This window comes from Blastococcus sp. SYSU DS1024, from assembly GCF_054050795.1.
This window is the reverse complement of record NZ_JBJHAA010000001.1, coordinates 225,160-282,830: the sequence shown is the minus strand read 5'-3', so window position 1 is coordinate 282,830 and position 57,671 is coordinate 225,160. Positions and strand designations below refer to the sequence as shown.

Annotated in this window: 48 protein-coding genes and 1 pseudogene (2 of these 49 only partly in view); 22 read left to right on the top strand and 27 right to left on the bottom strand. The window is 73.5% G+C overall.

Annotated features, from left to right (window positions below):
- The 3 genes from ACI79S_RS01340 to gyrB all read right to left on the bottom strand — a co-directional run.
- Positions 1 to 158 carry the beginning of a DUF3566 domain-containing protein gene (locus ACI79S_RS01340; RefSeq protein WP_456591638.1) on the bottom strand. Its footprint begins 661 nt before the window's first position, so 158 of the gene's 819 nt are visible here — the first part of the coding sequence; it begins with the start codon at positions 156 to 158; its stop codon lies off the left edge, out of view.
- Between the two features lie 107 nt (positions 159 to 265).
- Positions 266 to 2,734: a DNA gyrase subunit A gene (gene gyrA / locus ACI79S_RS01335; RefSeq protein WP_456591637.1), complete on the bottom strand. Its 2,469-nt coding sequence runs from the start codon at positions 2,732 to 2,734 to the stop codon at positions 266 to 268.
- A gap of 163 nt (positions 2,735 to 2,897) precedes the next feature.
- The gene (gene gyrB / locus ACI79S_RS01330) at positions 2,898 to 4,928 is read right to left on the bottom strand and encodes a DNA topoisomerase (ATP-hydrolyzing) subunit B (RefSeq protein ID WP_456591636.1); all 2,031 of its coding nucleotides are present in this window, start codon (positions 4,926 to 4,928) and stop codon (positions 2,898 to 2,900) included.
- Positions 4,929 to 5,211: 283 nt separating this feature from the next.
- Here gyrB and ACI79S_RS01325 point away from each other — a divergent pair, with 283 nt between their 5' ends.
- Positions 5,212 to 6,744, top strand: a complete 1,533-nt coding sequence (locus ACI79S_RS01325) for an SDR family oxidoreductase (RefSeq protein WP_456591635.1) — start codon at positions 5,212 to 5,214, stop codon at positions 6,742 to 6,744.
- A 117-nt stretch (positions 6,745 to 6,861) separates the two neighbouring features.
- On the opposite strand, the gene ACI79S_RS01320 is transcribed toward ACI79S_RS01325, so the two are convergent.
- From ACI79S_RS01320 to dnaA, 8 genes and pseudogenes are all read right to left on the bottom strand, one after another.
- Positions 6,862 to 7,740: an ABC transporter ATP-binding protein gene (locus tag ACI79S_RS01320; RefSeq protein WP_456591634.1), complete on the bottom strand. Its 879-nt coding sequence runs from the start codon at positions 7,738 to 7,740 to the stop codon at positions 6,862 to 6,864.
- Positions 7,741 to 7,813: 73 nt separating this feature from the next.
- Positions 7,814 to 8,476, bottom strand: a pseudogene (locus ACI79S_RS01315) (ABC transporter transmembrane domain-containing protein); the annotation flags it as partial.
- Positions 8,477 to 8,634: 158 nt separating this feature from the next.
- Positions 8,635 to 9,615 carry a hypothetical protein gene (locus ACI79S_RS01310; protein WP_456591633.1) on the bottom strand — a complete coding sequence of 327 codons (981 nt, stop codon included), beginning with the start codon at positions 9,613 to 9,615 and terminating at the stop codon, positions 8,635 to 8,637.
- A 43-nt stretch (positions 9,616 to 9,658) separates the two neighbouring features.
- The gene (locus tag ACI79S_RS01305) at positions 9,659 to 10,159 is read right to left on the bottom strand and encodes a DUF721 domain-containing protein (protein WP_456591632.1); all 501 of its coding nucleotides are present in this window, start codon (positions 10,157 to 10,159) and stop codon (positions 9,659 to 9,661) included.
- A complete protein-coding gene (gene recF / locus ACI79S_RS01300) occupies positions 10,156 to 11,334 on the bottom strand; it encodes a DNA replication/repair protein RecF (RefSeq protein ID WP_456591631.1) in 1,179 nt (392 codons plus the stop codon). Before recF ends, ACI79S_RS01305 begins: the two co-directional genes overlap by 4 nt.
- Before the next feature lie 139 nt (positions 11,335 to 11,473).
- Positions 11,474 to 12,406 carry a phosphogluconate dehydrogenase (NAD(+)-dependent, decarboxylating) gene (gnd, locus tag ACI79S_RS01295; RefSeq protein ID WP_456591630.1) on the bottom strand — a complete coding sequence of 311 codons (933 nt, stop codon included), beginning with the start codon at positions 12,404 to 12,406 and terminating at the stop codon, positions 11,474 to 11,476.
- 94 nt (positions 12,407 to 12,500) lie between these two features.
- A complete protein-coding gene (gene dnaN, locus ACI79S_RS01290; protein WP_456591629.1) occupies positions 12,501 to 13,658 on the bottom strand; it encodes a DNA polymerase III subunit beta in 1,158 nt (385 codons plus the stop codon).
- A gap of 1,049 nt (positions 13,659 to 14,707) precedes the next feature.
- Complete coding sequence (gene dnaA, locus ACI79S_RS01285; RefSeq protein WP_456591628.1) at positions 14,708 to 16,471, bottom strand: chromosomal replication initiator protein DnaA; 1,764 nt, start codon at positions 16,469 to 16,471, stop codon at positions 14,708 to 14,710.
- A 690-nt stretch (positions 16,472 to 17,161) separates the two neighbouring features.
- On the opposite strand from dnaA, the gene rpmH reads away from it, so the two are divergent.
- From rpmH to ACI79S_RS01245, 8 genes are all read left to right on the top strand, one after another.
- Positions 17,162 to 17,299: a 50S ribosomal protein L34 gene (gene rpmH / locus ACI79S_RS01280; RefSeq protein WP_040338882.1), complete on the top strand. Its 138-nt coding sequence runs from the start codon at positions 17,162 to 17,164 to the stop codon at positions 17,297 to 17,299.
- Between the two features lies 1 nt (position 17,300).
- The gene (gene rnpA / locus ACI79S_RS01275; RefSeq protein WP_456591627.1) at positions 17,301 to 17,681 is read left to right on the top strand and encodes a ribonuclease P protein component; all 381 of its coding nucleotides are present in this window, start codon (positions 17,301 to 17,303) and stop codon (positions 17,679 to 17,681) included.
- On the top strand, positions 17,678 to 18,064 hold the full coding sequence (yidD, locus tag ACI79S_RS01270; protein ID WP_456589593.1) for a membrane protein insertion efficiency factor YidD: 387 nt from the start codon (positions 17,678 to 17,680) through the stop codon (positions 18,062 to 18,064). Before rnpA ends, yidD begins: the two co-directional genes overlap by 4 nt.
- On the top strand, positions 18,057 to 19,187 hold the full coding sequence (gene yidC / locus ACI79S_RS01265; RefSeq protein ID WP_456591626.1) for a membrane protein insertase YidC: 1,131 nt from the start codon (positions 18,057 to 18,059) through the stop codon (positions 19,185 to 19,187). The genes yidD and yidC overlap by 8 nt, the downstream gene beginning before the upstream one ends.
- Positions 19,188 to 19,275: 88 nt before the next feature.
- The gene (locus tag ACI79S_RS01260) at positions 19,276 to 19,869 is read left to right on the top strand and encodes a Jag family protein (protein ID WP_456591625.1); all 594 of its coding nucleotides are present in this window, start codon (positions 19,276 to 19,278) and stop codon (positions 19,867 to 19,869) included.
- Positions 19,866 to 20,546: a 16S rRNA (guanine(527)-N(7))-methyltransferase RsmG gene (gene rsmG, locus ACI79S_RS01255; protein WP_456591624.1), complete on the top strand. Its 681-nt coding sequence runs from the start codon at positions 19,866 to 19,868 to the stop codon at positions 20,544 to 20,546. Before ACI79S_RS01260 ends, rsmG begins: the two co-directional genes overlap by 4 nt.
- Positions 20,547 to 20,642: 96 nt before the next feature.
- Positions 20,643 to 21,701, top strand: coding sequence for a ParA family protein (locus tag ACI79S_RS01250; RefSeq protein WP_456591623.1), 1,059 nt, complete (start codon positions 20,643 to 20,645; stop codon positions 21,699 to 21,701).
- A gap of 25 nt (positions 21,702 to 21,726) precedes the next feature.
- Positions 21,727 to 22,797, top strand: coding sequence for a ParB/RepB/Spo0J family partition protein (locus tag ACI79S_RS01245; protein WP_456591622.1), 1,071 nt, complete (start codon positions 21,727 to 21,729; stop codon positions 22,795 to 22,797).
- A gap of 74 nt (positions 22,798 to 22,871) precedes the next feature.
- Here ACI79S_RS01245 and ACI79S_RS01240 read toward each other — a convergent pair whose 3' ends face one another.
- The 9 genes from ACI79S_RS01240 to ACI79S_RS01200 form a co-directional block, all read right to left on the bottom strand.
- On the bottom strand, positions 22,872 to 23,867 hold the full coding sequence (locus ACI79S_RS01240) for a D-alanine--D-alanine ligase family protein (protein ID WP_456591621.1): 996 nt from the start codon (positions 23,865 to 23,867) through the stop codon (positions 22,872 to 22,874).
- Positions 23,864 to 25,147 (bottom strand): aminotransferase-like domain-containing protein, encoded by a 1,284-nt coding sequence (locus tag ACI79S_RS01235; RefSeq protein ID WP_456591620.1) that lies wholly within the window; start codon positions 25,145 to 25,147, stop codon positions 23,864 to 23,866. Before ACI79S_RS01235 ends, ACI79S_RS01240 begins: the two co-directional genes overlap by 4 nt.
- 235 nt (positions 25,148 to 25,382) lie before the next feature.
- Positions 25,383 to 26,516 carry an N-acetylmuramoyl-L-alanine amidase gene (locus tag ACI79S_RS01230; RefSeq protein ID WP_456591619.1) on the bottom strand — a complete coding sequence of 378 codons (1,134 nt, stop codon included), beginning with the start codon at positions 26,514 to 26,516 and terminating at the stop codon, positions 25,383 to 25,385.
- A 164-nt stretch (positions 26,517 to 26,680) separates the two neighbouring features.
- A complete protein-coding gene (trxA, locus tag ACI79S_RS01225; RefSeq protein WP_236828597.1) occupies positions 26,681 to 27,007 on the bottom strand; it encodes a thioredoxin in 327 nt (108 codons plus the stop codon).
- Between the two features lie 120 nt (positions 27,008 to 27,127).
- Positions 27,128 to 28,159 (bottom strand): thioredoxin-disulfide reductase, encoded by a 1,032-nt coding sequence (gene trxB / locus ACI79S_RS01220; protein WP_456591618.1) that lies wholly within the window; start codon positions 28,157 to 28,159, stop codon positions 27,128 to 27,130.
- 77 nt (positions 28,160 to 28,236) lie between these two features.
- Positions 28,237 to 29,907 carry a hypothetical protein gene (locus ACI79S_RS01215; RefSeq protein ID WP_456591617.1) on the bottom strand — a complete coding sequence of 557 codons (1,671 nt, stop codon included), beginning with the start codon at positions 29,905 to 29,907 and terminating at the stop codon, positions 28,237 to 28,239.
- An 80-nt stretch (positions 29,908 to 29,987) separates the two neighbouring features.
- On the bottom strand, positions 29,988 to 32,063 hold the full coding sequence (murJ, locus tag ACI79S_RS01210) for a murein biosynthesis integral membrane protein MurJ (RefSeq protein WP_456591616.1): 2,076 nt from the start codon (positions 32,061 to 32,063) through the stop codon (positions 29,988 to 29,990).
- Positions 32,060 to 34,435 (bottom strand): DUF6049 family protein, encoded by a 2,376-nt coding sequence (locus ACI79S_RS01205; protein WP_456591615.1) that lies wholly within the window; start codon positions 34,433 to 34,435, stop codon positions 32,060 to 32,062. Before ACI79S_RS01205 ends, murJ begins: the two co-directional genes overlap by 4 nt.
- Positions 34,432 to 34,908: an NUDIX hydrolase gene (locus ACI79S_RS01200; RefSeq protein WP_091930860.1), complete on the bottom strand. Its 477-nt coding sequence runs from the start codon at positions 34,906 to 34,908 to the stop codon at positions 34,432 to 34,434. Before ACI79S_RS01200 ends, ACI79S_RS01205 begins: the two co-directional genes overlap by 4 nt.
- Before the next feature lie 261 nt (positions 34,909 to 35,169).
- On the opposite strand from ACI79S_RS01200, the gene ACI79S_RS01195 reads away from it, so the two are divergent.
- Together ACI79S_RS01195 and ACI79S_RS01190 are read left to right on the top strand one after the other, a co-directional pair.
- Positions 35,170 to 36,684 carry a CCA tRNA nucleotidyltransferase gene (locus ACI79S_RS01195; protein WP_456591614.1) on the top strand — a complete coding sequence of 505 codons (1,515 nt, stop codon included), beginning with the start codon at positions 35,170 to 35,172 and terminating at the stop codon, positions 36,682 to 36,684.
- Positions 36,685 to 36,733: 49 nt separating this feature from the next.
- On the top strand, positions 36,734 to 37,690 hold the full coding sequence (locus tag ACI79S_RS01190) for a matrixin family metalloprotease (protein WP_456591613.1): 957 nt from the start codon (positions 36,734 to 36,736) through the stop codon (positions 37,688 to 37,690).
- Between the two features lie 13 nt (positions 37,691 to 37,703).
- On the opposite strand, the gene ACI79S_RS01185 is transcribed toward ACI79S_RS01190, so the two are convergent.
- On the bottom strand, positions 37,704 to 38,975 hold the full coding sequence (locus tag ACI79S_RS01185; RefSeq protein WP_456591612.1) for an MFS transporter: 1,272 nt from the start codon (positions 38,973 to 38,975) through the stop codon (positions 37,704 to 37,706).
- 93 nt (positions 38,976 to 39,068) lie between these two features.
- On the opposite strand from ACI79S_RS01185, the gene ACI79S_RS01180 reads away from it, so the two are divergent.
- Entirely contained in the window at positions 39,069 to 39,722 is a 654-nt protein-coding gene (locus tag ACI79S_RS01180; RefSeq protein ID WP_456591611.1) for a YqgE/AlgH family protein, read from the top strand.
- 134 nt (positions 39,723 to 39,856) lie between these two features.
- On the opposite strand, the gene ACI79S_RS01175 is transcribed toward ACI79S_RS01180, so the two are convergent.
- From ACI79S_RS01175 to ACI79S_RS01165, 3 genes are all read right to left on the bottom strand, one after another.
- A complete protein-coding gene (locus ACI79S_RS01175; RefSeq protein ID WP_456591610.1) occupies positions 39,857 to 40,618 on the bottom strand; it encodes a hypothetical protein in 762 nt (253 codons plus the stop codon).
- Positions 40,619 to 40,768: 150 nt separating this feature from the next.
- The gene (locus ACI79S_RS01170) at positions 40,769 to 41,845 is read right to left on the bottom strand and encodes an inositol-3-phosphate synthase (RefSeq protein WP_456591609.1); all 1,077 of its coding nucleotides are present in this window, start codon (positions 41,843 to 41,845) and stop codon (positions 40,769 to 40,771) included.
- Between the two features lie 114 nt (positions 41,846 to 41,959).
- Positions 41,960 to 42,580 (bottom strand): PadR family transcriptional regulator, encoded by a 621-nt coding sequence (locus tag ACI79S_RS01165; protein WP_456591608.1) that lies wholly within the window; start codon positions 42,578 to 42,580, stop codon positions 41,960 to 41,962.
- Positions 42,581 to 42,738: 158 nt separating this feature from the next.
- Here ACI79S_RS01165 and ACI79S_RS01160 point away from each other — a divergent pair, with 158 nt between their 5' ends.
- From ACI79S_RS01160 to ACI79S_RS01150, 3 genes are all read left to right on the top strand, one after another.
- Positions 42,739 to 43,155 (top strand): DUF5318 family protein, encoded by a 417-nt coding sequence (locus ACI79S_RS01160; RefSeq protein WP_456589613.1) that lies wholly within the window; start codon positions 42,739 to 42,741, stop codon positions 43,153 to 43,155.
- Positions 43,156 to 43,301: 146 nt separating this feature from the next.
- On the top strand, positions 43,302 to 45,803 hold the full coding sequence (locus ACI79S_RS01155) for a transglycosylase domain-containing protein (protein ID WP_456591607.1): 2,502 nt from the start codon (positions 43,302 to 43,304) through the stop codon (positions 45,801 to 45,803).
- A gap of 21 nt (positions 45,804 to 45,824) precedes the next feature.
- Entirely contained in the window at positions 45,825 to 47,327 is a 1,503-nt protein-coding gene (locus ACI79S_RS01150; protein ID WP_456591606.1) for a glycosyltransferase family 87 protein, read from the top strand.
- Here the strand turns inward: ACI79S_RS01150 and ACI79S_RS01145 are convergent.
- Positions 47,307 to 48,113 (bottom strand): deoxyribonuclease IV, encoded by an 807-nt coding sequence (locus ACI79S_RS01145; RefSeq protein ID WP_456591605.1) that lies wholly within the window; start codon positions 48,111 to 48,113, stop codon positions 47,307 to 47,309. The two genes, ACI79S_RS01150 and ACI79S_RS01145, sit on opposite strands and share 21 nt — an antisense overlap.
- A 124-nt stretch (positions 48,114 to 48,237) precedes the next feature.
- Here ACI79S_RS01145 and ACI79S_RS01140 point away from each other — a divergent pair, with 124 nt between their 5' ends.
- From ACI79S_RS01140 to ACI79S_RS01110, 7 genes are all read left to right on the top strand, one after another.
- Positions 48,238 to 49,260: a hypothetical protein gene (locus tag ACI79S_RS01140; RefSeq protein ID WP_456591604.1), complete on the top strand. Its 1,023-nt coding sequence runs from the start codon at positions 48,238 to 48,240 to the stop codon at positions 49,258 to 49,260.
- A 210-nt stretch (positions 49,261 to 49,470) separates the two neighbouring features.
- Positions 49,471 to 49,758 carry a 30S ribosomal protein S6 gene (gene rpsF, locus ACI79S_RS01135; RefSeq protein WP_236826531.1) on the top strand — a complete coding sequence of 96 codons (288 nt, stop codon included), beginning with the start codon at positions 49,471 to 49,473 and terminating at the stop codon, positions 49,756 to 49,758.
- Positions 49,759 to 49,760: 2 nt separating this feature from the next.
- Positions 49,761 to 50,237: a single-stranded DNA-binding protein gene (locus ACI79S_RS01130; RefSeq protein ID WP_456591603.1), complete on the top strand. Its 477-nt coding sequence runs from the start codon at positions 49,761 to 49,763 to the stop codon at positions 50,235 to 50,237.
- A gap of 98 nt (positions 50,238 to 50,335) precedes the next feature.
- Positions 50,336 to 50,572, top strand: a complete 237-nt coding sequence (gene rpsR, locus ACI79S_RS01125; RefSeq protein ID WP_073422051.1) for a 30S ribosomal protein S18 — start codon at positions 50,336 to 50,338, stop codon at positions 50,570 to 50,572.
- An 11-nt stretch (positions 50,573 to 50,583) separates the two neighbouring features.
- A complete protein-coding gene (rplI, locus tag ACI79S_RS01120) occupies positions 50,584 to 51,030 on the top strand; it encodes a 50S ribosomal protein L9 (RefSeq protein WP_456591602.1) in 447 nt (148 codons plus the stop codon).
- A 796-nt stretch (positions 51,031 to 51,826) separates the two neighbouring features.
- Positions 51,827 to 53,197 (top strand): replicative DNA helicase, encoded by a 1,371-nt coding sequence (dnaB, locus tag ACI79S_RS01115; protein WP_456589619.1) that lies wholly within the window; start codon positions 51,827 to 51,829, stop codon positions 53,195 to 53,197.
- 244 nt (positions 53,198 to 53,441) lie between these two features.
- The gene (locus tag ACI79S_RS01110; protein WP_456591601.1) at positions 53,442 to 55,370 is read left to right on the top strand and encodes an Ig-like domain-containing protein; all 1,929 of its coding nucleotides are present in this window, start codon (positions 53,442 to 53,444) and stop codon (positions 55,368 to 55,370) included.
- 124 nt (positions 55,371 to 55,494) lie between these two features.
- Here ACI79S_RS01110 and ACI79S_RS01105 read toward each other — a convergent pair whose 3' ends face one another.
- The gene (locus tag ACI79S_RS01105) at positions 55,495 to 56,694 is read right to left on the bottom strand and encodes a fatty acid desaturase family protein (protein ID WP_456591600.1); all 1,200 of its coding nucleotides are present in this window, start codon (positions 56,692 to 56,694) and stop codon (positions 55,495 to 55,497) included.
- 26 nt (positions 56,695 to 56,720) lie between these two features.
- On the bottom strand, positions 56,721 to 57,671 hold the 3' portion of the coding sequence (locus ACI79S_RS01100) for a ferredoxin reductase (protein ID WP_456591599.1). Its footprint extends 159 nt past the window's final position; 951 of the gene's 1,110 nt are visible here — the last part of the coding sequence; the start codon falls outside the window, past its right edge — the gene reads right to left on this strand; its stop codon occupies positions 56,721 to 56,723.

The window sequence follows — 57,671 nt, the reverse complement described above, 5'->3', positions numbered from 1 at the left end:
GGGGCCGCCCCGGTGCCAGGGGACTGGGCCCGCTGACTGCCGGTCGCGGGGATGGACTGCGTGGGGGCGGGGCTGCCGAGGGTGGGCGTGCCCTCCGCCGCGCTCCCGTCCCCGGCCCGGGAGTCGGTGCGCACCGAACCGTCCGTCCGGTCGCTCATGCCTGTCTCCCGTTCCGCAGCGGCGGTGCCGCTCCTTCGGTCCCGGGCCCCGCGACGGCTCGTGACCGCCGCGGAGCCGCAGTCTCCTGCGTGCCTAGCTACTCACCCTAGGCCGAGGGCTCGTCGTTGTCCGTCGTACGCGCGATCGCCACGATGGAGACGTCCTCCGGCAAGTTCATCAGCTTGACACCCATGGTGGCCCGGTCCTTGTTGTGGCGCACGCCGTTGACCGGCGTCCGGATCACGCCACCTCCGGAGGTGATCGCGTACAGCTCGTCGCCGAGGGTCACGGCCAGCGCCCCCACCAGGGCTCCCTTGCGGGCCTTCGGGTCGGCCGTGAGGACGCCCTTGCCGCCCCGGCCCTGGTTCGGGTAGTTCTCGATGCCGGTGCGCTTGGCGAAGCCACGCTCCGTGGCGACGAGGACGTCGACCCCCTCCTGCGCGACGATCATCGACAGCAGCCGGTCGTCGTCGGCCAGCGAGATGCCGCGCACGCCCTCGGTCGCCCGGCCCATCGGCCGGAGGGCACCGTCGTCGGCCTTGAAGCGGATCGACATCGCCTTGCGGGTGACCAGCAGCAGGTCCTGCTCCGGGCCGATCAGGGCGGCGCCGACCAGTTCGTCGCCGTCACGCAGGTTGATGGCGATCACGCCGCCCTGGCGCGGGGAGTCGAAGTCGGTCAGCCGGGTCTTCTTGACCTGACCCTTGGCGGTGGCGAGCACCAGGTACGGAGCGACCGTGTAGTCCTTGATCTGCATGACCTGGGCGATCTTCTCGTCCGGCTGGAACGCGAGGATGTTCGCCACGTGCGCACCGCGGGCGGTGCGGTTGGCCTCCGGCAGCTCGTAGGCCTTCGCCCGGTAGACCCGGCCCTTGTTCGTGAAGAACAGGATCCAGTCGTGGGTGGAGCCGACGAAGAAGTGGTCGACGATGTCGTCCTGCTTCAGCTGGGCGCCCATGACGCCCTTGCCACCCCGCCGCTGCGACCGGTAGAGGTCGCTCTTCGTCCGCTTGGCGTACCCGGTGCGGGTGATGGTGACGACGACCTCCTCCTCGGCGATGAGGTCCTCCATGGAGACGTCGCCCTCGTTGGCGACGAACTGGGTGCGCCGGTCGTCGCCGTACTTCTCGACGATCTCGGCCAGCTCGTCGCGGACGATCTGCCGCTGCCGCTCGGGCGAGGCGAGGATCGCCTGCAGGTCGGCGATCCGGGCCTCGATCTCGGCCAGCTCGTCGAGGATCCGCTGCCGCTCCAGCGCGGCCAGCCGGCGCAGCTGCAGGTCCAGGATCGAGACGGCCTGGATCTCGTCGACGTCCAGCAGCTCCATCAGGCCGGTGCGCGCGGCGTCGGCCGACTCGCTGCTCCGGATGAGGGCGATGACGGCGTCCAGCTGGTCGAGCGCCTTCGCGTAGCCGCGCAGGATGTGCGCGCGCTCCTCCGCCTTGCGCAGCCGGTAGCGGGTGCGCCGCTGGATGACCTCGATCTGGTGGTTGACCCAGTTGCGCACCAGCTCGTCGAGGCGCAGCGTCCGCGGGACGCCATCGACGATGGAGAGCATGTTGCAGCCGAAGGAGGTCTGCAGCTGGGTGTGCTTGTAGAGGTTGTTCAGCACGACCTTGGCGACGGCGTCGCGGCGCAGCGTGATGACCAGCCGGCGGCCGACCCGGTCGCTGGACTCGTCGGCGATCTCGCTGATGCCCTGCAGGCGGCCCTCGCGGACGCCCTCGGCGATCGCCTCGGCCAGGTTGTCGGGGTTCACCTGGTAGGGCAGCTCCGTGACGACGAGCTGCACCCGCCCGCGGCTGTCCTCCTCGACGGTGACGACGGCGCGCATCCGCACCGAGCCGCGACCGGTGCGGTACGCGTCCTCGATGCCCTCGCGGCCGACGATCAGCCCGTGGGTCGGGAAGTCGGGCCCCTTGATCCGCTCCATGCACGCGGTGAGGGCCTCCTCGGCCTCCGCCTCGGGGTGGTCGAGCATCCAGAACACGGCGGCGGCCACCTCGCGCAGGTTGTGCGGCGGCATGTTGGTGGCCATGCCGACCGCGATCCCGGCCGAGCCGTTGATCAGCAGGTTCGGGATGCGCGAGGGCAGGACGACGGGCTCCTCGGTGCGGCCGTCGTAGTTGCCCTGGAAGTCGACGGTCTCCTCGTCGATGCCGGCCAGCATCTCCATGGCCAGCGGCGTGAGCCGGCATTCGGTGTACCGCATCGCGGCCGCCGGGTCGTTGCCCGGGGAGCCGAAGTTGCCCTGCCCGTCGATGAGCGGGTAGCGCATCGACCAGGGCTGGGCCAGCCGCACGAGGGCGTCGTAGATCGCCGAGTCGCCGTGCGGGTGGTAGTTACCCATCACCTCGGCGACAGGGCGGGCGCACTTGACGTACCCGCGGTCGGGGCGGAAGCCCTGGTCGTACATGGCGAACAGCACGCGCCGGTGCACGGGCTTGAGGCCGTCACGCACCTCGGGCAGCGCGCGGCCCACGATGACGCTCATCGCGTAGTCGATGTAGCTGCGCTGCATCTCCTGCTGGAGGTCGACCGCTTCGACGCGGTCGCGGGGTGGGGTCTCCGTCACGGTTCAGATCTCCACAGGTCGGTGCACAGGGGTGGACAAAAGGCCAAGTCGACCGCTAAAGCCCCGTGCAGGGTCCCGCCGCGGCCCCGTCCAGGGCCTCACCGCGCGCGTGCGTGCGGTGAGGAGGACGGGGTCCTGCCACGGTGGGGGGCACGGGGTCCTCTCAGACGTCCAGGAAGCGGACGTCCTTGGCGTTGCGGGTGATGAAGCTGCGTCGCGCCTCGACGTCCTCGCCCATGAGCACGCTGAAGATCTCGTCGGCCGCGGCGGCGTCCTCGAGGGTGACCTGGCGGAGGATCCGGGTCTCGGGGTTCATCGTGGTCTCCCAGAGCTCGCTGGCGTTCATCTCACCGAGCCCCTTGAACCGCTGGATCATCTCGTCCTTGATCTTCCGGCCGCTCTCGACGCCGGCCTTCACGACCGCGTCGCGCTCCTTGTCGCTGTAGGCGTACTCGTCGCCGATCTTGCCGCCCCACTTGATCTTGTAGAGCGGGGGCTTGGCCAGGTAGACGTACTGGCCCTCGACCAGCGGCCGCATGAAGCGGAACAGCAGCGTCAGCAGCAGGGTGCTGATGTGCTGGCCGTCGACGTCGGCGTCGGCCATCAGCACGATCTTGTGGTAGCGCAGCTTCGAGATGTCGAACTCGTCGTGGATGCCGGTGCCGAAGGCGGTGATCATCGACTGGACCTCGGTGTTCTTCAGCACCCGGTCGATGCGCGCCTTCTCGACGTTGATGATCTTGCCGCGGATGGGCAGGATCGCCTGGTACATCGAGTCGCGGCCGGACTTCGCCGAGCCGCCGGCCGAGTCGCCCTCGACGATGTAGACCTCGGAGTTGCGCGGGTCGGTGGAGCGGCAGTCGGCCAGCTTGCCGGGCAGCCCGCTCACCGACAGCAGGCTCTTGCGGGCCAGCTTGCGGGCGTCCTGCGCCGCACGACGGGCGCGGGCGGCCGAGGCCGCCTTGGTGATGATCGTCTTCGCCTCGGTCGGGTTGGCCTCGAACCAGTGGCCGATCTGCTCGTTGCACACGCGCTGCACGAAGCCCTTGACCTCGGTGTTGCCGAGCTTGGTCTTCGTCTGCCCCTCGAACTGCGGGTCGCCGAGCTTCACCGAGACGATCGCCGCCAGGCCTTCGCGGATGTCGTCGCCGGTGAGCTTGTCGTCCTTCTCCTTGAGGAGCTTCTTCTCCACCGCGTACCGGTTGACGATGGAGGTCAGCGCCGCGCGGAAACCCTCCTCGTGGGTGCCGCCCTCGTGGGTGTTGATGATGTTCGCGAAGGTGTGCACCGACTCGGAGTAGGCGTCGGACCACTGCATCGCGACCTCGAGCGACATCGCCGTGTCGTTCTTGCCCACGCCGTCGGCGGCGAAGCCGATGACCGAGCGGTGGATCGCGGTCTTGCGCTTGTTCAGGTGGGCGACGTAGTCGACCAGGCCGTTCTCGTAGCGGTAGGTGATCTCGGTGGGCTCGAACGCCTCGCCCTCGCCCTCGACCGGCGCCGCCGCCTCGGCCAGCGACTCCTCGCCGATCCCGGTCTCGGCCTTGCCGTGACCGGGGCGCTCGTCGCGCACGACGATGGTCAGGCCCTTGTTCAGGAAGGCCATCTCCTGGAGCCGGCGGTTGATCGTGTCGAACGAGTACGTCGTCGTCTCGAAGATGCCCGGGTCGGCCCAGAAGGTGATCTGGCTGCCGCGCTTGTCGGTCGGGCCGACCTCCTCCAGCGGGCCGGGCTTGGCCTCCGTGTACTCCTGGTGCCACTCCTTGCCGTGGGTCCAGACGCGGACGTCGAGCCTGGTGGAGAGGGCGTTGACGACGGTGACGCCGACGCCGTGCAGACCGCCGGAGACGCCGTAGCTCTTGCCGTCGAACTTCCCGCCCGCGTGCAGCACGGTCATGATGACCTCGACCGTGGGCCGCTTCTCGACGGGGTGCATGTCCACCGGGATGCCGCGGCCGTTGTCCTCGACCCGGACGCCGCCGTCGGCCAGCAGGGTGACCTTCACGGTGTCGCAGTAGCCGGCCAGCGCCTCGTCGACGGCGTTGTCCACGACCTCCCACACCATGTGGTGCAGGCCCCGCTCACCGGTGGAGCCGATGTACATGCCGGGGCGCTTGCGCACCGCCTCGAGGCCCTCGAGGACGGTGATGGAGCTGCCGGAGTAGGCGTTGTCGACCTGGGGTGCTGCGACCACGTGGGGCCTTCCTCTCGAGCAACCGGCGCGCCTCAGCCCCCGGTGGGAGCGGGGGGCCGGAACGGCGCAGGAGGGCGCTCAGCCGGTTGCTGACGGTTTTCGTCTCCCACGATACCGCGAGGTACGACAGGAACAGCGCCGTGCACGCCCTCACGCCGTGTCTGCGCCTCTCCCGGGAGCGCCGCCACCATCCTGCTTGGCCCCCACCCCGACACGCCGTCAGGGCGTCGCTGGCCGGTCCCGCGCCGCGCGCGGGTGTCGGTCGGGCCGCAGACTCGGCCGTATGGCACCACCGAACACCGCCCCCGCGACCGACGCCCCCGGCCCGCCGCTCACCTGCCTCGTCACCGGCGCCACGGGCTACGTGGGGGGCCGTCTGGTGCCCGCGCTCCTCGCCGCCGGCCACCGGGTCCGGGTCATGAGCCGCTCTCCCGAACGGCTCCGCGACCACCCGTGGGCGGGTGACGTGGAGGTGGTGCGGGCCGACGCCGGCGATGCCGCCTCGGTCGGCCGGGCCTGCGCCGGCGTCGACGTCGTCTACTACCTGATCCACGCACTGGGGGCGGGCCCCGAGTTCGAGGAGACCGACCGGCGCACCGCCGAGGTCGTGGCACGGGCCGCCCGGGAGGCACGCGTCGGCCGGCTGGTCTACCTGGGCGGGATGGCGCCGGAGGACGAGGAGCTCTCCCCGCACCTGCGCTCCCGGGCCGAGGTCGCCGCGATCCTGCTGGGCTCCGGCGTGCCCACGGTGGTGCTGCGCGCCGCGGTCGTCCTGGGCTCGGGGTCGGCGTCGTTCGAGATGCTGCGGCACCTGACCGAGCGGCTGCCGGTGATGGTCACGCCCCGGTGGGTGCACAGCCGGATCCAGCCGATCGCGATCCGCGACGCGCTGCGGTACCTCGTCGCCTGCGCCCGGCTGCCGGCCGACGTCCACCGCTGCTTCGACATCGGCGGCCCCGACGTCATGGACTACGCCACGATGATGCGCCGCTACGCCCACGTCGCGGGGCTGCCGCGGCGGCGCATCCTGCCGGTGCCGATCTTCACGCCGTCGCTGTCCAGCCACTGGGTCGGCCTCATCACGCCGGTGCCCGCTTCCATCGCGCGGCCGCTGGTCGAGTCGCTGCGCAACACCGTCGTCGCCACCGAGCACGACATCGCCCGCTACGTCCCCGACCCCCCGGAGGGGCTGCTCGGCTTCGACGAGGCGGTGCGGCTGGCCGTCCAGCGGGTGCGCGACTCCGACGTCGCGACGCGCTGGGCATCGGCGTCGGTTCCGGGCGCCCCCTCCGACCCGCTGCCGACCGACCCGGACTGGGCGGGTGGCAGCCTCTACGTCGACGAGCGGGTGCAGCCCACGACCGCCCCGGCCGAGATCCTGTGGCAGGTGGTGGAGGGCATCGGCGGGGACGCCGGCTGGTACTCCTGGCCGCTGGCCTGGCGGGTCCGCGGCTGGCTGGACCGGGCAGTCGGTGGGGTCGGCCTGCGACGGGGCCGGCGCGACCCCGCCCAGCTCTACGTCGGCGATGCGCTGGACTTCTGGCGGGTCGAGGAACGCGAGGAGGGCCGGCTGCTCCGGCTGCGCGCCGAGATGAGGCTGCCCGGGCTCGCCTGGCTCGAGTTCCACGTGGAACACGACCCGGCCCCGGGCGGGACGACCCTGCGCCAGCGGGCGACCTTCGCCCCGCGCGGGCTGGCCGGGCACCTGTACTGGTGGGCGGTCGCCCTCTTCCACGGCTTCGTCTTCGGCGGCATGCTGCGCGGCATCACCCGTGCGGCCGAGCAGCGGGCGGGGCACGCCCGCTCGGTGAGCTGAGGCCGGACAGCGGCTGCCCGGCCGCGCCGCCGTCCTCCCGCGCCGTAGCGCGTCCTCCCTCAGCGCCCACCGTGAGGGAGGACGCGCCATGATCAGGTCACCTGATCCCAGCGGAGGTCAGACGAGCAGCTGGGCCGCGGCGAGCTCCCGGTAGAGCGGGCTGCTGCCGACCAGCTCGTCGTGCGTGCCGCGGGCGACCACCCGGCCCTGGTCGAGCACCACGATCTGGTCGCTGTCCAGGACGGTGGACAGCCGGTGGGCGACGACGAGCAGCGCCCGGCCCGCCGATGCCGCCGCCAGCGTCGTGCGCAGCAGGCCTTCGTTGCGTGCGTCCAGGCTCGCCGTCGGCTCGTCGAGCAGCAGCAGCTCCGGCCGGGCGAGCAGGGAGCGGGCGATGGCCAGGCGCTGCCGTTCACCACCGGAGAGCAGCACGCCCTCGTCGCCGACCAGGACGTCGAGCCCTCGCGGTGACCGCCGGACGACGTCGGTGAGGCCGACGTCGGCGAGCACCGCCCACAGCTCGGGATCGGTGGCGTCCGGCCGGGTGAGCAGGAGGTTGTCCCGGACGGTGCCGGCGAGCACCGGCGCCTCCTGCTCAACGTAGCCGAGGCGGGCGCGCAGGGCCGCCCGGGGCAGGTCGCGGACGTCGGTGCCCGCCCACCGGATCGCCCCACCGGAGAGCGGGTAGAAGCCCTCGATCAGCGCCAGGACCGTCGACTTGCCCGCGCCCGACGGGCCGACCAGCGCGACCCGGCTGCCGGCGGGGACCTGCAGGGACACCCCGTGCAGCACGGGGGTGCCGTCGGGATAGGCGAAGGACACGTCGTCGAGCTCCAGCAGGGGTGCGCCGTCCACCGGCACCACCGGTCCCGACCCGGCGCGCTGCGGGCGCTCGTCGTCCTCCGGCGGCAGACCGAGCACCTCCTGGATCCGGGCGAGCGCGCCCAGGCCGGTCTGCAGCTGGGTCCACGCGCTGATCGCCTGACCCAGGGGCATGACGAGCAGGAACAAGGTACAGGATGAAGGCGACGAGCGACGCCACGGTGATCGATCCGCTCGCCACCCGGTAGCCGCCGACGCCGAGCACCGCCAGGAAGGCCCCCTGGACGGCGATCGAGCCGGCCGGCGAGACCAGCGCCTCCAGCCGCGCCACCTGCACGCCCGCGGCGTAGGCCCGGCGCGCGCTGTCGGCCACGTTCGCCACCTCGCGCGTCGTGGCCCCGCTGGCCCGGATCGTGCGCACCGCCGACAGCGCGCGCTCCACGGCCGCCGTCATCGCGCCGACCTCCTCCTGGGCGCGCTGCGACAGCCGGCGCACGCCGCGGGAGGCGAGGACGGCGGCGACCGCACCGACGGCGACGGCCAGCACCGTGACGAGCAGCAGCCAGACGTCGACCACGGCCATGGCCACCAGGGCACCGGCCCCGACGACCACCGAGCCGGCGACCTCGACCACGCCGGCGGTCACCGTGGCGCGCAGCAGCGTGGTGTCCGAGCCCACCCGGGACATCAGGTCGCCGGTGCGGCGGCGGTCGTACTCCGCCACCGGGAGCCGCAGCAACCGGTCGACCAGGGTCAGCCGGGTGGTGAGCACGAAGCCCTCGGCCGTGCGCTGCAGGACGAACTGCTGCGCCGCCGAGAGGGCCGACGCCACCAGCAGGACGACCACGAGCAGCCCGACCGCGGGGAGCAGCGGGTCGCCGGCGCCGACCACGCCGATGACCTGCGCCACGAGAGCCGGCTGGGCGAGCGCCGCGGCCGCGCCGACCAGCGACAACCCGGCGGCCAGCAGGAGCGGGCGGCGGTGCGGGCGCAGGAGCGGCAGCAGGTCGGCCAGCCGCGCGGCCGGGGCAGCGCCGTCCACCGGAGCGGTCACCGGGGGCGACGCCGTCAGGCGCCGGCGGTGAGGCCGGCGGTGATCGCCGTCAGCAGCCGGGTGTGGTGCTCCAGCAGTTGCGGCCGGTGCCCGTCGGGCCGGATCGCCGCCACATGCCCCGCGGCCGACCAGAACTCGTCGCCGTCGTCGCTGCCCAGCAGCAGACCGTGCAGGGCCGGGTCCTGGACCAGGCGGCGCAGCCGCGGGTCGTCCTCGGCGGCCAGCAGCAGCCAGCGGGCGTCGAAGGTCTCGTCGCCGCTGGGCATCGGCAGGAGGCCGCCGGTCCGGTGCCGCCAGAAGCGGGCCGGGCTCAGCCGGAAGCCCGGCACGCTCCCCAGCATCGGGACGGCGGTGACCGCGTACTCCGGCACGAGGTAGCGGCCCGACGCGTAGACGACGTCGAACGCGACCAGCTCGAGCGAGCCCGCGCGGCCCCGCAGCACGTTCCCCGGCCGGTGGTCCTTGGTGGCCCGCACGGGGGCGCTGGCGATCAGGTCGGCGAGCGGGGCGTCCTGCGGAGCGGTGCCGTCGGACACCGTCCAGCCGTTCTGCAGCGCCCACCCCTGGGCGCCCACCGGATCGCCCTCGTAGCGGAACACCTGCTCGACGGCGCCCGGTGTGCGCCGGCGGCGGCCGAACAGCCCCCGTCGCGCCGGCTGCTGCTGCGGGAACTCCTGCTGCGGGTACTGCTGCTGCGGGAACTCCTGCTGCGGGTACTGCTGCTGCGGGTCCTGCGGCTGCGGCGGCGGGTAGGCCGCCGGCGGCACGTCCTCCCGGCGCGGCGCCGGACGCTCGGGCTCCGCGGCGGGCAGGTCCCACCCCGGGGGCTGCCAGGGCTGGTCGGCCGGCGGCTCGTCGCGGGGCGTCTTGCGCCGGTCGGCGAAGTTGGGGCGGTCCTCGTCGTCGGCCCCGCCGCCGAGGTGCGGCGGTTCACGCCAGCCGCGGCCGTCGCCGTCGTCGAAACCGTCCCGGTCACCGTCGCGGGGGGTGTTCATGCCTGCATCGTCCTCCCCGGCGCCGGCCCACCGGGCAGGCGCCTCATCCGTAGGTGTCGCGCGGCCCCCGGCCGCGCACCGAGCGCGGGCCCTTCTTCCAGCTCGGAGCCGTCGGTCCGACAACGCGCAACCGGGTCACGACGTCCCCGCCCACCTGGGCGCGCAGCTTGCCGAGGATGGTCGGCGCGAGCAGCCGCAGCTGCGTGGCCCACGCCGTGGACTCGGCGACGACCAGCAGCTCTCCCTCGGTGAGGGTCTGCGGCCGGCAGTGCGCGGCGATGTCGGGGCCGACGATGGCGTCCCACCGGCCGAACACCGAGCCCACCTTCGTCCGGGCCGACCAGTCCTGCTGGTTGACCAGGGCGTCGACCAGGTTGCCGAGCGGCTGGGGGTCGTCGGCCCCCGGTCGCGGCCCGGTCCAGGTGCGGCGCGGCCCGGCGATCCGGCGACGGGTGGGCCGCGGCCGGGCCGCGGAGGCGGCCCGCGCCGCCTCGAGCGCGGCCCGCGCGATGTCGCTGGGCCGCGGCGGCCGGTCCTCGCTCACCGCGCTCCTCCCTCACCGGCCGGGACGGCGTCCTTGACCACGAGCGCCAGGCCACCGCCCACCTCGACCCGGGTGCCGCGCAGCTCCGTGGGCACGTCGTCGACGACGGCCGCGGTGATCAGCGTCTGCTCGGCCGACCGCGCGACCCGGGCGAGGGCCGCCCGCCGCTCGGCGTCCAGGGTGGCGAAGACGTCGTCCAGGACGAGGACGGGGTCCTCGCCCTCGCTCCGCAGCAGCGCGAAGGTGGCCAGTTTCAGGGCGAGCGCCAGGGACCAGGACTCCCCGTGGCTGGCGAACCCCTTCGCGGGGGCGGGCCCCAGGTGGATCACCAGGTCGTCGCGGTGCGGCCCCACCAGGGTGATGCCGCGGTCGAGCTCGTCGCCCCGGCGCTCGGCGATCCGGGCCCGCATCGCCTCGGTGAGCTCCTCGACCGACGGCAGCTCAGCGCCGTCCGCCAGCGCCGCGCCGTCACCGGCCAGCGGCACGGTCGAGCTGTAGCCGAGCCCGGCGGCGGCCGCGCCCTCGCCGGCGACGTCGGCGTAGGACTCGGCGACGTGCGGCGCCAGGTCGGCGACCAGCCGGAGCCGGGCGGCCAGGAGCTGGCCGCCGAGGTCGGTCAGGTGCCCGTCCCAGACGTCGAGAGTCTCCATCGCCTTGCCGCGGGCCAGCCGGGCCGTCTTGAGCAGCGCGTTGCGCTGCTTGAGCACCCGCTCGTAGTCGCTGCGCACCCCGGCCAGCCGCGGCGTCCGGGTCGCCAGCAGCTCGTCGAGGAAGCGGCGCCGCTCGGTGGGGTCGCCGCGGATCAGCGAGAGGTCCTCGGGCGCGAAGAGCACCGTGCGCACGAGCCCCAGCAGCTCGCGCGGACGCGGCAGCGGCGCCCGGTTGACGCGCACCCGGTTGGCCTTGCCCGGGTTGATCTCGATCTCGACCAGCAGCTCCCGGTCGCCGCGGCGCAGCGCGGCGCGGACCACGGCCTGCGCCGCGCCGTGGCGGACCAGCGGCGCGTCCCCGGACACCCGGTGGCTGCTCATGGTCGCCAGGTAGCCGACCGCCTCGACGAGGTTGGTCTTGCCCTCGCCGTTGCGGCCGACGAACACCGTCGGCCCCGGCGCCAGCGCCAGGTCGACCCGGTCCCAGCTGCGGAAGGAGCCGACCTGCAGGTGCCTCAGGTACACCTCAGCACCCGAGGTGACTGCCTGGAACGGCCCCCGTGCAGCAGAAGGACCCCGTCCTCCCCACCCTTCGCGAGCTCAGGGCGGGACCCGGGACGGGGCCGGCGAGCCTGCGAGTGGTGGGGGGCACGGGGGTCCTTCTTCACGCGGGCCGCTCGGCCTCCTGCGCCTGGACGGCGCGCACCGCGTGCCCGCCGAACTGGTTGCGCAGCGCGGCGACCGCCTTCATGGTCGGCGAGTCCTCCTGGCGCGAGGAGAACCGGGCGAACAGCGAGGCGGCGATCGTCGGCATGGGGACGGCGTTCTCGATGGCCTGCTCCACGGTCCACCGGCCCTCGCCGGAGTCCTCGGCGTAGCCGCGGATCCGGTCGAGCGCGGGGTCCTCCTGCAGGGCCCGGACCAGCAGGTCCAGCAGCCACGACCGGATGACGGTGCCCTGGGTCCACGACGCGATGACCCCGGGGACGTCCTCGACCAGGTCGACGGCGGTGAGGAGCTCGTAGCCCTCGCCGTAGGCCTGCATCAGCGCGTACTCGATGCCGTTGTGGACCATCTTGCTGAAGTGGCCGGCGCCCACCGGGCCGGCGTGCACGAAGCCCGCGCCCGGGATCTCCTGGCCGGACTCGTCGTGCGGGGACGGCGGCTTGAGCGCGTCGAAGATCGGCTGGGCCTTGGCGACGTCCTCCTTGGTGCCGCCGACCATGAGCGCGTAGCCGTTCTCCAGGCCCCAGACGCCGCCGGAGACGCCGGCGTCGATGTAGCCGACGCCCTTCTCGCGGCACATGACGTCGTGCACCTGGTCGTCGGTGTACTTCGAGTTGCCGCCGTCGATGATCACGTCACCGGGGGCGAGCAGGTCGGCGAGCTCCTTGACCGTGGCCCGCGTCGGCTCGCCCGCGGGCACCATCACCCAGACCACCCGGGGCGCGGCCAGCGCCTCGACCAGCTCGGGCAGGCTCGCCACGTCCCGCTTGTCCGGTGCCCGGTCGTACCCCACGACCTCGTGGCCGGCGCGGCGGAGCCGCTCGGCCATGTTGCCGCCCATCTTGCCCAGCCCGATCAGACCCAGCTGCACGATCCCGCCCTTCTGTCGTCGTCGTGGTCCCGCTCATCGTGCTCGCCCGGCGCCGCCCTGACACCTCGGGCTCCGCACGCCGTCGGCCGACGGCTCACCCCGGCAGCCGCACCGGCATGATCAGGTACCGGTAGCTGCCCGAGCGCTCGGCGGCCGCCGACGGCGCGTCGTCCGCGGGCGGCTCGTCGACGCCGGAGAGGACGGCCGGCTTGAGCGGGCTGGTGAAGTCCATCCGCGCGCGCTCGGTGTGCACGGCGGCCAGGCCGTCGAGCAGGAACGTCGGGTTGAAGCCGATGGTCAGCGGCTCGCCGTCGAACTCGACGTCGCAGCGCTCCTCGGCCTGTCCCTCGTCGTCGCTGCCCCCGGCTCGCAGGGTGACCTGACCCGGCGTGAACTCGCAGCGCAGCGGCGTTCCCCGCTCGGCGACCAGCGCCACGCGCTTCGCGGCGTCGGTGAACAGCCCCACCGGCAGGGTGGCGTTGGCCAGCGACTCGTTGGGCATGATCGCGCGGTACTTCACGAACTCGGCGTCGAGCAGCCGGGTGGTGGTCTGCCGGTCCTTGCCCGAGAGGCCGAGGATGCCCTCGCCCGAGCTGCCCGAGGACAGCGACAGCGTGATCTCCGGACCGCTGGTCAGCGTCTTCGCCGCCTCGGCGAGCGTGCGCGCGGGGACCAGCACCGCGGCCGAGAGCCCGGACGTCTGCGGGCGCCAGGCGAACTCGCGCACGGCGAGGCGGTAGCGGTCGGTGGCGGCGAGGGTGATCTGGTCGTCGTCGATCTCCAGCCGGACCCCGGTGAGCATCGGCAGCGTGTCGTCCCGCCCGGCGGCGACGGCGACCTGGGCGACGGCCTCGGCGAAGACGTCGCTGTCGACGTTCCCGGCGGCCGAGGGCATGGAGGGCAGGGACGGGTAGTCCTCGACCGGCAGCGTCGGCAGGCTGAACCGCGCATTGCTGCAGGTGATCGCCAGGCGGGGGCCCTCGGCGCTGATCTCGACCGGGTGCGGGGGCAGCGCCCGGGTGATCTCGGCGAGCAGCCGCCCCGGGACGAGGACGCGGCCGCTCTCGCTGGTCTGCACGTCGACCTCGGAGCGGGCCGAGACCTCGTAGTCGAACCCGGAGACCGACAGCTGGTTCCCCTCGGCCTCGAGCAGGATGCCCGCCAGCACCGGTACCGACGGCCGCGGCGGCAGGCTGCGCGCCGTCCAGGCGACGGCGTCGGCGAGCACCTCACGTGCCACCCGGAACTTCATCTCTCGACCCACCCATGTTCGGTCCGGCCCTGCGACCACCGGGAGGGGCGGACGGCACGGGCACGGAGCTCGTCGTTCGTACTGCTGCGAGGCCAGGGCTCCGCTGCGGTGCTCATCGTGCCTGTTGCAGCCCCCCGTGGGGAAACCCCGGTCCCTCGATGGGCTGCTGGTGCAGTCGTTCCCGTTGCGGTCCGGGGAGGCCCGCAGCGCAGCGTCCCCACCCAGAGTGTGGTTCGAGAATTCTCCGAGATAACTCCTTCATCCTCGTCATCACTGGTGTGGAAGCTGGGGATCGGGGCCCTTCCCGCAGGTCAGCGGGCGATCGGGGGTGTTGGCCGACTGTGGGTGGTCGGCGTCCTCCTGTTGTCGACACGTGGACAGATCGACGGTTGTGCACCGTGACCCGCGGCGGTCCACCTGCTGTCCCCTGCGTCTCCCCGGTCCGTCCCCAGGCCCTGTGCGCCGCGTGCGGTGGACGTCTCGGGCGGGGTGGGCCCGATGTCGATCGGAACGGCGTTCTCCCAGGTCACGGGGCCGCCGTGCGGGGCGTGGCCGGCCGGGCCGGGTGCCGGCGGGGGCTCCCCGTGACGGCGGCGGACGGGGTGGGCACGACTTTCCCCCAGTCTGTGCACATTCCTGGGGACAACTTCTCGATGAGTCGACGTCGCCCGGCCCTCTCCCGCAGGTCATCGCCCGCAGAACCTGCGGATCCGTCGTCCCCAGGGATCCACACAGGTGTGGACAACGACTTGTCGACCGCCACGGGACGGTGGCCGGCAGCTGTCCGGACGGTGACCGTTCCGGGTGCGGACCGTCACCGCCGACGTCCGTGGGACAGGCCTCCGCGCAGGGCCGACGGACCGCGTTCCGCTCCCCCACACGTCCCGTCCCCGCGATGTCGATCAGGTCACCTGATCGTTCCGGGTCCTGGCTCACGGTCGACGGTGAGCCAGGACCCCACCAGGTGAGCCAGGACCGCTGGTCGGCCCGCGCCGGGCGTGGTGACGTGCTGGACCGACCTCGTGCGAGGGGTGGGGAGGAGCGAGCTCCTACTGCCGGGCGCGGCTCTTGATGCGGGCGGTGAGCTCGGTGACCTGGGTGTAGGTCGCCCGCCGCTCGCTCATCAGGTTGGTGATCTTCTTGACGGCGTGCATGACCGTGGTGTGGTCCTTGCCGCCGAACGAGGCACCGATGCGCGGCAGCGACAGCTCGGTCAGCTCGCGGCAGAGGTACATCGCGATCTGCCGGGCGTTCACCAGCGTCCGGCTGCGGTTGGTGCCCTGCAGCTCCTCCATGGTCACGGAGAAGTACTCGGCCGTGGCCGCCATGATGATCGCCGCGGTGATCTGCGGGCCCTGCTCGTCGCTGATCAGGTCCTTGAGCACCAGCTCGGCCAGCGGCAGGTCGACCTGCTGCTTGTTCAGCGACGCGAACGCGGTGACCCGGATGAGCGCGCCCTCGAGCTCACGGATGTTGGTCTGCACCTTGCTGGCGATGAACTCCAGCACCTGGTCGGGCACCTGCAGCCGCTCGCCCCACGCCTTCTTGCGCAGGATCGCGATGCGGGTCTCGAGGTCCGGCGCCTGGACATCGGTGATCAGCCCCCACTCGAAGCGGGTGCGCAGCCGGTCCTCCAGCGTGGTCAGCTTCTTCGGCGGCCGGTCGGACGTGATCACGATCTGCTTGCTGGCGTTGTGCAGCGTGTTGAAGGTGTGGAAGAACTCCTCCTGCGTGCGCTCGGCCCGCTCGAGGAACTGGATGTCGTCGATCAGCAGGAAGTCGATGTCCCGGAACCGGCGGCGGAACTCCTCGGCCCGGCCGGAGTGCACCAGGTTGATGAACTCGTTGGTGAACTCCTCGGTGCTCACGTACCGGACGCGGACGTTGGGGAACATCCGGGCGGCGTAGTGGCCGATGGCGTGCAGCAGGTGCGTCTTGCCCAGCCCCGACTCGCCGTAGATGAACAGCGGGTTGTACGCCCGGGCGGGCGCCTCGGCGACGGCGACCGCCGCGGCGTGCGCGAAGCGGTTGCTGTTCCCGATCACGAAGGAGTCGAAGACGTACTTCGGGTTGAGGCCGGGATCCAGCCCGCCCGGTCGCCCCGACTCCCCGCGCCGCGGACGGGCTCCGGTGCCGCCACCGGCACGGCGCTGCTCCCCCGCCGGTGCGTCGACGTCGAAGGGGAGGACGTCGGCCGTTCGCTCGTCCTCGCCGCCCCAGTCGCGGCTACCGGAGTCGGGGGCGGGGCCGGCCGGCCCCCACGTGGTGGTGCTCCAGTCCTCCGGTGCGCCGCGGTCGGCCTGCGGACGCTGCGGGCCGTCGGCCGGGTGGAGCTCGCGGAACTCCGGGAAGTCGGGGGTGGCCGGCCGGTCGGCGGACGCGGACCGGTCCCAGGGCGCGGCGGTGCCCACGACGTCGGTCCGGACGCCGAACGCGCTGCGCCCGTCGTCGGCGCGGTCGCGGGTCGCCTGGTCCTCCTCGGCCCGCTGCGCCTCCACGGCCGACCACGGCCGCCGGGTCGGCTCGGGCTCGACCGGCGGCGGAGGCGGAGCCGGGGAGTCCTCCACCTGGACGGCGACGCGGATGTCGCGGCCGTAGGTCTGCGACAGCGCCTCGGCGAGCACCCGGCGCATGCGGGACTCGAGGACCGTCTGGGTGAACTCGTTCGGTGCCTCCAGGACGGCGGTGTCCTCGAACAGCCCGACGGGTCGCGTCAGGTTCAGCATCGCGTTCTGCTGCGGGGAGAGGCTGGTCGCCAGTCGCTCCCGGATCTGGTCCCAGACCGTCGCCAGGTCCAGCGTGGCATCGGCCATGCTGTCTCGTCCTCCCCTGCTGTCCACCCCGCGGCCGTCCCCGGTTGCGTCCGTCCCGGCCGCACCTGGCCTCCGCGAACCGGGGACCGTCCACCGGTGGGGTGCCCCGGTTGTGGACATCCGAACGCATGTGGTCCACATCGGTGTCCACAGGCTGTGCACGGCCGGCAGAGGTGCTGCGCCGGCTCGCACGGGACGACGGCCGGTGCAGCATATTCGCTGGTCACGGCCCGGATCGGGCGGCTGGAGGAGTGGCTCGGCGGTCGGTCGACCGACGGGGTCGGCCCGCGCGTCGTGACCCTGACGCCCGACGCGGAGCGACGGCGACGCTAACAGCCCCGTCCACAGCCCGGCAACGCCGCGGGGTGCCGGAACCGGCGGTTCCTCGCGGCGCGCGCGCGTCGGGGCCGGGCGGAGCCCCCCGGCGTGCCGCGGAGCTCCGCCGGGCCGGCCGGGCCACCATGGGCGGTCGGTCACCGGCAGCCGCCGGTCCTCGGCTATGCTGGCCGGAGTCTGTGGACGGGTCTGCCCGTATCCCGGCCACGCCAGTCTGCGGTCGGGCCCGGGTGCGCCGGTCCGCAGTGCCAGCTTCCGGGGCTCCGGGGACGGTCACCATGCCGCTCCGACGCCCCGCGCGCGTCCGTCCACCGACGGGAGCGCACCGCCGATGTCGTGTAGTGGGAGTACCTCGTGAGCAAGCGCACCTTCCAGCCGAACAACCGCCGCCGGTCCAAGACCCACGGCTTCCGGCTGCGCATGCGGACCCGCGCGGGCCGGGCGATCCTCGCCGGCCGTCGGCGCAAGGGCCGCGAGAAGCTCTCCGCCTGACGTGCTGCCTGCGCAGGCACGCCTGCGCCGGCGCCCGGAGTTCACCGCGGTCGTCCGATCCGGCCGGCGCGCCGGGCGGCCGACCATGGTGCTGCACTACCTCCCCGAACGGCCCGAGCAGCCGGCCGGCGACCCCGCGTCGCCGTCGGCCGCGCGGGCCGGTTTCGTGGTGGGGAAGAGCGTGGGCAACTCGGTGGTCCGACACCGGGTGACCCGTCGCCTGCGTGCGGTTGTGCGAGCCGAGCTCGACCGGCTGCCCGACGGTGCGGACCTGGTGGTCCGCGCCCGCCCCGAAGCAGCCGACGCCGACTCGGCGGTGCTGCACCGGGACCTGGCCTCGGGCCTGGACCGGCTCCTCGGCGACCGGGTCCCCCGGCGATGAGCGCGCCGGCCGGGGCGAGCCCGCGGCGCTCCGCCGTCGCGCGCCTGCTCCTGCGCGCCGTCGGCTTCTACTCCCGCGCGATCAGCCCGGCGCTGCCGCCGCGCTGCCGGTTCCACCCGACCTGCAGCGCCTACGCCGCCGAGGCGGTCGGCACGCACGGGGCGGCCCGCGGCAGCTGGCTGGCGCTGGTCCGGCTGGCCAAGTGCGCGCCGTGGCACCCGGGCGGCGTGGACCTCGTCCCGCCGGCGCGTGGAACCGGGACGGGTGCCCGCTCGTCCAGCACAGCGGCACGTCCTCCCGGCGCGCCGTCCGATGACCCCGGCCGCGAGGCCACCCCGCCGGCCGCGTGCCGGACCCCGCAGGAGGAGTCCTCCGTTGCTTGACTGGCTGTACACCGCCATCTCCTGGGTCATGGCCCGGTGGCACTCGCTCTGGAACTGGATCTTCGGTGACCCGCCGGCCGAGTCCGGTCTCTCCGGGCTGAGCTGGGTGCTGGCGATCGTCTTCCTGGTCGTCACCATCCGGCTGATCCTCTTCCCGCTGTTCGTCAAGCAGGTGAAGTCGCAGCGGGCGATGCAGGAGCTGCAGCCGGAGATGGCCAAGCTGCGCAAGCAGTACGGCAGCGACCGCCAGGGCATGGCCCAGGCGCAGCAGAAGCTGTTCAAGGAGCGCGGGGTCAACCCGCTGGCCGGGTGCCTGCCGATCCTGCCGCAGATCCCGGTCTTCCTGTCGCTGTTCCACGTCCTGCGGCGCCTGGCGCCGGAGAAGCAGGGCCTCTACTCGTGGTCGGACGAGCTGACCGACCAGGCCGCCCGGGCCAAGCTCTTCGGGGCGCCGATCTCCGCGTCGTTCAACATGAGCGGCGAGAAGGAGCGGCTGATCCTCGAGATCGCCAGCTACACCACCATCCGGATCGTCGCCTTCGCGCTGATCATCGTCATGTGCTTCACGACGTACTTCACGCAGAAGCAGATCATGGCGCGCTCCGGCCCCGTCGAGGGTCAGGCCGCGATGGTGCAGAAGCTGATGCTCTACGGCGTGCCGCTGAGCCTCTTCGTCTCCGGCTTCATCTTCCCCATCGGCGTCCTCATCTACTGGATGACGAACAACCTGTGGACGATGGGCCAGCAGTTCTTCATCCTCCGCAAGCTGCCGCCGCCCGGGTCCGATGGCGCGAAGGCGAAGGACGCCGCCGAGAAGCCGACCGTCGACCCGAAGACGCTCGCCCCGAAGCCGGGCGCCAAGCCGGTGCGGCCCAAGCAGGGGCGCCCCGCCTCGACCACGTCCGCGCCGGCGAGCACCGTGGACGGTGACGGTCTCGTCGGTGACGGCCCGTCGTCCGACGGCCCGACGGCCAACGGATCAGGGGCGAACGGCGCCACGGCGAACGGCGCCACGGCGAACGGCTCCACCGGCTCGCGCAGCGCGGGCTCCGGCGCCGGCCGGACTTCCCGCTCGGGAGCGGGCCAGGGGCCGGCCAACCGTGGGAAGCGGAAGCGTCGCTGACCCTCGCCCGACCGCTTCCCCGCCGGCCCGCCCGGCACACAGTCCACCGGGGCCACCCGGCCGCCGCACCGAACTGGGAGGAACACCCGTGAGTGCTCCGCAGCAGCCCGTGACAGACAACCCGCCGGCCCTGCCCGACGCCGACGCCGCCAGCGACGACGCCGTCGTGGAGCCCGTGGACCTCGAGACGGACGGGGCGGGTGGGGCCGGTGCGACCGGTGACGACCTGCTGGTCCGCGAGGGCGACGTCGCCGGGGACTACCTCGAGCGCCTCCTCGACATCCTCGACGTGGACGGCGACATCGACCTCGACGTGGAGGGCGACCGCGCATCGGTCGCCATCGTCGGCGGCCGGCTGAACGACCTGATCGGGCCGGACGGCGCGACGCTGGAGGCGCTGCAGGAGCTGACCCGCCTCGCCGTCGCGCAGTCGACCGGCGTGCGCAGCCGGCTGATGCTGGACGTGGGGGGCTACCGCGCCAAGCGCCGGGCCGACCTGACCGAGCTCGCCGCGGAGACCGCGCGCCGGGTCTCGGCCAGCGGGCAGCCCGAGCGGCTGAGCCCGATGAACCCCTTCGAGCGCAAGGTCGTGCACGACGTCATCGCCTCGGTGGCGGGTGTGCACAGCGAGTCGGAGGGCGAGGAGCCCCGCCGCCGCGTCGTGGTCCTGCCCGACAGGTGAGCGACGGAGGTCCCGGGCCCGACGCCCCGGCCGTCCCGGAGGTGCCCGCACCGCCGGCGGCCGTCGGCGTCTTCGGCGACGCACTGCCCGCGGCGCAGCGGTACGTGGCCAAGCTGGCCTCGGACGGGGTGACGCGCGGCCTGATCGGTCCCCGCGAGGTGCCGCGCCTGTGGGAGCGGCACGTGCTCAACAGCGCGGCCGTGGCCGAGGCCGTCCCCCGGGACGCCCGGGTGGTCGACGTCGGCAGCGGCGCGGGCCTCCCCGGCATACCCCTCGGGCTGGCCCGCCCGGACATCGCCCTCACCCTGGTCGAGCCGATGGCCCGGCGGGTCGAGTTCCTGGAGGAGGCTGTCGCCGACCTGGCGGGCCCGTCCATCTGGCGCGTGGTGCGTGGGCGGGCCGAGGACCGGTCGGTGGTGGCTGCCGTCGGCCGGGTCGACGTGGTCACCGCACGGGCGGTCGCCCCGCTCCCCCGGCTCGTCGGCTGGTGCCGCGGGCTGCTCCGTCCGGGCACCCAGCTGGTGGCCCTGGTCGGGGCCCGAGCGCTGGCCGAGCTGCCGGCCCTCCTGCCCGAACTCCGCGCGGCCGGCATGCGTGACATCGAACCGCGTGCCGTCGGTGCATCCCTGGGAGACGCTGCCACTACCGTGGTGGTCATGACGCGGGGGGACCGGTGAGAGTGCCGGACGGCGCTCCCGCGTCCTGTTCCACGTGGAACAGGCGCTGCTACCCGACCCGTTCCACGTGAAACGCCGCCAGAGGAAGGACCTGCGATGACCGACCCGGGCGAGCGGCTGCGCAGCAGCCTCGCCGCTGACCAGTCGTCGACCGCGTCGTCCTCCGGTGGGCTCGCGGACTTCGACAGCCCCATCGCCATGGAGGCCCTGCGCGCCACGCGTGTCCTGCACGCCGCGGAGCAGGAGCCCTTCCCGGCGCCCGGGCGCATCCGGGTCATCACCATCGCGAACCAGAAGGGCGGGGTCGGGAAGACCACGTCGACGGTCAACCTCGGCGTCGCACTCGCCCTCTACGGGCTACGCACCCTGGTGATCGACCTCGATCCGCAGGGCAACGCGAGCACCGCCCTCGGCGTCGAGCACACCGTCGGCGCGCCGTCGATCTACGACGCCCTCGTCGGCGACAGCACCCTCTCCGAGGTGGTGCACCCGACGACCGCCAGCCCGAACCTGCTGTGCGTCCCGGCGACCATCGACCTCGCCGGTGCGGAGATCGAGCTGGTCTCCGTCGTCGCCCGCGAGCATCGCCTGCGCCGGGCGATCGAGGCGTACGTGGCGGCGCTGCCGCGGGAACGGCGTCCGCACTACGTGCTGATCGACTGCCCGCCGTCACTGGGCCTGCTGACGCTGAACGCGCTGGTGGCCGGCGACGAGGTGCTCATCCCGATCCAGTGCGAGTACTACGCGCTGGAGGGGCTGGGCCAGCTGCTCAACAACATCGACCTGGTCCGCCAGCACCTCAACCCGGGGATCGCGGTGCGGACCATCCTGCTCACCATGTACGACGGGCGGACGAAGCTCGCCGACCAGGTCGCCGACGAGGTTCGCAACCACTTCGGGGAACTCGTCCTGAACGCGGTCATCCCCCGCAACGTCCGGGTCTCCGAGGCCCCGGGCTACGGGCAGTCGGTGCTGACCTACGACCCGGGCTCGCGCGGCTCGACCAGCTACGTGGAGGCCGCCCGCGAGCTGGCCCAGCGCGGGGTGGCCCTTCAGCCCCTCGATGCGTCCACCGGCAGCAACGGGGCCACCCCGGTCGGCGCGCTCGCCTTCGGGGAGACGTCGGTGCCGTTCCGCGGCCAGGACTCCCAGTGACCACCCCTGCCAGCGAGGAGCAGTCATGACGAAGCGAGGCGGCCTGGGGCGCGGGCTGGCGGCACTCATCCCGACCGGACCGGCGCCCACGCCTCCCCCGGTCGCTCCCGCCGCCCCGGTGCCGGGCGCGGAGCGGGACGAGCAGGCGGCCACGCGGTCCGAGGCGGGGTCGGACGCCGCCTCCCCGGCCGCGGATGCGCCCGAGCTGTCGCGTGCGCCGGTCAGCCTGGTGCCCTCTCCGGCGCCGTCCCCGGCCGCGGAGAGCGAGGCGGTGGGCGTCCCGGGCGCGCAGCTGCGCGAGGTCGCGGTCGAGGACGTCGTGCCGAACCCCAAGCAGCCGCGGCAGGTCTTCGACGACGAGGCGCTCGAAGAGCTGACCCACAGCGTCAGGGAGTTCGGGCTCCTCCAGCCGATCGTCGTGCGGGAGTCCGACGGTGGTCGCTACGAGCTCATCATGGGCGAACGGCGGCTCCGCGCCGCGCGAGCGGCCGGCCTCGGCACCGTGCCGGCGATCGTGCGCGACACCACCGACGACGCGATGCTGCGCGACGCGCTGCTCGAGAACATCCACCGGGTCCAGCTGAACCCGCTGGAGGAAGCCGCCGCGTACCAGCAGCTCCTGGAGGAGTTCGGGGCCACCCACGAGGAGCTCGCGCAGCGGATCGGGCGCAGCCGCTCCCAGGTCACCAACACCATCCGGCTGATGAAGCTGCCGGTGAAGGTGCAGACCCGGGTCGCCGCGGGGGTCATCTCCGCCGGCCACGCCCGCGCCCTGCTCGGGCTCCCGGACGCAGAGGCCCAGGACGCGCTGGCGACGCGCATCGTCGCCGAGGGGATGTCGGTCCGCGCGACCGAGGAGGCGGTGGCCCTGGCGGCCGCCGAGCAGCCGACGGCCAAGCGGCGGGCCCGCAACATCAGCGCCCCCGGGGTGGAGGAGCTGGGCTCCCGGCTCTCGGACATGTTCGAGACCAAGGTCAAGATCCAGATCGGCCGGGCCAAGGGGAAGATCGTCGTCGAGTTCGGCTCGGTGGACGACCTGCAGCGGATCATCGGCGTCATGGCTCCGGAGATCACCGGGCGCCGTCCCGACGCCTGAAGCCCTCACCTGGTGCAGAGCGGCCCCTTACGTCACTGACGTAAGGGGCCGCTCTGCACGGGGATTCGTGCGGGTCAGCGCGGGTTCTCCGCGCGCCGGGCGAGCAGGCGGGCCAGCACCGCGCCGAGGTCGTAGCCGGCCGCCTCCACCGCCATGGGGAACATGGAGGTCTCGGTGAGGCCGGGCGAGACGTTCACCTCGAGGAAGTGCACCTCGCCGTCGGGGGTCACGATCGCGTCGGTGCGGGAGAGGTCGGCCAGCCCCAGCACCTCGTGCACCCGGACGGCGACCTCGGCGGCACGGGCCGCCGCCTCGTCCGGGATGCGGGCGGGCGCGTGGTACTCGGTGAGCCCCGGTGAGTAGCGGGACGCGTAGTCGAAGACGCCGGACTCCGGCTCGATCTCGACGGCCGGCAGCGCGACCGGTCCCTCGCCCAGGTCGACGACGGCGAGCGCCACCTCGACCCCCTCGACGAAGCGCTCCACCATCACGGTGTCGCCATAGGCGAAGCAGCTGACCATCGCGGCCGGCAGGTCCTCCACCCGGCTGATCTTCTGCACGCCGAGAGCCGACCCGCCCGAGGCCGGCTTGACCATGAGGGGCAGCCCCAGCCGCGCCACCATCAGGTCCAGCACCGCGCCGGCGCCCAGTTCGCGGAAGGTGCTGTGCGGGAGCGCCACCCAGTCCGGCGTGGTGACGCCGGCGGTGCGAACCACCGACTTCGCGGCCGGCTTGTCCCAGGCCAACCGGCACGACGCCGCCGGCGACCCGACGTACGGCACCCCGGCGAGGTCGAGGACCGCACGGAGGGCGCCGTCCTCCCCGGTGGCACCGTGCAGCGCGATGAAGACCGCGTCGGCCGGGGCCGCGGCCAGCCCGGGCAGCAGCTCGGCGTCGGCGTCGCGCAGTTCGGCGTCCAGGCCGACGCGGGTGAGCTCCTCGACCACCTGGGTGCCGGTGGAGAGGCTGACCTCGCGTTCGAAGGTGAGGCCACCGGCGAGGACGACGGCCCGCAGCGGGTGTCGCTCCTCCGGGGCAGCGGGCTCCGTGGCGGGCGCCGTCTCGCTCATCGGCCGTCCTCGTAGGTGTCGCTGTTCGCCGGACCGACCATCGACTCGGCGTCGTGGCCGGAGCCAGGCCGGATCGCCCGGAAGGTACCGGTGTCGACCTTGTCAAAGGTGGAGTGCAGGTCCAGTTCGGCCTCGACGACGCGGGCGAGCCGGCGGACCCCCTCGCGGATCTGGTCGGGCTCGGGGTAGCAGTACGACAGCCGCATGTACTCCTGGCCGCCGCCGTCGGCGTAGAAACCGATGCCGGGGACGTAGGCGACGTGCGCCCCGACGGCGCGGGGCTGCATCAGCTTCGCGTCCAGCCCGGCGGGCAGCTTCAGCCACACGTAGAAGCCACCGTCGGGGCGGGTCCAGGTGGTGCCCGGCGGCATGAGCGCCTGCAGGGACTCCAGCGTGGCGTCGCGGCGCTCCCGGTAGAGCTCGGTGAACAGCTTGATCTGCTCGCGCCAGGGCTGGGTGTCCAGGTACCGGGCGACGGCGTACTGGGTGAGCGACGGCGGGCAGAGCACCTGCGCCTCGGTGGCCAGGACGAGCTTCTCCCGGACCGCCAGCGGCGCGAGCACCCACCCCACGCGCAGACCCGGCGAGAACGTCTTGGAGAACGAGCCGAGGTAGATCACCCGGTGGGCGTCGCGGGCGCGCAGTGCCCGCATCGGCTCGCGGTCGAAGCCGAGCAGGCCGTACGGGTTGTCCTCGATGATCAGGAGGTCCCACCGCTCGGCGATCGCCATGATCTCCTCGCGGCGCGGCTCGGAGAGCGTCACGCCGGCGGGGTTGTGGAAGTTCGGCACGGTGTAGAGGAACTTCACCCGGTCGCCGTCGGCACGGCACGCGGCCAGGGCCTCCTCCAGCGCCTCCGGGATCAGCCCGTCGTCGTCCATGGCGACGTGCCGCACCCGGGCCTGAGCGGACTGGAAGACGCCGAGCGCGCCGACGTAGGACGGCGCCTCGGCCAGGATCACGTCACCGGGGTCGATGAAGACGCGGGTGACCAGGTCCAGGCCCTGCTGCGAACCCACCGTGACCACGACCTCGCTCGGCGAGGCGTCGGTGATGCCCTCGAGCGCCATGACGTCGCAGATGCGCTCCCGCAGCCGTGGGTCGCCCTGACCCGAGCCGTACTGGAGCGTCTGCGCGCCCATGCCGGAGACCAGGTCGCCGATCATCGAGCCCACGGCGTCCAGCGGGAGCGCGGTGACGGCGGGCATGCCACCGGCCAGCGAGACCACCTCGGGCCGGCTGACCACGGAGAAGAGCGCCCGGATCTCCGACGTCTTCATCCCGTGGGTGCGTGCTGCGTAGCGGTCGGCCAGCGGGTCGAGCCGCGGATGACGCGGCGCGGGATGGGGGTGCGCACCGGAATGCGCCCCCTGCTGTCCGGAACCGGCAGGCGTGCCGGGCGGGATGGTGACCACCCCAGGAGTGTAGGCGCGGGCGATCGGGGACCCGGTGAGACCACCGGTGCCAGGTGGACCGTTCGGGTCCGGCCGGCGTCCTGGTGGCGGAGCGGCCCTGCTAGGCCTTCTCGGGCAGGACGAAGGTGCCGGTCGGCGGGTCGGACTCGGCCGGGAGGTAGAGCCGCTGCACGGCGGCCAGGACACCGTGGGCGATGGAGCTGCGCACCCGCGCGTCGAGCAGCAGCTGCCGGTCGACCGGGTGGGAGAGGTAGCCGCAGTCGAGCCGGACCGCCGGCATGCGGGTCATGCGCAGCAGCTCCCACGTCTTGGGGTGCGAGCCGAGGTCGAGCATCCCCGTGCGGGCGACGACCTCGCGGCGCACCAGGTTGGCGAACTGCTCCCCCACCGTGGACGATGCGCCGGACCCGGTGCCGTAGTAGTAGCTGGCCACGCCGCGGGCGTGCTCGGAGCCGTGCGCGTCCAGGTGCAGGGAGATGAACAGGTCACCCCGGGCGTCGTTGGCGAAGGCGGTGCGCTCGCCGAGCGCGGGCCCCTGCTCGCGGCCGCGGGTCAGGTACACGGTGGCGCCGGCGGCGGCCAGCCGGCCCTCGATCCGCGACGCCAGGTCGAAGGCCAGGTCCGCCTCGGTGGTCTCCCCCACGGTGAAGCCGGTGTCCGGGCCGCCGTGGCCGGCGTCGACGACGATCCGGCGTCCGATCAGGTGGGGGCCGCTCTCCACGAAGGAGGCGCTCTGCCGCAGCAGCTGGGGGCGGCCACCGGTCACCTTGCGGCCCAGCTGGCGCAGGGCGCGCAGCGTCGCCGGGCCGCAGGTGCCGTCGGAGGTCAGCCCGTAGTCACGCTGGAAGGCGCGCAGGCCGATCTCCGTCTCCGGGCCGAGGATGCCGTCGGCCCGGCCGGCGTCGTAGCCGAGCTCCAGCAGGCGCTCCTGCAGGTTGGTCACGTCGTCGCCGCGCATCGGCCGCTCCGGGTCGTAGCGCAGCAGCCGGTCACCCAGGGACCAGCGGGCCTCGGTGAGGGCGCGGTAAGTCTCCTCCCCGACGCGCCCGTCGACGGAGAGACCGCGGACCTGCTGGAAGTGGCGGACGGCGAGCTCGGTGCCGGCGTCGTACTCCGCCGACTCCAGACCCGCGTCGTTCCCGTTCTCGGCACCGGGGAGGAGGCCCAGGCTGCGGAGGGCGGCGTGCACGTCGGCCACGGCCGGCCCGCGGTCCCCCAGCCTCAGAGGCTGCATGCGGCTGTCGGTTCCCATGGTGTGACCGATTGTGGTCCCTCTCGTCCGGGACGGCGCACCGGGGGCGCCTCATGCGTCCCCCGGTACGACGCAGGCCCACCCGTCCGGAGGGACGGGTGGGCCTGAGGCGTGCAGAGCGTCACCGGCGTCGCCGGTCAGCCGGCTCAGATGTAGTCGGCGAGGTCGCTCAGGATGGCGCCCTTGGGCTTGGCGCCGATGATGCTCTTCACCGGCTTGCCGCCCTGGAAGACCGTCATGGTCGGGATCGACATGACCTGGTAGTCACGGGCGATCTGCGGGTTCTCGTCGATGTTCAGCTTCGCGATGGTGAGCTTGTCGCCGTGCTCGGCGGCGATCTCCTCCAGCACGGGGGCGACCATCTTGCACGGGCCGCACCACTCCGCCCAGAAGTCGACGAGCACGGGCTTGTCGCTGCCCAGCACATCGGTGGCGAAGCTGGAGTCGGTCACCGTCACGGTGTTGCCTGCCATGGTCGTTCTCCCTCTCGATCGACTGGCTCGTTGCATGCGCTGACGAGGTGTGCCTGCCCGGACAACCGGCCCGGCGGGTCGGTTATGCCCGGATCGGGCGGTCGCCCGGCAGGCTCTCGGTCAGCGCTCGTCGAAGGTCTCGGCGAGCCACCGCTCGGCGTCGATGGCGGCGGCGGCACCTGTGCCGGCCGACGTGATCGCCTGGCGGTAGATGTGGTCGACGACGTCGCCGCAGGCGAAGACGCCGTCGATGTTGGTGCGGGTGGTCGGGTGGTCCACCTGGATGTAGCCCTCGTCGTCGAGCTTCAGCTGGCCGGCGAACAGCTCGCTGCGCGGGTCGTGCCCGATGGCGAGGAACATGCCGGTCACCGGGACGGTCTCGCTGGCCCCGGTCGCTACGTCGGTCAGCTCGACGGCGGAGACGGTGCTCTCGCCCAGGACGTCGGTGACCTGCTTGCCGAGGGCCCAGCGGATCTTCTCGTTGTCCTGCGCCCGCTTCTGCATGATCTTCGAGGCGCGCAGCTCCTCGCGGCGGTGGACCACGGTGACGCTCTTGGCGAACCGGGTGAGGAAGGTGGCCTCCTCCATCGCCGAGTCCCCGCCGCCGACGACGACGATGTCCTGGTCGCGGAAGAAGAAGCCGTCGCAGGTGGCACAGGCCGAGACGCCGCGGCCGAGCAGCCGCTGCTCGTTGTCCAGGCCCAGGTACCGGTACTTCGACCCGGTGGCCACGATGACCGCGTGCGCCCGGTGCACCTGGTCGCCGACCTTCACGATCTTCGGCTCGGCGGTGAGGTCGACCTCGGTCACGTCCGACGGCACGAGCTCGGCCCCGAAGCGCTCGGCCTGGGTGCGCATGTCGTCCATGAGCTGGGGGCCCTGGATGCCCTCGGGGAAGCCGGGGAAGTTCTCGACCTCGGTGGTGGTCATGAGGGCGCCGCCGAACTGCGAGCCCTCGAACACCAGCGGGTGCAGGTTGGCACGGGCGGCATAGGTGGCCGCGGTGTAGCCGGCGGGCCCGGACCCGATGATGACCAGGTCGCGGACGCCGTCGTGCTCGGCCGGCGGGATGACCGGCTGCTCGATCTCGCCGGTCGTCACGGCGGGGCCCGGCGTCGGGTGGTTGTCGGTGCTCGCGCTCACGGTCGCCACAACCACGATCGTAGGGGGCCCATTCCCGAGCGCCCCCGTCCCGGGCCTGCGGGGACGGGGGAGGCCGGCGTCGGTGCTCAGCCGGCGGTGCGGATCTCCACCTCGGCCAGCTGCGCGGAGAACCCGTCCGGGCTGTCGACCAGTCCGGTGATCCACACCAGCACGTAGCGGGCGGTCACCGGGTCGTCGAACGCGAGGTCGGTGGTCTGCTCCAGGGTGCCGTTCGCGGCCACGGTGAAGTCGTCGAGCGCTCCGCCGGCCGTCTCCGCGGTCCGGATCTCGACCGTGGCACCGGGCAGGGCCGTCTGGACGGTGACGCCGGAGAGGTCCTCGGCGAAGCCGAGGTCGTAGAGGACGCCGACGCCGGGCTTGAGGTTCCCGAAGGCCGGGGAGCCGCGGTAGGTGAGGGTGGACCAGTTGGTGGCGGGGTCACCGTCGTAGGACAGCGGGACCGCGCGGTCGTTCTCCGGCTCGCCGTCGCCGAAGGGGTCGAACACCTGCGCGCCGGCGATGGTGGCCGCCGGGCCGGTTGCGCTCCCGGGCTCGTCGCCCTCCGCGGCGCCGTCCGCGACGGGGCCGCTGGCGGCAGGGGGTGCCGTCCCGTCGATCTCGGAGCCCACCGAGTCGGTGACCGACAGGACGCTCGACCCGAACCACCACGCCAGCGCGATGACCACCAGCAGGGCGAGCAGCGGCAGTCCCACGACGACCAGCCGGTGCTTGCGGCCCTCGTCCTCGTCCTCCTCGAGGTCCACCCGGTCGGCGTACCGGTCCTCGTCCGAGGCCACCCCCGGGTGCAGCACCCCGAAGGGCTCGTCCTCGACAGTGGACGGGGCCGGGGGCAGCACCCGGCCGGCCACGATGGTGTCCCGGCTCGGGTTGGCCGCCGGGAGCGGCTCCTCCTCGGCGGCCGGGCGCACGGGGGGAACCGGCGGGAGGGTGCCCGGCTCCAGCCGCACCGGGGCCGCGTTGTCGCCGCGGCGCTCCCGCGAGCGCCGGCGCCGTCCACCGTCGGCGTCCTCGCCGCGGTGCGACGCCGGTGCCTGGCCGGGTCCGCTGCGGGGCCGCTCGGCCAGCAGCGCGGCCATGGCCGCGACGCTGGACATCCCCTGGCCCGGCTCGGTCGAGCGCGCCCGGCGGGCGAGGGCCACCAGGTCGGAAGGGCCGGACGCCGGCCGGGCGCCCGGGCCGATGCCGGTGAGGCAGGCCTCCAGCAGTTCGCCGAGCGCGGTGATGTCGCCCTGGACGGTGCCGGAGGCCGCGGGCACGGCGCGCAGCCCGACCAGGCCGTTGGGCCGGAGGACGACGTTCTCCAGCGTCAGGCCGCCGACCGCCAGGCCCACCCGGTGCGCCTCGGCCACGCCCTCGGCGAGCCGGCGCAGGACCAGCCGCACCTCGCGCTCCGGCATGGGGCCCGAGCGCAGCCGCTCGGCGAGGGTCTCCCCGTCGATCCACTCGTTGACGACGTACGCCGCGCCGCCCGGTGCCTGCGGGTCGCCGCTGCCCTCCGAGGCGTCGTAGACCATCGCCAGCGCCGGGGTGGCCAGCCCGCCCGCGGTGAGCGCGCGGGTGATCCAGGCATGGGCGGCGGGCCCGGCCGGCACGTGCACCCGGACGGCGACGTCACGGTTCAGGACCCGGTCCTTGGCGCGCCAGCTCTGGATGACGCCGGTGGGGGTGGTCTCGTCCGGGCCGATCTGGTCGAGGGGCCGGTATCGCTCGGGCAGGCCGGTGGTCGTGGACGCCATCGACACTGTCGACTCCCTGTGCTGCTCCGGCCGCCGAGGCGGACGCTCCGGCACGGTCGGCCCCAGCGGCCGGCCCTCGGTCACCTGCGTCCCAGCCGGGCCCTGACCGCAGCCAGGGGCTCCCGGAGCTCCGGAACGCGGGCCACCACCAGACCGACCAGTGCGACGCCGCCGATGACCACGGTACCGACGACGACTTCGGCGAGCGAGCCTGCCATCGAGCGTTCGCCCAGGTCGCCGGTCACGATCCGGACAAGACCGCCGACGAGGCCGGCCACGAGCGCGACGGCGGCGATCCGGGCGAGGGGGCTGAAGGTCTCGCGGGTGCGCAGCCCTCCGAACCGGCGGCGCAACGCCAGGTCGCCGATGACCCAGCCGGCCACGTACGTCAGGCTCGTGACGAGCATCAGCCCCGCTACGACGAGCTCCGGCTCGACCACGGCGGGCACCAGCACGAGCAGCGGCACCCGGACGGCCACCATGCCGACCTGGATGAGCGTGGGCGTGCGGGCGTCCTTCATGGCGTAGAAGACCCGCAGCTGCAGCAGCGTGACCGCCATCGGCAGCAGACCGAAGGCGCCGACGGCGAGAGCGGTGCCGATGGCCTGCGCCTCGTCCACCGACGTGTTGCCGCGCGCGAAGGCGAGCACGCCCAGCGGCGGGCCGAGCACGGTGAGGACGGCGGTGACCGGGAGGAGGCCCAGGGCCGAGAGGCGGGTGCCGAGCGAGAGGTCCTCGACCACACCCGGCACGTCCCGACGCGCCGCGGCCCGGCTCATGCGGGGCACCAGCGCGGTCAGCAGCGCGACACCGATGATCCCGTACGGCATCTGGAAGAGGAGGCTGGCGTACTGGAACGCTGTGGAGCCCAGGCCGCCCGCGCGCTGCGCCGCGTTGGCGATCCGCAGCGCCACCACGACCCCGATCTGGCTCACGGCCACGTAGCCGATGACCCACAGGCCCAGGGTTCCGGCCTCGCGCAGGCCGGTCTCCCGGATGCCCCACCGGGGCCGCAGCGGGATGCCGGCCTTGCGCAGCAGCGGGACGAGCACGACGGCCTGCGCCGCGATGCCGAGCACCGTGCCGATGCCGAGGAGCCACACCAGCCCGGGGGCGATGGTGGCCGGATCGAGCTCGCCGGGACCGGCGGCCGCGAGGAACGCCAGGCCCGTGGCGATCACCACGAGGTTGTTGAGCACCGGCGCCCAGGCCGGTGGCCCGAAGATCCCTCGCGAGTTGAGGATCGCCTGGGCGAACGCGCCGAGCCCGTAGAAGACGATCTCGATCAGCAGCATCCGGGCCAGCCAGTTGGCCACGCGGTACTGCGCCGGGTTGTCGTCGAGGCCCAGCAACGAGGTCAGCAGCGGTGCGGCGAGCATGGCCAGCGCGGTCATGACCAGCAGGCCGGTCAGGGCGATGGTGGCCAGCCGCTGCGCGTACGCGACACCGTCGTCCCGGTCGCGTTCCTGCGCGTGCACCAGCAGCGGGACGATCACCGAGGTGAGGACGCCACCGAGGAGCAACTCGTAGACGATGTTGGGCAGCGTGTTGACGGTGTTGTAGGCGTCGGCGAACAGCCCCACGCCCAGGGCGGCCGCGAGCACCATCGTGCGCAGCAGCCCGGTGATCCGGGAGACCAGCGTCGCGACCGCCATCGTGCCGGCGGCCCGCAGGATGCCGCCGCTGGCACCGGGCGCGCCCTCGCGCCGCTCGACGTCCTCGTCGGTCTCCTGCTCGGCGCGCGGCACCGGCGGCAGCACCGGCATGGGGAAGACCTGGGTGTCGTCCGCTGCCGGTACCCAGCGGTGCCGCAGCGGCGGCAGCGGGGGGACGGGCGTGGCCGGTCGCCCCGGCCGGGCGGGCGGGACGGGCGGCAGCCGGGGTGGCGACGGCGGCCGGACCGCGCCGCCCACGACGGCCTCCGCGGGGCCGCCCTCGGCGGCGGGCGGCGCGGCGAAGACCGCGTCGCTCGGCGGGGTCGCCAGGTAGGGGGCCGGCGGCAGCGGCGCGGGAGAGCCCCAGCTGCGGCGGCCCGGTGGCGTCCGGGCGGGTGCGGACGGCGGGGGCAGCGGGAGCGCGCGGGGGCGGTCGCCGCCGTGGGCGTCGTCGTCCACGGCGTCGGGCGGCTTCCCGGGGGTTCCGGGTCGCTCGCTCACACCGGGCTCCGCGTGGGGGCGGACAGCCCCGGGGACGCCGGACCGGCGCCGTCGTCACCCGGAACGGCGCCCCGGCGCCGCCGGAGCACGAAGCGCACGAGGCGGCGCAGGAACAGCAGGCCGAGGAGCGCGGCGGCACCGATGGTGATCGACAGGGAGATCGGGCCGTAGGCGGTGCTCTTCACCTGCATCTCCACCCGGTCGCCCAACGGGCTCCCGGACGGCGTCGTCACCTGCGCGGTGACGGTGAAGCCGCCGGACCGGCGCAGCTCGGTGGGCACCTGCAGGGTCGTGCGCTGCTCGGGCGCGAGGGTCTGGACGCCGATGTCCCCGATGGTCAGCCCGCCGTTGGCAGGCGGCTCCACGTGCAGCCTGATGTCGACCGGGAAGGGGAGCGGGTTGTCCACGGTCAGGACCAGCGGGGCGTCGCTGGAGGCGAGGCTGTAGGTGCCGTCGGCCGGGGCGACGACGGTGACCTGCTCCATCACGCCGTCCAGCGTGGCCCGCGCGTCGGCGGCGGCGGCGACGAACTCCTCGGCGTCGTCGCGGCGGAGGACCGAGGCGGCACGGGCGATGCCGGCGTCGTAGGACCGCAGGGCGAGGTCGGCGTTCCCGGGGATCGCCCCGGCGAGCTCTTCCCGGGCGGCCACGGCCTCGGCGAGGACCGCCATCCCGGCCGGGTCCAGTGCGGTGTCCGTGCTCGGGGGAGCGAGCGTGCCGGTGTCGGCCGGAGGTGCGTCGCCGATCGCGACCACGCTGCCCGCCTGCAGCCAGGGCAGGCCGGCGGTGTCGGAGATCATCGCGCCGGCGCCCTCGACGCCCGCATCGAGATCGCGCGGCGGGGCGACGAGCACCGTCTGCTCGCTCCCCGGTGGGGCCTGCAGGTTGAGCGCGGCAAGCTCCGCCAGGTAGCGCTGCTCGGCGATGCGGGGACCGCCCGGCGTCACCTCGGCGGTGCCCACCACGGCGCTCAGCGTGGGGTCGGCGACCAGCACGTCCAGCGCTCCCTCGCCGAACGGCACCGAGCTGCGGGCGATGGCGTCCGATCCGTCCAGACCCACCGCGGAGTCCCCGTCGGTGAGAGCGCCGCTGCCCAGCACCACCTGGTCGATGCCGCCGGCGCGCAGCGTGTCCAGCGTGGCGGGGTCGTAGGACCCGTCGGGGGCCCAGGCCAGGTCGGTGATCGGCGTGACGTCCAGGACGTCGGTGAGGATCGCCGCTCCCGCGCCGGTGCCGGATGCCTCGGCCGGCTCCGCGGGCGGCGCGTCCCCGTCGACGCCGGGGTCGTCGGTGACCGGCGGTGGGCCGGGAGGGTCCTGCGCGGTGCCCTCCGGGGTGCCCGGCAGGCTGCGGGTGACGACGGCCGGCATCCCGGCGGTCTGGAGCCCGTCGGCGTCGACGTCGCCGTAGGGCAGCGCCACGACCGGTCGGGTGGCCACCACCGCGCGCAGCCGTTCGAGGAACGCCCGGGCCGCGTCGGTGCCGGTGCCGGCCACCCCGCCGACGGCGTAGGGACCGTCGGCCATGAGCGCCAGCTCCTCCACGAGGGCGGGGTCGAGCGCGAGGGTGACCGGCAGGGGCGCGGCGGGCTCGGTGCCGGGCGGGCCACCGGGCAGCCGCTCGACCACGGTCAGGGCGCGGTCCAGCCGGCCGCCGGTGCCCACGGCCTCCGCCAGCCCGTCGTCGACGAAGTTCCCGGAGGCGTCGCGGTGGCTGGGCTCGGACAGGGGCCACAGCCAGGCCACCGTCGTCCGTGAGGAGGGCACGACCGGCTGCTGGACGAGGAAGGTCGACAGCTCGCCGACCCGGCGCTCCTGATCGCCGTCGACGGCGCCGTTGACGTTGAACAGGACGGGGTAGACGCCGTCCTGTTCCAGCCGGAGCTCAGCGGAGTCCAGCGTGTAGCTGAACTCCACGCCGGCCCCCGGGGCGAGCACGCCGGGCAGCGGTGCGAACGCCGGCTGCACGGTGGTCGCGGCGTCGGGATCGCTGATCGCCTCGGAGAGCTCGGGCCGGTCGGTGCGGACGTCGCCGCGCTGCAGCCGGGCGGCCAGCCCGGTGATCGGCTCCGGACCGGTGTTGGTCAGCGTGCCGCTGATCGTGATCAGCGCGCCCGGGGTCACCGTGCGGGGTTCGAAGCGGGCGACGTCGATGCGGACCGGCCGGTCGGCGGAGGCGGGTTCGTCCGGGGCGCTGGGCGCCGGTGCCGCCGCAGCCGGGGGCAGGGCGGGCGCGGGCGCGAGGAGGGGCGCGCCGAGCACGAGCGCGCCCGACAGCAGAGGGGCGAGCGCGACCGCACGCCGGACGGCACCCGGCCGGGCGGGAGCGACGGCGGGGCGGCCACCGGCTCGGGTGGCAGCCGGCCGGGTCACGCGCTGTCGGCCAGGAGTCCGGGGGCGCGCTCGACCAGGGCACGCTCGTCGGCGTAGGCGAGCCGGGTGCTGAGCTCCTCCAGCGGCACCCACGCGACCTCGGTCACCTCGACGTCGGCGTCGGAGAGCGCGCCGCCGACCGCGCGCAGGAGGAAGTGGTGCACGGTCTTGTGCACCCGGCGGCCCTCGGCGACGAACCAGAAGTCGATGATCCCCAGCGGCGCGACGACCTCGCCGATGATGCCGGTCTCCTCGGCGACCTCCCGGACGGCGGTGTCCTCGGGGGTCTCGCCCGCCTCGATGTGCCCCTTGGGCAGCGACCAGAGGAGGCGGCCGCGGCGGTCGGTGCGGCCGATCAGGGCGGCACGGGGCCCCGTCACGCCGTCGTCGGCCACCACCAGGCCCCCGGCGGAGGTCTCGTCGACCCGGCGCAGCCGGCGGCCCGGGCGCCCTCGCCCGCCCGTCCCAGCCATGTGTGGAGGGTAGCGCGCGTCCGGCGACAGCTCCGGGAGCATCGCAGCGAGGGACGAGCGAGGAGCGGACCGGGGCGCGGAGCCGGACCAGTGTTCTCGTCGGCGACAGCTCCGGGAGCATCGCAGCGCGGGACGGTCCGGTGGCCGCGCTGCAGGGTCCCGCCGCGAGCGAGCGAGCGGTGGGGGGCAGCGGGGTCCTTCCTGGACCGGGGCGCGGAGCCGGACCGGGGGCGATCGCTCCTCGCACTACGCTGGCTCGTCGTGTCCGCCACCCCGCCGAGCCGCCCCGAGCCCGAACCGGTGCCCCCGGCCGTCCAGGAGACCGTCCGCTCGCTCGTGGATCTCTCCCCCGTGCTCATCGAGCTCGGGCAGCGCTTCGCCGCCGGCGGTTTCGAGGCGCACCTGGTCGGTGGCTCGGTGCGCGACGCCCTGCTGACCGCAGGTACCCGGGGGGCCCGTGAGGTCGGTACGGCCCCGGGCGACCTCGACGTCACCACCGACGCCCGGCCGGAGCAGATCCTCGAGCTGCTGCGCGGGTGGGCGCGTTCCACGTGGAACACCGGCATCGCCTTCGGGACCGTGGGCGCCGACATCGGCGGGGTCCGGGTGGAGATCACCACCTTCCGCGCGGACCGGTACGACCGGACGTCGCGCAACCCCGAGGTCGCCTGGGGGAACTCCCTCACCGACGACCTGGCGCGGCGGGACTTCACGGTGAACGCGATGGCCGTCTCGCTCGGCCCCGACCGGGCGGTGACCGACCCCTTCGGCGGCCTCGGCGATCTGCTCGCGAAGCGGTTGCGCACCCCCGGCCCCGCGGTCGAGTCCTTCGCCGACGACCCGCTGCGCATGCTGCGCGCCGTCCGGTTCGTGGCCCAGCTCGGCCTGGTGCCCGACGAGGAGGTCCTCGCCGCGATGTCCTCCCTCGCCGGCGAGCTCGCCCGGATCACCCCCGAGCGCGTGCAGGCGGAGCTGTCCAAGACGCTGCTCCAGGACGCTCCCCGCGCCGCGCTCGAGCTGTTCGTCTCCGCCGGCCTGGCCGACGTCGTGCTGCCGGAGCTGTCGGCGCTGCGGATGGAGATCGACGAGCACCACCAGCACAAGGACGTCTACGCCCACTCGCTGACCGTCCTGGACCAGGCGATCGACCTGGAGAAGGCCGCGGCGCGGGCGGGTGAGGAAGGAGCGGAGTCGCCGGACCTCGTGCTCCGGCTCGCCGCGCTGCTGCACGACATCGGGAAGCCCGCGACCCGCCGGCACGAGCCGCGCGGCCGGGTCTCCTTCCACCACCACGAGGTCGTGGGCGCCAAGCTGGTGCGCAAGCGCCTGACCGCTCTCCGCTACCCGAAGGACGTCGTGGAGGCCGTCGCCCGGCTCACCTTCCTGCACCTGCGCTTCCACGGATACGGCGACGGCCAGTGGACCGACTCCGCCGTCCGCCGGTACGTCACCGACGCCGGCGACCTGCTCCCCCGGCTGCACAAGCTCGTGCGGTCGGACTCGACCACCCGCAACAAGCGGCGCGCGGCCGCGCTCTCGGCGACCTACGACTCCCTGGAGCAGCGGATCGCGGAGATCGCCGCGCAGGAGGACCTGGCGCGGGTCCGCCCCGACCTGGACGGCAACGCCATCATGGAGATCCTCGGCCTGGGGCCGGGCCCTGAGGTGGGGGCGGCGTGGCGCTTCCTCAAGGACCTGCGGCTCGAGCGCGGGCCGCTGGACCGCGAGGAGGCCGAGGAGGCGCTCCGGGCGTGGTGGGCCGCCCGCCAGGGCTGACCCCCCGGACGGAGCGAGCCGGCTCCAGGAGGGTCACCACGGTGCCGACATGAGCGGTGTGCATCCCGAGCACCCCGACGACGTCGGCCGGCTGCCGGCCTCCGCGACCGGTCGGACGCCGCAGTGGGTCCTCGACGAGCTCGCCGGCCCGCCTCCCGCGCCACTCCCAGCGCCCCGCCGGCGACGCCGGGGCCGCTGGGCGGTGCCGCTCGTCGCCGCGGCCGTGGCGGCGGGCATCGCCCTCACCGATCCCCCGGCGTTGCCCTGGGCGGCGGACGGTGGCTCCGTGGCCGGTACGGCGGCCCCGGTCACCTCCGTCGTCCCCGCGCGACCGACCGACCGCCCCACGCCGTCCGGGGCCACGACGCCGCTGGGGAGCCCGCCGCCGCCACCGGTGGCGGGCGGGGCGCACGCCTACGCGGCGCTGCAGGAGGACGGCGTGACGCCGGTGGCCTACGACCCCTGCCGTGAGATCCACTACGTGCTCCGCCCGGACGCGGCGCCGCCGGGCACCGAGGGGCTGGTGCACGACGCCGTCGCCCGGATCGGCGAGGTCACCGGACTGCGGTTCGTCTTCGACGGCTACACCGACGAGCCGATGGCCGGTGAGCGGTCGCCCTTCCAGCCCGACCGCTACGGGGACCGGTGGGCGCCGGTGCTGATCGGTTGGCAGACGGAGGCAGAGGACCCGACCCTCGCCGGCGACGTGGTCGGAGCCGCCGGGAGCACCGCGGTCTCCCTCGGCGACGGGCCCCGGGTGTACGTGACCGGCACCGTGAGCCTGGACGCCGGGCAGGCGCCGCGTCTGCTGGCCGAGCCGGAGGGCGCCGCCGCCGTCCGGTCGGTGGTGCTGCACGAGCTGGGGCACCTGGTGGGGCTCTCCCACGTGGACGACGACCGGGAGCTCATGTACCCCGAGGCCCGGCGCGCGGTGGCCGAGTTCGCCGACGGCGACCGCACCGGCCTGGCCGCGCTCGGGCGGGGACCCTGCGTGCCCGAGCTCTGAGCCACGGGGCGGTTCAGCGCCGGACCATGCGCGCGTGCAGCAGCGCGGTGGCGACGTAGCCCACCCCGATGACGCCGAGCAGCGGACGTGAGACCCCCGACGCCGGGAGGGCGAACGCCCCGGCCAGCAGCGCGGCGACGTAGCTGACGTTGAACAAGGTGTCGTAGACGGAGAAGACCCGTCCCCGGTGGTCGTCGTCGATCGACTCCTGCAGCGTCGTGTCGACGCAGATCTTCACTCCCTGACCCATGAGGCCGAGGACCAGCCCGGCCGCCACGGCGGCCGGGGGCTGCACCAGCAGGCCCAGGCCGACCTGGAGGGCACCGCCGACGGTCAGCAGGAGCCCGATCCACCGGTGCTTGCCGATGCGCCGCACGACCGACGGTGTCACCGCGGCGGCGGCGAGCGTGCCCACGGCGCCTGCGGCCACGACCTGTCCCAGTCCCACCAGGCCGCCGGGGAAGACGCCGCCCTCGTCGACGAAGGTGTTGCGGTAGAGCAGCAGGGCCATCAGCGTCAGCAGGCCGAACCAGACGCGGTGCAGACCGATCGCGGTGAGCGCGGCGGCGGCCGGCCGGTGCCGCCAGGCGTGCCGGGCGCCGGCGACCATGCCGGCCAGCACCTGCGCCGCGGACAGCCGGGCCGAGCGCGCCATGTGATCGGGACCCAGGTACCCCCGCGGGAAGCCGGCGACGACGGTCGCGGCCGCGAGGTAGGGCAGGGCCGCCGACAGGGCCAGCGTGGCGTACCCGGCGTCGTCGGAGCCGGTCAGCTGGAGGAGGGCGAGGGCCGCGCCGCCCCCGACCACCGTGGCCACGGCGCCCGACGTCGTCGAGAGGGCGTTGGCCGAGACCAGCGACCTGTCGTCGACGGTGTGCGGGAGCCCCGCCGAGAGCGCGGAGAGCACGAACCGGTTGACCGAGAAGACGGCGAGCCCGGCCACGTAGAAGCCCGTCCCCTGGACACCGGCGACCACCAGCGCCGCCACCACCGCCACGAGGCCCGCACGCAGCACGTTGGCGAGGAGGAGGACCTGGCGCCGGCTCCAGCGGTCCAGCCAGACGCCGGCGAACGGCCCGACGAAGGAGTACGGCAGCAGGAGGACGGCGAAGCCCGCGGCGATGTCGACCGGGTCGGCGGCGCGCTGGGGGTTGAACAGCACCGTGCCGGCGAGGGCCGCCTGGAAGACGCCGTCCCCGAACTGCGACAGCAGCCGGGTGCCCAAGAGCCTGCGGAAGTCCCGGCGCACCAGGACGCCGCGCACGGTCGTCCCCGCCTCCGCCACGCGGCCAACCCTAGGAGGAGCGGCCCCGCCACCAGCGCACCCGGGAAGCGACCATCGACGCCGAGGTGAGGCACACTGGGGAGGATGTCGCCGGTGCCTCCCCCGCCCGAGCCCGAGTCCGGTCCGCCCTCGCGGCCCGCGACCGGTCGCCGTCGTGCCGCTGCGGTCCCCCAGCTGTCGGTCGGCTCCCTGGACGACGTCCGGGCGGGCGCCCTCCTGGTGGCGATGCCGGCGTTGACCGAGCCCACGTTCGCCGGTGCGGTCGTCTACGTCCTCGACCACTCCGACACCGGCACGCTCGGTGTGGTGCTGGGGCAGCCCAGCCAGGTGGAGATCCGCGACGTGCTGCCGGGCTGGTGCGATCTCGCCGTCGCCCCGGGGGTCTTCCACGTGGGCGGGCCGTGCGAGACCGACACGGCGTTGTGCCTGGCGACCGCGGCCGCCGACGTGGTGGCGCCCGGCCTGCGTCCCGTGGCGGGTGACGTGCACCTCGTCGACCTCGATGCCGACCCCGAGGAGCTCGTCGGCCGGCTGCGCGGGCTGCGGGTCTTCGCCGGCTATGCGGGCTGGTCACCCGGTCAGCTGGCCGGCGAGATCGCCGAGGGAGCGTGGGCCTGCGTCCCGAGCCGGCCCGGTGACGTGCTCAGCGACCTCTCGGGGCCGGAGCTCTGGCGCCGGGTGGTGGGACGGCAGACCGGTCGTCTCGCGGTGCTCTCGTCGGCGACGCCGGATCCCACCGTCAACTGACGCCCCACCTGCCACGCACCGGCAGCGCGATCAGCCGCCGTCTGGTAGGAAGGAACCCGGGAAGGGGCGGTCTGGGGAAGAGGCCGCCCCTTCCCGCTGCTTTCCGGCGGTGACGATCCCCGCCCTCGGCCCGGTCAGATGCCGAACGCCTCGGCGATCTCCGGGTGGTCCGCCGCCGCCGCCGTCTCCTCCGCCGCGGGCAGGGCGAGCCGGCGGGTCCCGTGGTCGGCGAGCGTGACGGTCACCTCGATGCCGCCGTCGGCCAGCGGCGTCCGGTACTGCACGAGCGTCCGGTCGGAGTCGTCGACCGCGACGGTGCGCTCGTCCCGGAGCCGGTACACCGTGGTCGGCCGGCCGTCGATCGCCCGCTCCCCGTGCCACCGGTACGGGCCGGTCAGGAAGTCCTCGGGCTGGTCGGGGCGCTCCGCGGAGAGGTTCTGCAGCATCCGGACGACCACGTCGAGCAGCGGCGGTTCCGCCTGCTCCGTCGGCAGGGGCCGGCGCAGGTAGGTCGCGGCCGGCGCGCCGTCGGCGGCGAGCGCCTCGGCCAGCCCCGGCACGTCACCGGACCAGAGGTGGTCACGGTCGAAGAAGAGGGTGCGGGTGTCCCGGTCCTCGCCGTCGACCTGGGTCACCGCCTGCGCCTGGCCGACCGCGCGCCGGAAGTCGATCTGGCCGGTGAGGGTGAGCACCGCCTCGTCGGAGAACGGCACCGTCACGACGAAATCCGCGCCGCCCTCCTCGTGGTTGCGGTGCAGCAGCTCCGCCAGCACGGCGGCGTCGTCCTCGGTGACCGGCTCGCCGGCCTGCCGCTGCTCGCTCGTGCACCCGGCGAGGAGCAGGAGGGCCAGCCCGGCCGCGCTCGCTCGCGGGCGGAGAGGGCGGCGGGCAGGCATGGCGGCAGCGTAGGCAGCACGGCGTCCGGATCCGGGGAGGAACGCGCAGGGCCCGCATCCCCGAAGAGATGCGGGCCCACGCGACCTGATGGAACGGCCTCGCTGCAGGGTCCCACCGCGAGCCTGCAGCGGTGGGGGGCAGTGAGGTCCTTATGCGATGTCGCCCCGGATGAAGGCCTCGACGGCGTCGCGGGCCTCGCTGTCGTCGTACTGCACCGGCGGGCTCTTCATGAAGTAGGAGGACGCCGACAGGATGGGGCCGCCGATGCCGCGGTCCTTCGCGATCTTCGCGGCGCGGACGGCGTCGATGATGATGCCGGCCGAGTTCGGGGAGTCCCAGACCTCGAGCTTGTACTCCAGGTTCAGCGGGACGTCACCGAACGCGCGGCCCTCCAGGCGGACGTAGGCCCACTTGCGGTCGCTCAGCCACGGCACGTGGTCCGACGGGCCGATGTGCACGTTGCCCACGCCCATGTCCCGGTCGACCTGGCTGGTGACGGACTGGGTCTTGGAGATCTTCTTGGACTCCAGGCGCTCGCGCTCGAGCATGTTCTTGAAGTCCATGTTGCCGCCGACGTTGAGCTGCATCGTGCGGTCCAGCTGCACGCCGCGGTCCTCGAACAGCTTGGCGAGCACGCGGTGGGTGATCGTGGCGCCGACCTGGCTCTTGATGTCGTCGCCGACGATCGGCACACCGGCGGCGGTGAACTTGTCCGCCCACTCCTTGGTGCCGGCGATGAAGACCGGGAGGGCGTTGACGAAGGCGACGCCGGCGTCGAGCGCGGCCTGCGCGTAGAACTCGGCGGCCTGCTGCGAGCCCACGGGGAGGTAGCAGACGAGCACGTCGGCGCCCGACTCGCGCAGGGCGGTGACGACGTCGACCGGCTGCTCGTCGGACTCCTCGACCATCTCGCGGTAGTACTTGCCGAGCCCGTCGAGGGTGGTCCCGCGCTGCACGGTCACGCCCAGCGGCGGGACGTCGCAGATCTTGATGGTGTTGTTCTCGCTGGCGACGATGGCCTCGGAGAGATCGCGGCCGACCTTCTTGGCGTCGACGTCGAACGCGGCCACGAACTCGACATCGGAGACGTGGTACTCCCCGAAGCGGACGTGCATCAGGCCCGGCACGGACGTGGTCTCGTCGGCGTCGCGGTAGTAGTGCACGCCCTGCACCAGCGAGGCGGCGCAGTTACCGACGCCGACGATGGCGACCTTGACTGACCCCATGACTCTCCTTACTCCTGGACCGTGGTGGTCCCCTGGGCGCGGACCGGGTGCGGTCCGTTGCTGTCTAGGGCGGGCTGGCCCGCCGATCGGTGCTGGGTGGTGCGGTGACCGTCGCTAGGTCGGGACGTGCTCCGCAGCGGCCGGCCCGTCGTCCTCGCCCGAGCGGTGACCCGGCCGGTCGCCGGACTCCGCCCGTTCGCTGTCGATGAGCTCGGAGAGCCAGCGGACCTCTCTGTCCACCGACTCCAGGCCGTGGCGCTGCAGTTCGAGCGTGTAGCGGTCGAGCCGTTCACGGGTCCGGCTCAGCGAGGACCGCAACCCTTCCCGCTGCCGCTCCACGGTGCGCCGGCGGCCTTCGAGGATCCGCAGCCGGACGTCGCGCGCCGTGTGGCGGAAGAAGGCCAGGCGGACGCCGAAGAGACCGCCGTCGTCGTAGGCCTCCGGGCCGGTCTGGCTGACCAGCTCGTGGAAGCGCTCCTTGCCTTCCGCGGTGATCGTGTAGACCACCTTCCCGCGCCGGCCGGTCAGCGGCGGTGCGTCGGCCGGCAGCAGCGCACGCGGCGTGGGCTCGTCGGTGGAGATCAGCCCGGCCGCCTGCATCCGCCGCAGCGCGGGGTACAGCGAGCCGTAGGAGATGCTGCGCAGCCCGCCGAGCACCGCGGCGAGCTGCTTGCGCAGCTCGTACCCGTGCATCGGGGCCTGGTGCAGCAGGCCGAGGATGGCGAACTCGAGCACGTCGCCCTCCCCGGTCGCGCCTGCAGTCGATGTATCGGCACGATACATCGGGCGTCGCTGCCGCTCCACCCCGGAGCCGTGGGGCGCGTGTGTCACCCGAGGTGAGACCCGTGTTCGGCAGCCGCACGGATGCGGGGCCGGTGCGTACATTGGCCGCCGTGCCCGGACGTCGTTCCGTCGTGGACTACTCGCTGCAGCGGCGAGCCGTCCTCGCGGGAGTACATGCGGGCCGTACCGGGTTGTTCGAGGTGTGCGACGCCAGCCCGTATCTCTCGCGGGCGGCGAAGTACCACGGAGAGCCGACCGACACCGCCTGCCCGGTGTGCCGACGGGAACGTCTCACCCTGGTGAACTACGTGTACGGCGAGCACCTCGGACCGGTGGCCGGCCAGGCCAAGACCGAGGTCGAGCTCGCTCGCATGGACGCCGCCCAGGACGAGTTCTCGGTGTACCGGGTGGAGGTCTGCCGCGGCTGCGGCTGGAACCACCTGGACTGCTCGTACGTCCTCGGAGCTGAGCCCGAGCCGGGCCGACGGCCGCGTCGCGGCCGGCGCCGGGCGGCACCCGAGCAGTGACGGGCCGGTCGGCAGGCCGGCCGCCCCACCAGCTCCACCTGGCCCGCGATGCGGCGGGCCTCCTCCGCTGCCACAGCTGAAGACGAACCGCTGCGTCCGGGCAGGTGCCCGGCGTCGACCACCACAGTCCAGGAAGGGGCGCGCTCGTGCCCAGTCACGACGAGACCTCGCCCGTCGCGCCGCGGGCCGGCTCGGTGCGCCGGCCACCGGCCGCCCGCACCCGCAGCACCGGCGGAGGTGGCGGTTCCGGCCGCCCGCCGGCCGGTGGGCGCCCGTCCGGCGGCGGACGGCCGCCCGCGCGCGGCGGGACCACCGGCTCGCGCGGTGGGACGACGGCCTCGCGCGGCGGCTCGGGCCGCTCCCCGGCCCGGCCCGCCGGGGCCAAGGGCAAGACGGCGCGCAGCAAGAAGCAGCGCCGCGCACGCCGGCTGAAGATCACCGCCGCGATCATGGGCGGGCTGCTGGCGCTGCTCTTCGTCTTCGTCGGCGTCGTCTACGCCAGCACCGAGGTGCCCAGCCCCGACTCCGTCTCCACCAAGCAGACGACGGTCATCTACTACGCCGACGGCGTCACGGAGATGGCTCGGCTCGGTGACGAGAACCGCACCAACGTGCCGTTGTCGGAGATCAGCGAGCCGGCGCAGCGGGCGGTGCTCGCAGCTGAGAACCGGAGCTTCTACTCCGACCCGGGCATCTCCTTCACCGGCATCGTCCGCGCTGCCTGGAACAACCTCACCGGTGGTTCGACGCAGGGTGGCTCGACGATCACCCAGCAGTACGTCAAGAACGCCTTCCTGACGCACGACCAGACGTTCAGCCGCAAGTTCCAGGAGCTGTTCCTGGCGATCAAGCTGGACAACAACTTCTCGAAGGAGCAGATCCTCGAGAACTACCTGAACACCATCTACTACGGCCGCGGCGCCTACGGCATCGAGGCCGCGGCGAACACCTACTTCGGCGTCCCGGCCGCCGAGCTCACCGCGCAGCAGGCCGCGGTGCTCGCCGTCCTGATCCGGAGCCCCTCCAACTACGACCCCGCGACCAACCCGGAGGGTGCGCAGGACCGCTGGGGGCTGGTGCTCGACGCGATGGTCGAGGAGGGCTGGCTCACCCCCGCCGAGCGGGAGGCCTCCGTCTACCCGGAGGTGCTGCCCAAGGGCGACTCCGCGCTCGGCATCCCCGAGGGCCCCGAGGGGCACATCGTCAACCAGGTCCGGCAGGAGCTCGCGGCACGCGGCTACGACGAGCAGCAGATCAACGCCGGCGGGCTGCAGATCACGACCACGATCAGCAAGCCGGCGCAGGACGCCGCTCGCGTGAGCGTCGACGCCGTCATGGACGGCCAGCCGGAGACGCTCCGCCAGGCGCTGGTGTCGGTCGATCCGCGCACCGGTGCGGTCATCGCCTACTACGGTGGCCGGGACGGCACGGGTACCGACTACGCGCAGGCCAAGCGCCAGCCGGGGTCGTCGGTGAAGCCCTACGTCCTCGCGACGGCGCTGCAGCAGGGCATCGGCATCCAGGCGCGGCGCGACGGCAGCGACGAGCAGACCTTCCCGGACCGGGAGCAGCCGGTGACCAACTCGGGCGACGCCAGCTGCCCGGCGTGCACGCTCACCGAGGCCATCACCCGCTCCCTCAACACCACCTTCTACGGCCTGGCCTACGAGGTCGGTCCCGAGAACGTGCGCGAGACGATCCTCGCGGCCACCGGCCTGCCGGAGACCTGGGACGGTGGTGGCTTCTTCGGGGGGAAGACGGTGCTGGCGAACTCCAACGGCGCCACCGGTTCCTCGATCGGTATCGGCGAGTACGAGATGCGCCCGTTCGACCAGGCCCAGGGCTTCGCCACCCTGGCCGCCGGTGGAGTCCTCCGTGACGCGCACTTCGTCACCCGGGTCACCGACAGCGGGGGCACCGTCCTCCTGGAGAACGCTCCCCCGGCCGGCGAGCAGGTCCTGCCGGCCGACGTCGTCAACGACGTCACCGTCGCGATGAAGGACGTCGCCTCCTACTCGCGCCGTGCCCTGGACGGCGGTCGCGAGGTCGCGAGCAAGACCGGTACGCAGGGGCAGGGGGAGAACAACTCCGACGCCTGGATGGTGGGCTACACGCCGTCGGTGTCGACGGCGGTGTGGATGGGGAACGACTCGCCCAGCGACCCGATCGTGGACGCCAACGGGCGGATCATCTACGGCGCGGGCCTGCCCGGTGCGATCTGGCAGCGCTACATGAACGCCGTGCTCGCCGGCACCCCGGAGGAGGACCTGCCCGACCGGCCGCTCATCAGGGGCGACAGCGGGCAGGGGGTCGCGGCGCCGACGACCGAGGCGCCGGCGCCGGTGGACACCCCGGCCGCGCCGACGACGACCAGCGCGCCGACCACGAGCGCCGCTCCGCGGCCGGTCGACACCGACGGCGACGGGGTGCCGGACAGCGAGGACTTCGCCCCGAACGACCCCAACGTGACGACGCGGCCACCGGCCGAGCCGGTCGACACCGACGGCGACGGCCTGCCGGACCGCCAGGACCCCGCGCCGAACGACCCGACGATCCCGGGCAGAGGGACCAACCCCGGCGGTGGCGGGGCTGGCGGTGACACCCAGGGCGGCACACCCGGTCCCGTCGTCCCGCCCCCCGTCGACTGATCGATCACGCACACTGCTCGCATGAGCAGCACCCCCACGGGCCCGTCCGCCACCGCGGACGGGCCCGTGCTCGTTCCACGTGGAACCCCGCAGGGGTCCGCGCCGGATCGCGTGGTGCCCTCCTGGACCGATCCGGTGGTCCGGCAGGCCAGCGAGGCCGTCGGCGGCCCGTGGGGCCGCTTCGCCGTCACCGGCCGTGCGCTCTTCTGGACGCCGCTGCGCGTGTGCCTGCTGTTCGCCACGCTCGCGCTGGCCGTGGCCTGGGTGAAGCAGGCACCGTGCGGCGACGGCGACTGGTCGGGCAACGTCCAGTACACGCACTTCTGCTACTCGGACACGGTGCCGCTGTTCGGGCTGCACGGCCTCGCCGACGGCGCCCTGCCCTATCTGGACTCCGCCGTCGAGTACCCCGTGCTCACCGGCGGGTTCATGGCGCTGGCCGCCACCGTCGCCGCCGGCTACGACCGGGCCGCGGCGGCGTGGGGACTGCTGCCCGCCGTCCCCCCGGTGCTGAGCTACTACGTCGTCACCTGTCTGCTGCTGACCGCCTGCGCCCTCGTCGTCGTGCGGGCCACCCTGGCACTGGCCGGCCGCCGGCCGTGGGATGCGGCGATGATCGGGCTGTCCCCGCTGCTGGTGGTGCACGCCTTCACGAACTGGGACCTGTTCGCGGTGGCGCTGGCCACCCTGGGGATGTGGGCCTGGGCGCGGCGCCGCCCGGTGCTCGCCGGCGTCCTCCTCGGCCTCGGCGTCGCCGCCAAGCTCTACCCGGCCTTCCTGCTGGCAGCCCTCTTCCTGCTGTGCCTGCGGTCGGGGCAGCTGCGGGCGTGGCTGCGGACCGCGGTGGCGGCCACGCTCGCCTGGGCCGCGGTCAACGTGCCGATCGCGGTGCTGGCGCCGGAGAACTGGTCGCGCTTCTTCCGGCTGAACAGCACGCGGCCGGCCGACCCCGACTCCCTGTGGAACCTGGCGCTGCACGTCGCCGGCGACCGGTTGCTCGGCGGTCCGCTGGCCGAGGGGCAGACCCCGACGGTGCTCAACGCCGCCGTCGCGGTGGCGCTGCTGGCCGGGCTCGCGGCGGTCGCGTGGCTGTCCCTGGCCGCGCCGGTCCGGCCGCGGGTCGCCCAGATCGCCTTCCTCCTGGTCGCCGTCTTCCTGCTCACCAACAAGGTCTGGAGCCCGCAGTACTCCCTGTGGCTGCTCCCCCTGGCCGTGCTCGCCCGGCCCCGGTGGCGCTCGTTGCTGGCCTGGCAGGCCACCGAGGCGCTGCTGTGGGTGCCCCGGATGCTCTGGTACCTCGGCACGGAGAACCGGGGTGTCGACGTCGAGTGGTTCTTCCTCGCGGTGACCGTCCGCGACGCCGCCGTCGTCGTCCTGATGGCGCTGGTCGTGCGGGACGTGCTGGACCCCGACCGGGACGTCGTGCGGACCAGCTGGCCCGGGGTGGACGACCCGGCCGGTGGGCCGCTGGAGCACGCCCCCGACCGGTTCGTGCTGCGCCGATCAGCCGAGCGCGTCGCGTAGCAGCGCGATCTCGGCCGCGTGCGCCGCCGCATCGCCCGGGGTCTCCAGGATCACCGGGCAGCCGGCGGCCCGCGCCACCTCGACCAGCACCTCGCGGGGGATCTCCCCGCCGTCGAGCGGCGCGTGCCGGTCACGCCCGGAGCCCGCCGGGTCGCGGCTGTTGTTCAGGTGCACCAGGTCGATCCGGCCCGTCACCGCGCGGACCGCGTCGACGGCGGTGCCGAGGTCCCAGCCGGCGGCCCAGCCGTGGCAGGTGTCCAGCACGAAGCCGGCCCCGAACTCGCCGACGGCCTCCCACAGCCGGCCGAGCGCGTCCAGGTCGCGGGCCATCGCGTTGCCGCCGCCCGCGGTGTTCTCGATCAGCACCGGCACGGGGAAGCCGCCCTGCTCGGCCTGGCGGGCGAACGTCTTGCGCCAGTTGTCCACGCCCACCGCCGGGTCGTCACCCGCCAGCACGTGCCCGCCGTGCACCACGAGGCCGCGCGCGCCGGCCTCCGCCGCGGCCTTGGCGTGCTTGCCCAGCAGCGTCCGGCTGGGGATCCGGATGCGGTTGTTCGTCGTCGCCACGTTGAGCACGTAGGGGGCGTGGACGAACAGCGCGACGCCGGAGCCGCGCAGCTCCGCGGCGTCGGGGCGGGGAGGTGGCGCCTTCCACCCCTGGGGGTCGGCGAGGAAGACCTGCACGGCATCCGCGCCGACCTCCGCCGCCCGGGCGAGCGGGCCGGGGACGGGTGCGTCGTCGTCCGCTCCGGCGCCCACGTGTACGCCGATCGGGTGCACGGCCATGCTGATCTCCGGTTTCTCGACGAAAAGCTGGTTTACCCGTATCGCCCACGTCACATCATCGTTGAGGCTGTGACGGGGGTTACTCGCCGGTCGTGGTGTCGCGTCGACGTGGAGGTAGCAGAACATGGCAACGGGTCGCATCCGTCGCACGGCCCACCGGGGCATCGCCGTGGCCGTCCTCAGCTGGTTCGGGGTGGCGGCGGCCTCCGTGGTGGTGGCGCCCGTGGCCGCCGCGGCCCCGACCGCGACCGTGCCGATCAGGGACCTCACGCAGCTCGTGGTCTCGGTCGACCAGGGCGGCTCGGTCACCTTCGTCAACGAGCTCCAGGACAAGACGCTGCAGGTCGGTGGTGGCGGGCTTCTGCCGTCGCTGATCAGCGTCACGGCCAGCACGGAGGTCACGCTCACCCTGCCGTCGGGCCAGCGGGAGCTGGCGCCCGGCGCGAGCGTCACCGAACGGTTCGACCGCAGCTGCGTGGCCGGCTGCTGGCTGACCTTCACCTACGCGCTGGAGTCCGGCGCCGCGCTCACGCAGCCGCTGATCGACGCCACCACCGCCCTCCTGCCGCCCCTCCCCCGGCCGCAGCCGCTCGTGGTGAACACCCTGCTGCCGCTGCCCAACCTGCCCGGCGCCAACCTGCCCCAGCTGCCGCCGGTGACCCTGCCGGCCGCGCCGCCCTCGGCGACCCCGCCCGCGCCGCCGGCGCCGGAGGCCCCGGGGGCGCCGCAGGCCGACCGGCCCCCGGCCCCGGAGGCCGGCCCCGCCCCGGAGGGCGTGCCGGGCGACCAGTACACCTACGAGACCGGGTCCGGTGGAGCCGCGCAGCTCGCCCCGGGTGCGCGTGGCTCGGCCGCCGCCTTCGACCCGTCCCGGTTCGTGGTCCCCGGACCGGCGCAGGCCGGTGCCGACCGCAGCGGCTCGGGCGGCGTCACCGGCACCTACGACGGCGCCACCGTTCCCGTGTTCGGTCAGCTGGCCGGCCTCAGCTCCGCGGAGCCGGACGGGGAGAAAGCGGGCCAGGTGGTCTCCGCGTCCGAGGCCCAGCCGGTCGCCCTGCCCGCCGCAGCGCTGGCTGCCGTGGTCGCGCTGGCCACGGTCACCGCGGCGCTGGTGCGCACCACCCAGGCCGCCCGCGCGTCCCGCTGACGCCGGCACCGCCCCAGGGGCTCGCCCCGGGCTCGCGAGGGGTGGGGAGGGACGGGTCCTCCAGCTGTGGACAGCGCCTGGCCCGCCCTGCTCCGCCGCTGGTAGCCTGGGACCGCGCGTTCCGGCTCCTGCCGGGGCGCGCGACGCGTGTACGACCCTCCTGCTGCAGATTCCCTGCAGCCGCGAAGACCAGAGGAGGTGGGGTTCTCCGTGCGTCACTACGAACTGATGGTCATTCTCGACCCCGACCTGGAGGAGCGCACGATCGCGCCCTCGCTCGACCGGTTCCTGACCGTCGTCACCAACTCCGGTGGCACCGTCAAGACCGAGATCTGGGGCCGTCGCCGCATGGCATACGAGATCAAGAAGCACGTCGAGGGCATCTACGCGGTCGTCGACATCCAGGCCGAGCCGGCCGCGGTGGCCGAACTCGACCGGCAGCTGAACCTCAACGAGTCGGTCCTGCGCACGAAGCTGATGCGGCCCGAGGTCCACTGACCATGGCCGGCGAAACCGTCATCACCGTCATCGGCAACCTCACCGCCGATCCGGAGCTGCGCTTCACGCCGTCGGGCGCTGCCGTCGCCAACTTCACCGTGGCCTCGACGCCGCGGACCTTCGACCGCCAGTCGCAGGAGTGGAAGGACGGCGAGGCGCTGTTCCTCCGCTGCAACGTGTGGCGGCAGGCCGCGGAGAACGTGGCCGAGTCGCTGACCCGCGGATCGCGGGTCATCGTCAGCGGTCGTCTCAAGCAGCGCTCGTTCGAGACGAAGGAAGGCGAGAAGCGCACCGTCGTCGAGCTCGAGGTCGACGAGATCGGCCCCTCGCTGCGCTACGCCACGGCCAAGGTCACCCGCGCCTCGCGCGGTGAGGGCGGCGGCGGCTTCGGCGGCGGCGGCGGTGGCTTCGGCGGTGGCGGCGGGGCGAGCGACCCGTGGTCGACGCCCGCCGGGCCGTCGGACGAGCCGCCCTTCTAAGCGGACCCTCCTGCCCCCCACGCCTCGCTCCGCTCGGCGTGGGCCCCGCACGAGGGCCACCCCAGGTCACCCACGCACTTCCCTCACTGGAGATATCAGTGCCCAAGCCCCCTGTTCGCAAGCCCAAGAAGAAGGTCTGCCAGTTCTGCAAGGACAAGGCGACCTACATCGACTACAAGGACACGACCCTGCTGCGGAAGTTCATCTCCGACCGCGGCAAGATCCGTGCCCGCCGCGTCAGCGGCAACTGCAGCCAGCACCAGCGGGACGTCGCCACGGCCGTGAAGAACAGCCGTGAGATGGCCCTGCTGCCCTACACCTCGACGGCGCGCTGATCATGAGCACGATGAAGCTGATCCTCACGCAGGAGGTCACCGGTCTCGGGTCCTCCGGCGACACCGTCGAGGTCAAGGGCGGCTACGGCCGCAACTACCTCCTGCCCCGCGGGCTGGCCATCGTCGCCACCCGGGGTGCGCAGAAGCAGGTCGAGTCGCTGCGCCGGGCGCGTGCCGCCCGCGACGTGCGGTCGCTCGAGGAGGCGCAGGCCGTGGCCGGCCGCCTGTCCGGGCTGACCGTCCAGGTGCCGGCGCGAGCCGGTGACGGCGGCCGGCTGTTCGGCCGGGTCACCACCGCCGACGTCGCCGCTGCCGTGACCGCCGCCGGCGGCCCGGAGCTCGACCGTCGCCGGATCGAGCTGCCCAGCAGCATCAAGACCACGGGCCAGCACACCGTCACCGTGCGGGTGCACCCGGAGGTCAACGCTCAGCTGACCATCGAGGTCGTCGCCAGCTGATCGAGCCCCTCTGCCGCCCGCCGCGACGGGACCGTGCAGAGGGGCGTCGTCCGGGCTCCCCCCGTGCACGCTGGGAGTGGGCCACCGGACGAAGGCACTGCCCACGAGGGGCGTCGGACGAGAGTCCGGCGCCCCTCGTGGCGTCTGCGGGTCCCGCACGCTGCTCCGCCTCCGCCACCCCTCGAACCCGCCACCCCTCGAACCCGCCATCCCCGCCGCCCCACGCCCCGGCCGACCCGCCGCGAGGTCCCAGGGACCGCCCTGGAGCCGTTCTCCGTCGCCGGGACGGCGCAGGGCCCCTCCCGGGGTGCCGGGCATGTCCCGGAGCCGGCCACGGGGCGCTGGGCGGCCAGGCTCGCCCCGGGCACGACGTGGCCGGAGCAGTCGCGGCCGGCCCCGCGGACGGGCCGGTGCACCGGTGTGACTCCTGGTACGACACCCCAGATTTTCTTCGGAGGTTTTCTCCGTCCACACCCGGTGGGCAGCGTCCGTGCAGGTCAACCGGCGCGGAACGGGCGGTGCGCGCACGCTGTCCCCCGACTCCTCCACATGTCGACAGGCGTCCGTCCACCGACTTGTCCACAAGTTGTGCAGATCGGTGTGCACACCGGTGGTGGACGCGGCCCGCGCGGCTTCCTAACGTCCTCTCCGGCCACCGAGCGGACGCGACTGTCAGTCCCCTCCGGTAGGCAGGAGCCGAACTGGTGTTCGGCACGGCGCCGTCCGCCGAGCTCGCGTACTTCCCCTGCGCGTGGTGGTGATGCGGGCGCGCTCGCAAGGAGATGGAGGTACTCCCGTGGCGGTGGCCGACGAGTTCAGCCGACCGTCCGCGACGGCGCCGGCGTACGACCGGCAGCCGCCGCAGGACGTCGCGGCGGAGCAGTCGGTGCTCGGCGGCATGCTGCTGAGCAAGGACGCGATCGCCGACGTCGTGGAGGTCTTGCACGGCAACGACTTCTACCGGCCGGCGCACCAGGTGATCTTCGACTGCATCCTCGACCTCTACGGGCGGGGCGAGCCGGCCGACGCGATCACCGTCGCCGCGGAGCTCAACCGCACCGACCAGCTGTCGAAGATGGGCGGCGCGGTCTACCTGCACACGCTCATCCAGTCCACGCCGACGGCGGCCAACGCCGGCTACTACGCCGCGATCGTCGCCGAGCAGGCGGTGCTGCGGCGGCTGGTGGAGGCCGGTACCCGGGTGGTCCAGCTGGGCTACGGCGCAGCCGGTGGGAAGGGCGACGTCGACGACATCGTCGACCGCGCCCAGCAGGAGATCTACGACGTCACCGAGAAGCGCATGAGCGAGGACTACTCGCGCCTCGAGGACGTCCTCCAGCCGACGATGGACGAGCTGGACGCGATCGCCTCCCGCGGTGGCACGGCCCGCGGTGTGCCCACGGGCATCCGCGACCTCGACGAGCTGACCAACGGCCTGCAGGCCGGGCAGATGGTCGTCATCGCGGCGCGTCCCGGCGTGGGCAAGTCGACGCTGGGGCTGGACATCGCCCGGTCGGCGACGGTCAAGCACGGGCTGCCCGCGGTCATCTTCTCGCTCGAGATGAGCAAGCACGAGATCACCATGCGTCTGCTCTCGGCCGAGGCGAAGGTGCCGCTGCACCACATGCGCGCCGGCTCGCTGTCCGACGAGGACTGGGCCAAGCTCGCGCGCCGGATGGGTGAGGTCGCCGACGCCCCGCTCTACATCGACGACTCGCCGAACATGACGATGATGGAGATCCGGGCCAAGGCGCGGCGGCTCAAGCAGCGCAACGACCTGAAGCTCGTGGTCATCGACTACCTGCAGCTGATGACCTCGGGCAAGCGCGTGGAGAGCCGCCAGCAGGAGGTCTCGGAGTTCTCCCGTGCGCTCAAGCTGCTGGCCAAGGAGCTCGAGGTCCCGGTCATCGCGATGTCGCAGCTGAACCGTGGCTCGGAGCAGCGTCAGGACAAGAAGCCGATGCTGTCGGACCTCCGTGAGTCGGGTTCGATCGAGCAGGACGCCGACATGGTCATGATGATCCACCGCGAGGACATGTACGAGAAGGAGTCCCCGCGGGCCGGCGAGGCCGACATCATGCTGGTGAAGCACCGCAACGGCCCGACCGCCAACGTGACCGTCGCCTTCCAGGGTCACTACAGCCGCTTCGTCGACATGGCGAACTGAGCAGGACCGGCCGTACGGCTGGGCTGGGCCCGGGACCGGTCGGTCCCGGGCCCGTGGCATCCCGGGGTCGACGACCGTCGCACTCCGTCATCGGTGCTGGTAGTCCTCGCGATGGGCGGCGAGCACTGTGGCGAAGCCCTTTCGTGCAGCGCTGCGCCACGCGCTGTCCCGAGATCGTCTCCCGCCGTTGTGGGCCGCGTCACCGGTCGGCTAGGAAGAGGGCCCCACAGGCATAGGAGACTCGTTGTCCTCACATCCCTGGCGCCGGACGACCGCGTCGCTCGTCAGCGCCCTGGCCGCGGCGGTCACCGTCACGGCCACCGCCACCCCCGCGCTCGCCACCCCCGCACCGGCCCAGCCGGTGTCGGTCTTCCCCACGAACGACCTGACCGTCCCCGACCGGCAGCAGCTCACCGGCCTGCGGGTCGCCCTGCCGACGGAGAACTGCGGCAACGTCGTCAGCTGCGGTCTCGTCGAGCGGCTCAACGAGCTCGACGGCTTCGACCTCGACCCGCGCATCGCCGTGCGTTTCGACGCCCCGGTCGACCCCGCCGAGGTCGCCCAGCGGATCACCGTGCGGCAGGAGCGCGGCGGATGGCGCACCGGCGTCGACCGCGTCGTCTGGGACCCGGCCACCAACACGCTGTACGCGCACCCCGTGGAGCAGCTCGCCCCGGGCACCACGTACCGCATCGACGTGCAGGCCGCACCCACGAACTCGGCCACCACCGAGACCTTCACGACGATGAGCGCCACCGACGGCCTGCTCGACGTGAACCTGCAGATCCAGTCCAACCGCGCGCTGCGGGCACTCGGCATCGAGCGCCCCGGGCTGGAGATCGACGGCGTCGTCCCGGTGACGGGCTCGACGGTCACGTTCGTCCCCGACCGGCCGGCTCCCGCCACGCCAGGGGGTACCCCGGCCGGGCCGAGCGTGCAGCCGACCAACCTCCTGCCCGCCGGCAGCACGCTGGTGTTCGGCTCCTACCAGGCGCCGTCCTGGCTCAACCCCGACGTCACCATCACCCAGACGCCGACCCGGGACACCGGTCCGGCGCCGGTCGAGGCCGAGCGCCTGCCCTTCGTCGCCGTCCTCCCGCCCGGCCCGGCGCCGGACGGCGGCTGGCCGACCGCGGTCTTCGGGCACGGCTTCACCGGCTCGACGACCAGCGTGTTCCTGGCCGCCCTGACCAACGCGCGGAGCGGCATCGCGACCATCGGGACGAACGTGGTCGGGCACGGCTACGGCCCGGAGAGCACCTGGCAGATCACCACGGCAGCGGGTGAGACCCGGACGTTCCCGAGCTACGGACGGGGCGTCGACCAGAACGGTGACGGGCTCGTCGGCAGCACCGAGGGCTCCTCGGCCACCGGTGCGGCCGCGGCGGTCTCCTCGCGCGACGCGCTCCGCCAGACCGCGGCGGACATCATGACGCTGGTCCGCTCACTGGGTGGCACGGACGTCGACGGCGACCGGCGCGGCGACCTCTCCGGCGCGCGGGTCACCTACTTCGGGCAGAGCTTCGGCGGGATCTACGGCACCATGCTCGCCGGCGCCGACCGGACGATCGCCCGCTCCGTGCTCAACGTCCCCGGCGGCCCGATCAGCGAGATCTCGCGCCTCTCGCCGGCGTTCCGGCCGCTCACCCTCCAGGCGCTCCAGGCAGCGGGCCTGCCGCCGAACAGCCCCGACGCGAGCCGCTGGTACTTCGAGGAGCAGCTGCCGCTGCGCGGCGAGGGGCCGGTCACCGCGACGGTGCCCGGTGCCCTCGCGATCCAGGACTACCTGGCGAAGGCGACGTGGCTGACCCGGCCGGGCAGCCCGGAGACGTTCGCCCCGCTGGTCCGGCACGACCGGGTGCTGGTCCAGGTGGCGTTCGGTGACCAGACGGTGCCGAACCCGACGTCCTACACGCTGGTCGACGCCGGTGACCTGTGGTCGCGGACGAGCCTCTTCCGCAACGACGAGGCCACCACCGCGCCGCTCAACCCGCACGGCTTCCTGCTGGACGTCGCGCGGTTCCCGGTGGCCGCGATGCAGGCCCAGGGGCAGGTCGCGGCGTTCCTCGGCCGCGGCGAGGTCGTCGACCCCGATGCGGACGGCCCGGTGTGGGAGGTGCCGATCAGCGACCCGGCGCTGCTGTGGTCGCTGAACTTCCCCGGCCGGGGCTGATGCCCTGACCGACCGCCGAACGGCAGAGGCCCAGAACCGTCACGGTTCTGGGCCTCTGCCGTTCACGGCCCCGCCCGGAGGCTCGCCCTGAGCGTGCGGAGGGTGAGCGGGGCGGGGTTTTTTCTCAGGCGGCGGCCTTCTGCTGCAGCGCGCGGCGGACCTTGGGCCCGCCGGTGGTCATCTTGTACAGCTTGGCCAGCTGCGCCGGGGCGTTCTTCGGCGTCGTCTCGGCCAGCCAGCCGTTGGGGAGGGAGAGCCGGATGACCTTGTGCCACGCGCTCGCGACCTGCTTGTACAGCGGGGCGGAGTGGTAGGTCAGGTCGTACCGGTCGAAGATGTCCTTCACCCGAGGGGCGATCTCGGCGTACCGGTTGCTGGGCAGGTCGGGGAACAGGTGGTGCTCCACCTGGTGCGACAGGTTCCCGGTCATGATGTGCATGGCCTTGCTGCCGGAGATGTTCGCCGAGCCCAGCATCTGGCGGAGGTACCACTCGCCGCGGGTCTCGCCCTCGATCGAGGTCTTCTCGAAGGTCTCGACGCCCTCGGGGAAGTGGCCGCACATGATGACCGAGTGCGACCAGAGGTTGCGCACCACGTTGGCGGTGAAGTTCGCCGCCAGGGTGGGCAGGAACGACGGGCCCGACAGCACCGGGTGGACGACGTAGTCCTTGGCCGCCTGGTTGCGGATCTTCTTCAGCACCTGCTTGGCAGCGGCCCGGAACTTCGGGTCGTTGCGCCGCTTCTTGGTGGCCAGGTTCTTGCCGAGCTCGAGGTCGTAGGCGGCGATCCCGTACTCGAAGAAGCAGGCGTTGATGAAGTTCCACAGCGGCTGCGCCAGGTACATCGGGTGCCACTTCTGGTCCTCGTCGACGCGCATGATGCCGTAGCCGAGGTCGTTGTCCTTGCCGACGACGTTCGTGTACGTGTGGTGCAGCTCGTTGTGCGAGTGCTTCCACTGCGCGGCCGGGCTGGCCATGTCCCACTCCCACGTCGTGGAGTGGATCTTCGGGTCGCGCATCCAGTCCCACTGGCCGTGCAGGATGTTGTGCCCGATCTCCATGTTCTCGAGGATCTTGGCGAGCGACAGCCCGGCGGTCCCGATCAGCCACGCCGGCGGGAACTTGGAGAACAGCAGGACGGCGCGGCTGCCCAGCTCGAGCTTGCGCTGCACGTCGATGACGGTGCGGATGTACTTGGCGTCGTCCTCGCCGAGGCTGTCGCGCACCTCCTGACGGATGGTGTCGAGCTCCTTGCCGATGAGCTCGATGTCCTCGGGGGTGAGGTGGGCGATCGGGTTCTCGGGCTTCTTCTGCAGAACGGTCATGTGTCCGGCTCCTCTGTTCGGCTGGATCAGTGGTCGATGGCGCAGGCGCCGGCAGGGGCGCTGATGCAGGTCTGGACGAGGACGCCGTCGCCGACGTCCTCCGCGGTGGTGATCTCGCCGTTGCGCAGGTCGCGGACCGCGCCCTCGCGCAGGGGGAGCACGCAGCCGTAGCAGATGCCCATCCGGCAGCCGCTCGGCATGAGGACGCCGGCCTCCTCGGCGGCGTCCAGGATCGGTGTGGCGCCACCGGCCTCGACGGTCGCGCCGTTCCTGGTGAAGGTGACCGTGCCGCCCTCGCCGGTGACGGCGATCCGCGGGCGGAAGCGCTCGGTGTAGAGCCGGTCGGCGATCCCGACCGAGGCCCAGTGCTCCTCGAGCGCCTCCAGCATGGCCACCGGCCCGCAGGCCCAGGTGGCGCGCTCGTGCAGGTCGGGCACCAGCTCGGCGATCGAGCGGGCGTCGAGCATCCCGGCGCTGTCGGTGTGCTGCTCGATGAGCCGGATCCGGCCGTCAGCGGCCATCTGCCGCAGCTCCTCGCCGAAGACGACGTCGTCGGCGGTGGGCGCGGAGTGCACCAGCACGGTGTCGGCCAGCGAGTCGGCGTGGTTGCGCAGGATGCCCATGACGGGGGTGATCCCGGAGCCGGCGGTGACGAACAGCGCCTTGCCCGGGACCTCCTCCGGGAGGCAGAACTCGCCGGTCGCCTGGTCGAGCTGGATGATCGTGCCCGGCTGCACGCGGTGCACCAGGTGGTTGCTGACCTTCCCGTCGGGGATGGCCTTCACCGTGATCGTGAAGCAGCCGTCGGGGCGATCGAGCACCGAGGTGATCGAGTAGGCGCGCCACTGGCGGACCCCGTCGATGTCGATGCCGATGCGGACGTACTGGCCCGGGACGTGCGGGAGCCAGTCGCGGCCGGGGCGGATCACGATGCTCGCCGCGTCGCGCGTCTCCTTCTGGACGGCCTCGATGCGCCC

What these genes read in the sequence shown, in the direction of transcription:
- ACI79S_RS01325 (WP_456591635.1), top strand. Translation starts at nt 5,212, where the DNA reads ATGGCACCACCGAACACCGCCCCCGCGACCGACGCCCCCGGCCCGCCG.
- ACI79S_RS01320 (WP_456591634.1), bottom strand. Translation starts at nt 7,740, where the DNA reads ATGCCCCTGGGTCAGGCGATCAGCGCGTGGACCCAGCTGCAGACCGGC.
- ACI79S_RS01310 (WP_456591633.1), bottom strand. Translation starts at nt 9,615, where the DNA reads ATGAACACCCCCCGCGACGGTGACCGGGACGGTTTCGACGACGGCGAC.
- dnaN (WP_456591629.1), bottom strand. Translation starts at nt 13,658, where the DNA reads ATGAAGTTCCGGGTGGCACGTGAGGTGCTCGCCGACGCCGTCGCCTGG.
- dnaA (WP_456591628.1), bottom strand. Translation starts at nt 16,471, where the DNA reads ATGGCCGATGCCACGCTGGACCTGGCGACGGTCTGGGACCAGATCCGG.
- yidD (WP_456589593.1), top strand. Translation starts at nt 17,678, where the DNA reads ATGAGCGCGCCGGCCGGGGCGAGCCCGCGGCGCTCCGCCGTCGCGCGC.
- ACI79S_RS01250 (WP_456591623.1), top strand. Translation starts at nt 20,643, where the DNA reads ATGACCGACCCGGGCGAGCGGCTGCGCAGCAGCCTCGCCGCTGACCAG.
- ACI79S_RS01245 (WP_456591622.1), top strand. Translation starts at nt 21,727, where the DNA reads ATGACGAAGCGAGGCGGCCTGGGGCGCGGGCTGGCGGCACTCATCCCG.
- ACI79S_RS01240 (WP_456591621.1), bottom strand. Translation starts at nt 23,867, where the DNA reads ATGAGCGAGACGGCGCCCGCCACGGAGCCCGCTGCCCCGGAGGAGCGA.
- ACI79S_RS01235 (WP_456591620.1), bottom strand. Translation starts at nt 25,147, where the DNA reads ATGAAGACGTCGGAGATCCGGGCGCTCTTCTCCGTGGTCAGCCGGCCC.
- ACI79S_RS01230 (WP_456591619.1), bottom strand. Translation starts at nt 26,516, where the DNA reads ATGCAGCCTCTGAGGCTGGGGGACCGCGGGCCGGCCGTGGCCGACGTG.
- trxA (WP_236828597.1), bottom strand. Translation starts at nt 27,007, where the DNA reads ATGGCAGGCAACACCGTGACGGTGACCGACTCCAGCTTCGCCACCGAT.
- ACI79S_RS01215 (WP_456591617.1), bottom strand. Translation starts at nt 29,907, where the DNA reads ATGGCGTCCACGACCACCGGCCTGCCCGAGCGATACCGGCCCCTCGAC.
- ACI79S_RS01200 (WP_091930860.1), bottom strand. Translation starts at nt 34,908, where the DNA reads ATGGCTGGGACGGGCGGGCGAGGGCGCCCGGGCCGCCGGCTGCGCCGG.
- ACI79S_RS01190 (WP_456591613.1), top strand. Translation starts at nt 36,734, where the DNA reads ATGAGCGGTGTGCATCCCGAGCACCCCGACGACGTCGGCCGGCTGCCG.
- ACI79S_RS01175 (WP_456591610.1), bottom strand. Translation starts at nt 40,618, where the DNA reads ATGCCTGCCCGCCGCCCTCTCCGCCCGCGAGCGAGCGCGGCCGGGCTG.
- ACI79S_RS01170 (WP_456591609.1), bottom strand. Translation starts at nt 41,845, where the DNA reads ATGGGGTCAGTCAAGGTCGCCATCGTCGGCGTCGGTAACTGCGCCGCC.
- ACI79S_RS01150 (WP_456591606.1), top strand. Translation starts at nt 45,825, where the DNA reads ATGAGCAGCACCCCCACGGGCCCGTCCGCCACCGCGGACGGGCCCGTG.
- ACI79S_RS01145 (WP_456591605.1), bottom strand. Translation starts at nt 48,113, where the DNA reads ATGGCCGTGCACCCGATCGGCGTACACGTGGGCGCCGGAGCGGACGAC.
- ACI79S_RS01140 (WP_456591604.1), top strand. Translation starts at nt 48,238, where the DNA reads ATGGCAACGGGTCGCATCCGTCGCACGGCCCACCGGGGCATCGCCGTG.
- ACI79S_RS01130 (WP_456591603.1), top strand. Translation starts at nt 49,761, where the DNA reads ATGGCCGGCGAAACCGTCATCACCGTCATCGGCAACCTCACCGCCGAT.
- rplI (WP_456591602.1), top strand. Translation starts at nt 50,584, where the DNA reads ATGAAGCTGATCCTCACGCAGGAGGTCACCGGTCTCGGGTCCTCCGGC.
- ACI79S_RS01105 (WP_456591600.1), bottom strand. Translation starts at nt 56,694, where the DNA reads ATGACCGTTCTGCAGAAGAAGCCCGAGAACCCGATCGCCCACCTCACC.